Source organism: Marinobacter sp. EVN1 (genome assembly GCF_000475375.1).
GTDB lineage: Bacteria > Pseudomonadota > Gammaproteobacteria > Pseudomonadales > Oleiphilaceae > Marinobacter > Marinobacter nauticus.
Genome location: NZ_AXCB01000070.1, coordinates 681,737 through 738,833 on the forward strand (window position 1 = coordinate 681,737; position 57,097 = coordinate 738,833).

A 57,097-nucleotide genomic window follows, 5' to 3' on the forward strand; every position below is an offset into this window, starting at 1 on the left:
GTAGAGCCAGCTGAAGGCTACGGTGAAGTAAACGAAGAGCTCATCCAGCCGGTTCCGCGCTCTGCTTTCGAGGGCGTAGACACCATCGAGCCAGGCATGCAGTTCCAGGCACAGACTCCGGGCGGCCCCCAGGTCGTTCGCGTGGTAGAAGTTGGCGACGAAACCGTTACCATCGATGCCAACCACCCGCTGGCGGGTCAGACTCTGCACTTCGATGTTGAAGTGGTAGAAACCCGCGAAGCAACCGACGAAGAGCAAGAGCACGGCCACGTGCACTGATGCCTTCTGATGGTTGATCAGAAAACGGCGCCTCCGGGGGCCGTTTTTTATGGCCGGAATAATCTGCCAGCATAAAAAAAACCGGGGCAAGCCCCGGTTTTCTGAAACAGTGATACTGGATCACATGTTCGGGTAGTTCGGACCACCGCCGCCTTCCGGCGTTACCCAGGTGATGTTCTGGGCAGGATCCTTGATGTCACAGGTCTTGCAGTGAACACAGTTCTGGGCATTGATCTGGAACTTCTTGCCGCTGCCGTCGTCTTTCTCGACCACTTCGTATACGCCAGCAGGGCAGTAACGCTGCGCTGGCTCGTCGTACTTTGGCAGGTTCTCTTTCAGCGGAATTTCCGGGTCGGTCAGCTTCAGGTGAACCGGCTGATCTTCCTCATGGTTGGTGTTGGAAATGAACACCGAGGACAGGCGGTCAAACGTCAGCTTGTTATCCGGCTTCGGATAGTCGATATTCTTGCACTCAGACGCCGGCTTCAGGGTGGCGTAGTCCGGAGTCGTGTCGTGGAAGGTGATCGGCAGGCTGCCGCGCAGAATGTTCTGCTCGAAGAATGCGATGGCACCGCCGACGATATTGCCGAACTTGTGCATGGCCGGGCCGAAGTTACGCTCGGCGTAAAGCTCCTTGTACAGCCAGCTGTCTTCGAAACGCTTCTGGAAGCTGGTGATTTCCTCACCGGATTTACCTTCCTTCAGGGCCTCGAATACGGCTTCAGCGCCCAACAGGCCGGATTTCATGGCGGTGTGGGAACCTTTGATCTTGGAGCTGTTCAGGGTGCCGGCATCGCAACCCAGCAGCAGGCCGCCTGGGAAGCTCATCTTCGGCAGGGCGTTGTAGCCACCCTTGGCGATTGCACGGGCGCCGTAGGCAACACGCTTGCCACCTTCCAGATACTTCTTGATTTCCGGATGGTACTTGAGACGCTGGAACTCTTCGAACGGGCTCAGGTGCGGGTTGCTGTAGGAAAGATCGGTGATCAGACCAACATAAACCTGACCGTTTTCCAGGTGATACAGGAAAGAGCCGCCGGTGGAGCCGGATTCGTTCAGCGGCCAGCCGGTGGTGTGAACAACCAGGCCTGGCTCGTGTTTGGCCGGGTCGATGTCCCACAGTTCTTTGATGCCGATGCCGTAGTGCTGCGGATCCTTGCCTTCGTCCAGCTTGAAGTCGTTGATCAGGCGCTTGCCCAGATGACCGCGACAGCCTTCAGTAAACAGGGTGTACTTGGCGCGCAGTTCCATACCCGGCATGTAGCCGTCTTTCTCGGAACCGTCACGGGCAACGCCCATATCACCGGTGATAATGCCTTTTACCTGACCATCTTCAACGATGGTTTCTGAAGCGGCAAAGCCCGGATACACTTCAACACCCAGCTGTTCGGCCTGCTCAGCCAGCCAGCGGCAAAGGTTGCCCAGGCTGATGATGTAGTTGCCGTGGTTGTGCATGTTCTTGGGCACAAAGGCATTGGGTACTTTGGTGGCCTTTTCCTGATTCTTCAGCAGGAAAATGTCATCCCGGGTAACCGGGGTATTCAGGGGGGCGCCTTTCTCTTTCCAGTCCGGGAAGAGTTCGTTCAGGGCCGTGGGCTCGAATACGGTGCCGGCGAGGATGTGCGCGCCGATCTCAGAACCTTTTTCAACCACACAAACGGTTAGTTCTTCGCCGGCTTCCTGCGCCAGTTGCATGACGCGGCAGGCTGCCGACAGGCCCGCAGGGCCGCCGCCGACGATCAGAACATCAAATTCCATCGATTCGCGTTCCACGTTGGTCTCCTCAAACAGCTTTTAATGGATATTGTTTGCCCGCAGGCCTCATCAGGGGCGCCATCATACCGGTAAAAATGCGTATAGACGACAGCCCAAAACCGCTCAAAACGGCTATTTGTCCCGAAAGGATAACGCATTTGAAGAATCAAACAAACGTTTGTTTGAAATCTGCACTAACCTTTGGCATTGTACGTATACACCGAAATATCGTGTGTTTTGAGTCGATTTTTAGTATCGTCTCATTGTCAGGTCGGGTCAACCCGGTCCTTTGACTGTGAAGACTCATTAAACCCATCGTAGAAGAACGAGGAATCTATGAAGGTTCTGGTCGCTGTAAAACGAGTTATCGACTACAACGTGAAGGTGCGCGTCAAGCCGGACAACACCGGCGTTGATCTCGCCAACGTCAAGATGGCAATGAACCCGTTCTGCGAAATCGCAGTTGAAGAAGCGGTTCGTCTGAAAGAGAAGGGCGTTGCCAGTGAAATCGTTGTTGTATCCATTGGCCCGAAGGCTTCTCAGGAGCAGATCCGTACTGCCCTGGCTCTGGGTGCTGACCGCGGTATCCACATCGAGACTGACGAAGAAGTTCAGTCCCTCGAAGCGGCCAAGCTGCTGAAGGCTGTTGTTGAGAAAGAAGAGCCCAAGCTGGTTATTCTTGGCAAGCAGTCCATCGATTCCGACAACAACCAGACTGGCCAGATGCTGGCTGCTCTGACTGGCATGGGCCAGGGCACCTTCGCCTCTGAAGTGGTTGTTGACGGTGACAAGGTTAACGTAACCCGCGAAGTAGACGGCGGTCTGATGACAGTTGCTCTGAACCTGCCGGCGGTTGTTACCACAGACCTGCGTCTGAACGAGCCGCGCTACGCTTCTCTGCCGAACATCATGAAAGCCAAGAAAAAGCCGCTGGACTCCATGTCTCCGGCTGACCTGGGCGTTGACGTTGCCGCTCGCCTGTCCACCCTGAAAGTCGAAGCCCCGGCTGCACGCCAGGCTGGTATCAAGGTGGCTGACGTAGCTGAGCTGGTGGATAAACTGAAGAACGAAGCGAAGGTGATCTAAATGAGCATCCTGGTAATTGCTGAACACGACAACAGCAGCCTGAAACAGGCTACTCTGAACGTTGTAGCGGCTGCCAAGGCCATCGGTGGCGACATCGACGTGCTGGTTGCCGGTGAGAACGTAGGCGCCGTCGCTGAAGCCGCTGCCAAGGCAGAAGGCGTGAACAAGGTACTGGTTGCCGACAACGCCGCTTACGGTCACTTCCTGGCAGAAAACCTGTCTGAGCTGGTTGCTGAAGTAGGCAAGGGCTACAGCCACATCCTGACCTCTGCCGGCACCACTGGTAAAGACTTCATGCCGCGTGTTGCTGCGCTGCTGGACGTTGCCCAGGTTTCTGACATTATCCGCGTTGAATCCGAAGACACCTTCGTGCGTCCGATCTACGCTGGTAACGCCATTGCGACCGTCAAGGCAAGCGACAGCATCAAGGTTGTGACGGTTCGTCCGACCGCGTTCGACCCGGTAGCCGCTGAAGGTGGTTCTGCCTCTGTTGAGCAGCTGGACGTAGTAAAAGACGCTGGCCTGTCTTCCTTCGTTGGTGAAGAGAAAGCCCAGTCTGATCGTCCGGACCTGGCTTCTGCCGGTATCGTTATCTCCGGTGGCCGTGGCATGCAGAACGGCGACAACTTCAAGATGCTGGAGCAGGTTGCTGATCTGCTGGGCGCTGCGGTTGGTGCTTCCCGTGCCGCTGTTGATGCCGGCTTCGTGCCGAACGACATGCAGGTTGGTCAGACCGGCAAGATCGTTGCTCCGCAGCTGTACGTTGCGGTTGGCATCTCCGGTGCCATCCAGCATCTGGCGGGCATGTCTGATTCCAAGGTGATCGTTGCGATCAACAAGGACGAAGAAGCCCCGATCTTCCAGGTGGCCGACTACGGCCTGGTTGCAGACCTGTTCGAAGCAGTTCCGCAGCTGGAAGAGGAACTGAAGAAAGTTCTGTAACTTTCTGAAGTTTCAGAAAAAGAAGGCGCCTCAGGGCGCCTTCTTTGTTTTTGAAACAATGCGTTTTTCCGCTTTGCCGATGATCAGTGTATCCGCGAGGATATGCAGTGCCCGGTTAGAGGTTCTCACCGCTTTGTACACCTGCTCGCTCTTCTGGTGGTGGGATTGCTTTATCCGGCGGGCGCTGTCCCGGAACTCATCGTCCCGGGAAAACAGGTCAATCAGGCCAAACGTGGTGTTGGCGATGGCTTTGTGGACTTTCTCGACTGCGGTCGCGCCGCCGGACACCGTTTCTTCCAGCAACCGGGCGCGGTTGCGAACCTCCATCAGGTCCATCCGGCTTTTCTGAATAGCGCTCAGGGCACCTATTCGATGGGCATTCAGGATTCTCAGGTCGCGCCGGTTACCATTGGACAGCCGGAATGCAGCGAACAACAGTATTGCGCTGCCGGCCAGACACATCAGGCTAACGATCAGTAACAGCATGGCAGGGCTCCTGTTGCTCTTGTACTAGCGATACTCAATGTGCATATCTACCTCAATGTCCCGCTCGTCCAGCTCCCGCTCCAGCTCTTTCATCACTTCCTGATAGACCATTTTCCGGGTCATTACTGGTAGGCGGTCGGCCAGCACCCGTCCGGTGCGGGATTCGCGTTTGGCCAAGGCAATCGGATCCCGTACCCGTAACGTAAGCACCAGCTCAGGATCCTGATGTGTGTCGCTGATATCCTCGCTTTCCAGCATTTGCTTGATCATCTTTCGCTGCTCAAGCACTTGCCAGACCAGCAGGGCGCTGAAAGCCAGAAGAAACAGGCTGATAATAATCAGAAAGACGCTCAAAGGGGCTCTCCTACTTCAATGACTGGGCAGAGTGTGCCGCAGTCCACAGGACAAACGATTGGCCGGCCCGACGCCGGTTCACGAGTTCACGGGAAAGTAGCACCACAGAATAAACCTGTTACCATCCATTCATACATTCGTTTGAACAAGGACAGACCATGACAGACACCACCGCTGCGAACTATGACCTTGTCGTGTTCGGTGCCACCAGTTTTGTCGGCCAGATTCTGGCTCGCTACCTTCTGGAAAACTATGGTGCAGACAAGGAGGTCAAATGGGCCATTGCCGGCCGCTCCGAAGGAAAGCTGAACCAGCTCAAGTCGGATCTGGGGGCAGGCGCCGCATCACTACCGGTAATTCTGGCGGATGCAGCAGACGAGCCTGCGCTGCGCGATCTGTGCGGCCAGACGCGAGTGGTCATCTCAACCGTGGGCCCTTACGCTCTTTTCGGCGAAACTCTGGTAAAAGTCTGCGCAGAGACAGGTACGGACTATTGCGACCTCACTGGTGAAGTACAATGGATCCGTCGGATGATTGAGCGGTACGAGGCCAAGGCTAAAGAAAGCGGTGCACGGATTGTGCATTGCTGCGGCTTTGACTCGATTCCTTCCGATATGGGCGTTTGGTTCCTGCAGCAGCAATCGGAAGCAACCTTTGGCAAACCCTGCCAGGACGTGCGCATGAGGGTGAAAGTCGCCAAGGGCGGCCTTTCTGGCGGCACGGTGGCTTCCATGATCAACGTGGCCAAGGAAGCCGGAGCCGACCCCAAGTTGCGCAAGGAACTGGCCAATCCGTTCTCCATCTGCCCGCCGGAGCATCGCTCCGAGAAACGCCAGCCCAGCCTGAAATCTGCTGAGTTTGACAAGAACTTCAACGCCTGGCTGGCCCCGTTTGTGATGGGGGCCATCAACACCCGTGTGGTGCACCGCTCCAATGCGTTGCAGGGTGCCCGCTACGGCAAAGAGTTCAACTACGACGAAGCCATCATGACGGGCAAGGGCACCAAAGGCCGCCTGACCGCTTACGGTATGGTGGGTGCGCTGGGTGCGTTCTTCACCGCGTCCGCCATCAAGCCAACACGTTGGGTGGTGGAAAAGCTGGTACCCAAGCCCGGGGAGGGCCCAAGCCCGGACGATCAGGAGAAAGGTTTCTACGACCTGCGTTTCGTGGGCAAAACCACCGATGGCAAGACCATGATCACCAAGGTGACGGGCGATCGCGACCCGGGTTACGGCTCGACATCAAAAATGCTTGGTGAAGCCGGTCTGTGTCTGGCCTTTGATGTGAAAGAGGACGTCAAAGGTGGCTTCTGGACACCGGCCTCGGCGCTCGATGGCAAATTGCTCGAGCGCCTGCAGGCTAATGCCGGTCTGACGTTTGAAGTGGTCGAAACCCGCTGATCAACCCAGGTGCAGAATACGGTCGGAGGCCAGCAGGGCGTCCGGCCCGTGCCCGAGACACACAACGGTGCGCCCCTGCAGCCAACGGCTGATCTGGGGCGAAATTCGTGTACGGGTTGCCTCGTCCACACCAGTGAAAGGCTCATCCAGAATCACCACGGGTACCTGACTCAGTAACACCCTGGCCAGCACCAGGCGCCGGGCCTCCCCGCCAGATAAACGGTTGCCGGCGCTGCCCAGCCAGGTACCCAATCCTTCAGCGTCCTGGGCGAACCGTTCCGCCAGTTCGACTATCTCCAGTACCCGCCACATATCACCGTCCCCGGCGTTGGGGTTCGCCAACTGAAGGTTCGCTTTCACGGTGTCTTCAAACACCACGGTCGCTTGCGTGAGGTAGGCGCAGGGCAGGGAATGACGTTCTCCCCGGCATGGCTCTGCCAGCCCGGCCAGGGTATCTGCCAGGGTGGATTTGCCACTGCCGGAGACGCCAACGATACCGACGGTGTCGCCCGGGCGAAGCGTCAGCGTGAAGTGACTGAGTAAGGGCGAATAACCCGCGTAACCCACGGTGATATCGCAGGCCTGAAGAGAGAAGCCCTCCGGCAGTTCGCCAGCAGAACCAGCGGGTGATGCCGCGGCCCTTTCCAGACCGTGGTCGGAGTTCAGGCGGCGCGCAGCAGCACGAGTCGCTCCCAGTTTGCCAAAGGCATCCGGGAGCATGGCGTAGACTTCGGCCAGGCCCAGCAGGGCAATGGGCAGGAGAACCAGTACCGGGCCGCTCAGAGTGCCTTGCTCGAACAGGCGGAAGCCCAGCCACAAGGCTGCCACCGCCGCGACATTGATCAGCAGATGAGAGCCAGCCTGATGCCAGCCGGTTCGGCTGTCGATCCGGGCCTGATCCCTGGAAAGTTCTACGCTTCGACGCATCAGCCGGGCCGTGTGCTTACCCGTGCGGCCAGCGGCGGTAAGTTCCGCAAAGCCTTCAAGATGCTCAACCAGTGCGCCTCGCAGGCTCTCCTGCTGATCGCTCAACTGTCCGGAGGCAGCGTAAGTTCGTAGATACACCAGCCAGGTGGACAGGAGGAACGAAAGCGACAGAATTACCACCAGAATCAGCGCCACAACACCATCAAACAGTAACCACGCCATTGCGGCAAGCAGTAGGGTAACCACGGCTGCCAGGGCGGCGGGGGCAATCAGCCTGAGATAAAGCGTGTCCAGCGCATCGACATCGGCTGTGAGCCGGGAAAGCCACTGCGCGCCGGAACGGGAACTGCGCTCTGTTCGTGGCCGGGCCGCCAATCGGTCAAAAAGGGCCACCCGAATATCGGTGAGTAGCTGCAGTACCGTGTTGTGGTTGTACACGCGTTCCAGATACCGGAACACCGTTCGGGACACCGCAAAAAAACGGATACCACCGCCCGGCACATAAAGATTGATGTAGGCCTGTATCCCTGCCGCCAGCAACAGGCCAACCAGCGCGGTTTCGGTCAGAAACCAGCCAGACAACGCTAGCAGACCGATACCGGAAAGCAGGGTGCCCAGTAGCAAGCCGGCACCAACCGTAAGGCGACCTTTGCGACGGAAAATCAGCGCCAGCCAGGGCTTCAGTTCAGGCATCGCGCACCTCGCCGTCATTTACGATCAATACGCGGTCTGCCAATGTCAGCAGCGCCTGATGATGGGTGGAGAACACCAGTGTTTTGCCGGATTCGCTGAGTCTATGCAGGGCCTCCAGAATGAACACCTCGCTGGTGGCATCCAGCCCGGCCGTCGGTTCATCCAGTAGAATCAGGGGATAGTCCGCCAGGAAGATACGGGCCAGGCTTAAACGGCGGGCCTGACCACCGGACAGCCCCAGACCATCCTCGGCAATGCGGCTGTGAATGCCGTCAGCCCGGCTGTCCACCAGCTCACCCAGGCCCACCTGTCGTAATGCATAGTCGATGGCAATATCCGTCGCATCGGGGGTGGTTAGCCGAAGGTTTTCGGCCCAGGTGCCCTGAATCCAGAAGCCCCGCTGGCCAAGCCATCCGAACGGCTGATTGCCGGGAGCCTCGCCGAATACTGACACAGCACCTGCCTCTGGCTGAATAAAGCCAGCCAGCAGATGCAAAAGGGTCGATTTGCCTCCACCAGAGGGGCCGGTAAGGGCGATCACCTGACCGGCCTTGATGCGGATATCCAGGTTATCGAAGATGACCGGGCCCTCGCCGTAACGGAGCGTGACCCCGGAGATCTGAATGCCTTGATTGCTAATGCTGTTGTCTGGCCGGATCGGCTCTGCGTTGTCGACAGACTGTTCCAGCCGGGCCAGAATCTCGGCACCGGCCCCCAGGGCGGCTGCCCGGTCGTGATAGTGCTGGGATAGCGTGCGCAAGGGCTGAAAGAACTCCGGGGCCAGCAGCAGGATAAGCAATCCGCTGAACAGCGTGAGTTCGTCGCTTGGGCCAAATTCGATATAACCCAGCAATCCGAAGCCGATATAGATGGCCAATACCGCAATCGCCACAGAGGCAAAGAATTCCAGTACCGCTGACGACAAAAATGCCACTTTCAGCGTTTTCATGGTGATCTTGCGGTACTGGTCGGAACGGGCTTCCAGCGTGCGGCTGGCCGCCTCGGTTTGCCCGAACAGTTGAAGCGTCGTCAGCCCTCGAACCTTATCCAGAAACTGGCCGGATAACCGGCTGACCGTTTCGAAATGCTGCTGGTTCAGCTTTTCTGCGCCCATGCCCACCAGGGCCATAAACAGCGGAATCAGCGGCGCAGAAAGCACCAGGAAAATACCCGCCAGCCAGTCCAGCCAGAACACCAGAACGAGGATGGCCAGGGGAATCACCACAGAGAGGGTCATCTGCGGCAGAAAACGGGCGAAATAGCCGTGCAGCGCCTCCACGTGGTCCAGCCACTCGCGGGCCAGGGACGCAGCGGACGTGTCCGCCAGATTCACCGGGCCGGTGGCTTTCCAGTGATGATGCAGTTGCCGGCGGGCATCGCGCCGCACCTGCTCGCTGCAGCGGGCTGCAAAGCGGGTTTGCAGCCCCTGGCCTGCGGACCGAATCACCAGAACCGTAATCAGGGCCAGAAATACGGGCGTGAGTTCGGAAACCGTGGTTTTTTCAATCACACCCTGGTGAATCAGCCAGGCCAGCAACACCATTTGTACGATGGTGGCCAGCCCGGCAAGAACACCGGCCAGAATGGTTGCGGTGATCCAGCGCTGGCTATTGCGGGCCAGACCCGATAGCCAGGCGCGGACCTTTGACCGGGCCGGATCTGCCACTCAGTGGTACCCTTCGCCCGCACGCACCTTGCCGCGGAATACCCAGTAGGTCCAGGCGGTATAGGCCAGAACAATGGGAATGACGAACAGCAGGCCGAGCAGCAGGAACAGCTGGGACTCATAGGCGGAAGCCGCATCCCACAGGGTGTAGTTGGGCGGAACCACATACGGCCACTTGCTCACCACAAGTCCGAGATAGGTGGTGATGAACAGGCCCATGGTGGCGACGAATGGCATACCTTCAAACCGGTTGCGTACCGAACGCCAGATCTGGAAGGCACACAGCAGGGTCAGGGCCGGCAGAATCCAGATCACGCTCAGATTGGAGAACCAGCGCTCCCGCACCATGTCGTCAACAAAGGGCGTCCATACGCTGATAATGCCGAACACCACCAACACGGCAATCAGCAGTGGTGCACTTACCCGGTAGGCCCACTCTTGCAGGCGCCCTTCGGTTTTCATGATCAGCCAGGTGGAACCAAGCAGGGCATAACCGGCCAGCATCCCCAGGCCTGTCAGCACGGTGAACGGCGTCAGCCAGTCCAGCGCGCCGCCTACGTAGGCGCCATTCACGGTATTGAAGCCCTGAATGTAAGCCCCGACCACAGCACCCTGGGCGAATGCCGCTATGGTAGAGCCACCAGCAAACGACCAGTTCCACAGGTACCTGGAGGTACGGGCCTTGAACCGGAATTCAAACGCCACACCCCGGAAGATAAGCCCTGCCAGCAGCAGGAACACGCCAATGTAGAGTGCCGGCAGGAAGATGGAATACACCATCGGGAAGGCCGCCAGCAGGCCGGCACCGCCCAGCACCAGCCAGGTTTCGTTGCCGTCCCAGACCGGGGCCACCGAGTTCATCATGGTGTCCCGGTCCTCTTCCGACGGAGCGAACGGGAACAGGATGCCCACGCCCAGGTCGAAGCCGTCCATCAACACATACATGATGATGCCGAAGCCGATAATAAATGCCCAGATGAGGGCGAGATCAAACAGTTCCATGGTCAGTGCCCTCCTTCGTTAGCCGGTTTTGCCTGATGAACGCCGTGTGAGCCGGATTCAATCTCGAACGGCACATGGGCCGCAGAGAGCGGACGGGCAGGGCGATCAGAGGCATGTTCTTCATCGTCAGAATCTTCAAGACCAACGTAAAGCACCCGCATGAGGTAATACACGCCGGCACTGAACACCAGGGCATAGACAACGATATAGCCGATCAACGTGAACAGCGCCATGCCGCCGGTAAGCGAGGGCGTTACCGATTCGGCCTGGGTCATCATGCCGTACACCAGCCAGGGTGCCCGGCCTACCTCGGTCACAAACCAGCCGGTAAGCACGGCAAAGAAGGGCGCGATACTCATAAAGCGCATCCCCTGAAGATACCAGCGGGTCTTGTAAAGCCGGCCACCCGCGCGCAGAAACAGGCCTGCGAGCGCAAACAGAATCATCAGGACACCAATGCCGACCATGATCCGGAAGGACCAGAACACAATCGCCACCGGTGGTTGCTCTTCGACCGCCACTTCATTCAGACCCGGCACTTCGCCATCCCACTCGTGGGTAAGAATCAGGCTGGCCAGGCTGGGAATGCCAATCTCGAAATGGTTGGTCTGGTTTTCCTGGTCGGGAATGGCAAACAGCAACAGCGGCACATTGCGGGAGGTTTCCCAGTTGCCTTCCATAGCCGCGACCTTGGTGGGCTGATGTTCCAGAGTATTCAGGCCATGGAAGTCACCTACAACCGCCTGGGCCGGGGCAATGAACAGCAGCAACCAGAGGCACATGGAGAGTGCCTTGCGATTGGCTTCCACCTCACGCCCCCGCAACAGATACCAGGCACTGACACCCGCCACCACAAATCCACCGGTAAGGAAGGACGCCAGGGCCATGTGCATAAAGCGATACGGGAAGGACGGGTTGAAGATAGCCTCGCTCCAGGAGACCACATGGAACACGCCCTCACGGAATTCGACACCGGCCGGTGTCTGCATCCAGCTGTTGGCTGCGAGAATCCAGAAGGACGAGATAAAGGTGCCGGTGGCGACCATGATGGCGGCGAACAGATGAACGCCGGCGGGTACCTTGTCGCGGCCAAACAGCAGCACCCCCAGGAACGCCGCCTCCAGGAAGAATGCGGTGATCACCTCATAACTCAGGATGGGGCCGAGGAAGTTGGCCGAGGCCTGAGAGAATGCGCTCCAGTTGGTACCGAACTGGAATGACATCACAATGCCCGAGACCACGCCCATGCCAAAGACCACAGCGAAGACCTTGGTCCAGAAGCTCGACAGTTTGGTCCACACCGGATTACGGGTTTTGAAGGCGAGGCCCTCAAGTACCGCGATGTAGGAGGCTAGCCCGATGGTAAACACCGGAAAAATGGCGTGAAATGACACCACAAACGCGAACTGGATTCGCGATAGGATGAGAGGATCTAGTTCCATAGGAACCTCCGGTAACTCGCACAAGTCATAACAAACGGGTCAGCGAACCCGTTCAGCCGCTGCCATAGTTTATTTTGTTATGTTGTTATTACCGGCAGATGATTACGATGCTACGCAAATCGTAGCAGATTTCGATAGGGCAGTTTGTCGCACCCCTTGATATAAAACAATTATGGTGAGCCAGATGAGCTTTTACGAGGAACGAATTCTCCCCCACATCATAGACAAGGCCTGTTCCATGGGCCAGGTGATGAAGCTGCGCAGCCAGGTGGTTCCGCAGGCCCGGGGCCGGGTACTGGAAGTGGGCATGGGCTCTGGCATCAATCTGGAGTTCTACAACCAGGACCAGGTTGAGCTGGTTTACGGCCTGGAACCCTCAGAAGGCATGCGCCGAAAAGCGCTACCCAACCTGCAACGTTCCCCCATAAAAGTAGAGTGGCTGGATCTGCCGGGGGAGAAAATACCCCTGGAGGACAACAGCGTGGACACCGTGCTGCTGACCTTCACCCTATGCACCATCGCTGACTGGCACGCCGCGCTGCAGCAAATGAAACGCGTACTCAGGCCGGGTGGCAATCTGTTGTTCCTGGAGCATGGCGAATCCCCCCACGATGGCACCCGCAAATGGCAACATCGAATCACACCTGGCTGGCGCAAGCTGGCCGGTGGCTGCCACCTGAACCGCCATATAGCGGACCTGATCAGGGAAGCGGGTTTCGAAATCCTGGAGCTGGAAAACCTCTACATCCCCAAAGCGCCCAAAATCGCGGGTTACATCTACAAGGGCAGGGCGATCAAGCCGGTGGCGGCATAGAAAGCGTATTGAAGAGCGGTTGGGAAACAGAATTGCGTTACGTCATCGGCCCTTATACAATTCCGCCCTTCAAGAATCTCCCCTCCGATGCCCGGATGGTGAAATTGGTAGACACAAGAGACTTAAAATCTCTCGGCCGCAAGGCCGTGCCGGTTCGATTCCGGCTCCGGGCACCATTCAGTCTGAACTTTGAATCACCGTGGCAGCGTAGCGTTTTATTCGATCCCGGCCTTCTGCTTTGGCTTGGTAGAGAGCCTCATCGGCTCTGCGCATCAGCATTTCCGGGCCGAGTCCCCTGACATTGGCGGTTGATGCCACGCCAACACTCACTGTGACCACCGGCGCCACTGGCGAATTGGGGTGTGGAATCCGTAGCTGTTTGATGAGTTTTCTGAGGCGCTCTGCATCCTGTTCCGCGTCTTCGACGGATTGCCCGGGTAAAAGAATACTGAATTCCTCTCCGCCGGTTCGCGCCACCACAAAGCCCGGTTGCTCGAAGCATTCCTTCATCTGGTTGGCCAGGGATACCAGGCAATCGTCACCCATCTGGTGCCCGAAATGGTCGTTATAGAGCTTGAAATGGTCGATATCGAGCATTAACACTGACACTAACTGGCTCTGCGAATGGGCTTGTGCCAGTTTTTCATCGTACAGACGACGATTGGCAAGCCCGGTCAGTGGATCCTGATGAGAAAGCTTGACCAGGTTGCTGGTGCGGGTTTTCTGTGCCGCCAACAATCGCTGGAAGTTGCGAGCGAGACTTCCAATTTCATCACGACGGGTTTTAAGGGCGCGTGGAACCGCCTGAAACTGAGCGGGCTGTTCCCAGAATGTGTCTCTTCGGGTTTTACGGGTGAAACCTGTCAACTGCTTTAGCGGGCGGATGACCTGGACCCACAATAAGCTGAGAACCACCAGAAGGACGCCTAATAACAGGAGGACGGTCCAGGCCATGGTGTATCTGAATGCGCTTCGATAGTGATTGGTTTGCTCCCGGGGCAGGTCAGTGGTAATCAGCAGAGCTTCAGTCCCTCGCTGGGGTTCGATACGTTTCTGTGCTGTGAGGATAGTTTCCTGACGACTGGTGACAGGTTCATTCAGCCGTTGAGCCTCTGTCGTCACCGTATTGATGTCGATTACCAATCCAGTTTGTCGTTCAAGTGTTTCAACGAGCCGCTCGTCGATCAGACGGACCATGGCAATCAGTCCCATGGAAGGCCCGGTTCGGTCGGTTCTGAGAATAGGCTCGGCACTGATCAGTGAGGGGGTGTCGCCTGTCCCCGTGTCTATCAGGCGATATCCTTGTTGGAAATCAAAGGCGTCGAAGCCCCGGATAAAGCGTCCGGCCCACTCGCAATTGTCGGAAAGGGAGGAGCAGGTCCTGTATTCACCTGTTGCAGGATCCAGCCCTGCGACCCATCTGATGCTCGCCTGAATATCAATGAAGACCATCAACTGCACGTTAATGTCTTCGAACATCTCAGCGCTGAAATGAGAGGACGTATAGTTGGCCTGTTGTCCCTGAATGAACGCGTAGCTGTCATCCCAGTTAGCCCAGTCTCTGGTTATTGCAGCCAGCCCGTCATGATTGTCTTCCATAGCCAGGACGATCCTGTCGAGCTCCTTCTCCGCCAGTCGCGATTCTGCGGTGAGCAATGATGGGATAACAAAGGCACGCTCCCAGATAACCAGGGCAAACAAAGACACCAGCAACAGGGCGGATAGTGAGAGTAGAAAGCGCCCAATCAGCGAGCGTGCGAACCTGATCATGGGCGATTGGGGTCTCCAGGTAGTTCAGTATTGCAATAAATGTACTTTAGACCATGTTGTGGCAATCAGCGTTGTCTGAACAGTATGTAATGTCCGCATAACACAGGATTTTACATCCGGGGAGACACCAGCCCCGCCGCACGTTTCGTGCGGGAGGGGCTGGTGGAATGGCACTTTAGGCTCAGACGGACTGCTTTGCGCGACGGCGCGCAACGAGGCCAACCAGGCCCAGGCCAAGCAGGGCAAGTGTAGAGGGTTCTGGCACGGAAACCGGCCGGGAGGTAATCACACCTTTTAGTGTGGCATCGTTATCGTTCTGTTCCTTGGTCCAGAATTCACTAGCCAATGCACCGTTGTAGAAAAAGCCTGAGATATCTACAAAGTAGTTAACGCCATCGATCAGGAAGGAGTCAGAGGCGCCGACGTTAAGCGCGAATGTGACCCGGTCTCCACAGCCGTTGGCATTCAACCCGGGAATCGAGTTGTTTGGGCAAGGTCCTGCATTCGGGGTTTCCCAATGCTCGAACTCAAACACGGAGTAAATGGTTTCTGCCATTCCGTCAATGGTCAGGTTGGTTTCGACGGTCAGTTGGGCAGTATTCAGTGACGGTTCGAAGATGGGCCAGTTGTAGTGGGTGAAGGTACCCAGGTTGAAGTCAACGTTCTCATTGACGTTGACGGCTGGGGGCGCTGAGCCGTCGAAACGGTAACCACTCTGCTGTCCTCCGAAAATGGCCGGTGTTCCCCAACGGATTTCATTGGTTCCACCACCCGATACGGCCGGGCTTACGGGATTGGTGGCGGTCCAGATTCCGCTAACACCGGTTAGCTGAATCACCGCGGCCTGGGCGGAGCCTGCGGCAAACAGGGCCACGGCGGCGCTGGCGATCAATAGTTTCTTATTCATTGGTGACACTCCCTGTGGGCTTCGTCATTTGTTTACCGTCGCTCGAAGGTGTAATCCCTGAGCTCCGGGAGACAATCAGCAACGGGAGTGCCTGATCTTAAAAACTGCCCTTTTAACAATATGAAAGGAGTGTCACCTTTGCGACTGGGTGGTATTTGATCAGCTGCATTGTAAAAAAAACGGACATACCCAGAGGCTAACGATCCGGGCTGTCCTGTTCTGGCAGGGGCTCAATGCTGTTGATGTCGCCGGTGGGGGCGGCCGGTTCATCCTTGATAATCACGACGATACCGCCAACGATAATGGCAAGACCAACAACGGCTTTGAGCAATGTTGAGCGAGACATGCATCACCTCCTGTGTCGGGTACATGTTATTACCCTGAGGGCATTTCCTGGCATTGCAACCATACGCCGAAGGTCGGTTCGACATAGGCGGCGGCCTTGGGAATACTGACACCAAGAAATATCCGATAAAAACCAAGGGGAGTGTTGTATGACGGCGGCATCTGATGAACTGGTGCGACTGCACGCTGAAAACGGCGTGGCCACAGTAACCCTGAACCAACCGGAGCGGCGTAACAGTCTTTCGATGGCCTTGCTGGAAGCGCTTTCAGAGGTACTTGAGCAGATTGCCGGGGACGGTAATGTGCGCGTGGTGGTACTTGCTGCTGCCGGCAAGGTGTTCTGTGCCGGACACGATCTTCGTGAAATGCGCGAGCAGTTCGACAGCCACGATTTCCAGTTGCGGCTTTTCCGGCAATGCAGCAAGGTGATGCAGCAGATTGTGAACCTGCCCAAACCGGTGATTGCCCGCGTCGCTGGCGTAGCGACGGCCGCTGGTTGTCAGCTGGTGGCCAGTTGCGATCTGGCCGTGGCCGAGAAGGGGGCCCGTTTTGCTACGCCAGGTGTGAACATTGGCCTGTTCTGCTCAACGCCCATGGTGGCTCTGTCCCGCAATGTCAGCCGCAAGCATGCCATGGAGATGCTCTTGACCGGTGAGTTGATTGATGCGGCCCGGGCAGAACAGATCGGGCTGATTAATCGAGCGGTCGAGCCGGAAGCTCTGGATGAGACCGTGTACGGCATGGCAACCACCATCGCAGCAAAGTCCGGGCATACCCTGAAAATTGGTAAAGAGGCGTTCTACAAGCAGCTGGAAATGCCGCTGGCCCATGCCTATGACTACACGGCGAATGTGATGGCGGACAACATGCAAGCGAACGATGCCCGGGAGGGTATTTCTGCGTTTCTGGATAAGCGGGACCCAGACTGGCAACACAAGTAATCAGCGGTTGCAGAAGGCCGGCTGGTCTCGGACCAGTCGGTCTCCTGCTTCGATTTGCCGGCTGTTGAAATAACCCGCGTTCATTTCCACGGCGCGCCAGTAGGAGACGCCTGCGGGGTAGCTGGGGCAATCGTTGCTACGAGATGATGCACAAGGGTGCATCTGGCGAATGCTGACGATCACGCCCTCGTTGTCCAGAAAGGCAATATCCAGCGGTAGAAGGGTCTGGTACATCCAGAAGCCTTGCTCCGGGCTTCTCTCATAATCGTAGATGAACAGCATGCCGGCGTTTTCTGCCAGAGCTTCCCGGCCCATCAGGCCTTTCTGTCGGTCTTTGCTGTCACTCGCCACTTCCAGCACCACTGGATGTCGCGCTGTCTCTGTGACGAAACAGGCCTGGGCCACCGGGAGGTGCCCGGAATCTTTGGCCCCTGCCGAGCCACAGCTTGCAAGCAGGGTACTCACAACCAGCAGGGAGAAAAAACGAGTCATCATGAACGCAGACGGTAGCCGGTTTTGAAGATCCACCAGACGGCGGTCATACACATGGTCAGGAATACCATGGTCATGCCTACACTAATGCCCACGTGCACATCGGAAACCCCATAGAAGGCCCACCGGAAGCCGCTGATCAGGTACACCACCGGATTAAAAAGGCTGATGGTTTGCCAGATCTCGGGCAGCATCTCGATGGAATAGAAGGTGCCGCCCAGGAACACCAGTGGCGTCACAATCATCATTGGCACAATCTGCAGCTTCTCGAAGCCATCCGCCCAGATACCGATGATGAAGCCGAACAGGCTGAAGGTCATGGCTGTAAGCACCAGGAACGAAAACATCCAGAAAGGATGGAGTATTGAGTAGTCAACGAACAGCTTCGCGGTGGCCAGAATGATCAGACCCAATATCACGGCCTTGGTGGTTGCGGCTCCCACATAACCCAGCACGATTTCTACGTAGGATACCGGCGCAGACAGCACTTCATAGATGGTACCGGAGAATTTCGGCATGTAGATGCCGAAGGAGGCGTTGGAGATGCTCTGCATCAGCAGTGACAGCATCACCAGGCCGGGAATAATGTAGGCCCCGTAGCTGATGTTGTCGATGTCGCCCATGCGGGATCCGATGGCCGAGCCGAATACCACGAAGTACAGGCAGGTGGAGATAACGGGCGACAGCACGCTTTGCATGACCGTGCGTTTCATGCGTGCCATCTCGAACTTGTAGATTGCTTTAACACCGTAAAGATTCATTGTTCTCTCCGTGCGGACCGTTCGGGCGGGTGGCTACTCGTGCACCAGGCCCACGAATATCTCTTCCAGGGAACTCTCCCGGGTTTGCAGATCACGGTACTCAATGTCCAGATCTCCCAGGGTGCGTAGCAGTCGGGCCACGCCGGCCTGTTGTTGCTGAGAGTCGAAGGTATAGATCAGCTCGTAGCCGTCTTCCGAAAGTTCGATTGGCTCCAGGGTGAGTTCCCCGGGCAGCTTATCCAGTTTTTGCTGAAGCTGCAGGCGAAGTTCTTTCTTGCCCAGCTTGGACATCAGGCGGTTCTTGTCTTCCACAAGAATGATCTCGCCCTGGCGGATAACGCCGATGCGGTCGGCCATTTCTTCCGCTTCTTCAATGTAGTGGGTGGTCAGAATGATGGTGGTGCCGTTCTCGCGGAGTTTGCGCACCATCTCCCACATGTCACGCCGTAGCTCGACATCCACTCCGGCGGTAGGTTCATCCAGGAACAGAATGCGCGGTTCGTGGGACAGCGCCTTGGCGATCATCACCCGGCGTTTCATACCGCCAGACAGTGACATGATGCGGTTGTTGCGCTTGTCCCAGAGGGAGAGGTCTTTCAGAACCTTTTCGATATGGGCAGGCTTGGGTGCTTTGCCGAACAGGCCGCGACTGAAGGATACCGCGTCCCAAACGGTTTCAAAGGAGTCGGTATTGAGCTCCTGGGGCACGAGACCGATAGCCTCCCGGGCTTTGCGGTATTGCTTTACGATGTCGTGACCGGCGGCTTTTACTTCGCCATCGCTCTTGTTGACGATGCCGCAGATGATAGAGATCAGGGTAGTTTTACCAGCACCGTTGGGGCCGAGCAGCGCGAAGATCTCGCCGGGGTAGATTTCCAGGTTGACGTCTTTGAGGGCCTGGAAGCCATCTTCGTAGATCTTGTTCAGGTGCTTAACGGATATGTCCGGTTGCACGGGCGTGTCCTGTTCTGTTGGTGGTAGACCAGAAAGCCGCACATTTTCTCATGCTGGCAGCAGTTTAGAAACCTTTGCTATGTCGGGAATTATCCCCATAATGCCGGTTTAAGATCTGGTTGTGAGGCAGGGTATGGTACGAACCATCATGGTTCTGGGTTTAGTGTTGGCTGCAATTGGGGCTCTGGCGTTTGGCCCACAGTGGCTGGAAACCGCCGGCACCGCTGAGGAACGGCCAGAATGCGACCTGCTTTCCCGCGCCTGCACCTGGGAGACCGACGAAGGCGCCTGGCGAGTGGAACTCAGCACGCTCGAAGAAGGCGATCAGGGCATGGAATATCGGCTGGCGATTACCGTACCGGAAGCGCCGGACCGCTTTCTGGCGGTATTAAGAGGGCAATCCATGTATATGGGCGAATATCCGGTGCCCATGGAGCGCCAGGAGCCCCTGAGCTATCAGGCAACCTTTACGGCTCCGTTTTGCACCACGGGCGCGGAGATGATCTGGCGCATTGACCTGCAAGATGGCCAGAAAGTATTGGAAAATGTGCCCTGGGCACTGGTGTTCCGGGCTGAGAAATAGTTAAATCCCGTCAAATTTCGATGACTTCCAGGGAACAGTGATGGATTACGGGGAAAGTGTTCAGAAGGTGCTATTGCGCAAAATCCGCAAGGCCGAGCAGGATCTCGTTCAGCTCAAGCTGGATTACTGTCGCTTCGTGTTCGGGCTGACCCACCGGGCTACGGTTTCAGCCAATGGCCAGTCCTGGGTAGTGCGGGCGGTGGATGTGGAGTCCATGGCTTACACCGATGATGGCGAATTCACCAAACCTGTCATTACCGGCTCACCTGCCAACGATGATTCCTGCCGGGAGACCGTTAACCTGGGCAGCGACTGGACTCTGGAAACCGCTAAATAAACGCGTTACTGGTCACCGCCTCGTAGAGGCTTGAGTTGGCAGGCACATAATGGTTTGCTTGCCAGAATTCCGCACCTTCCAGCCCGGCACGGTAACAGGCCATCAGAACGCTGCTACCGGTAAGCGTCGAAATGGCCTGCAGCGCCTCCGGCTGCCGAATACCTGTCTTCCGGCTGACAATGCCCGCAACCATACCTGCCAGCGCCTCTGAGTGGCGAACGGGTTTCGGGCTCAGGGCGCAGCTGGCACCGTAGAGCCAGGCGGCAGCATAAGTACGAACCGCCTCTGGCGATTCTGACAGTTCCAGGCCTTTCACCCGGCAATCCCGCTCCTGCAATCCCGCCAAAATGTGCAATTGGGTGAAGAGTTCAGTTCGATCCGGTGTCGTCATGCCTTTATAGTGACCCGCTTCTTTGCCCGAACTGGCGATCCTGCGCGCGGAACTCCCGGAATTATCGGCTTGCGGCTCGGCGCCTGCGGCACCGGCAGGAACAAAGGATTCTGTCCGCGACAGGGTAATCACCCGCGCGGCTAACAGCGCCAGCAGGGCAATCAGCCCCAGTTCTGTCATTGTGACCAATCCATTGACCATCGTGGTATTCCTCTGAAAACGGAGCGACAAGCTGAATCACTGGGTGATTGTAACGTTGTGTAACCGGTAGGGCAGTGGGCAAACCCCGAAAATGGCACTGAAGCCCGGTTTAGCTTTGAAAAATGTGATGCCAGTCCCAGGGGGTCAGCAGGTGGGCATGGTCTGAAGGGCCAGTTTGCGACGAATGAAACGGCCCAGGGCGTCGACACCGATGTTCAGCAGGGCGGTAATCAAAATCAGCACCATGGCACGATCAAAACGAATATTCTGAATGGCACTGTCGACGTAAAAGCCGAGAGTGTAGATACCAAGGATGCCCAGTATCGCCGTTTCGCGCATGATGATTTCCCAGCGGTAGAACAGGAATGCCAGGAATGAGCGGTAGATGCGGGGCACCAGTTCCCAGCTGTAGCGGGAAAAACCCACCGGAGCGTCCGGGCGCAGGTGAATGGTGTTGGTCTGCCGGCCAATCAGGTGGCCGATAATGCCACCGTTGTGCAGGGCCAGCGCCACCACGGCCGGCAGCATGGAAGGCCCCCACAGCTGTAGCAGAATATAAGCAAGAATGTATTCCGGTGTCGAACGGGCGATCACCAGAAACACATGCCCGGAGGTACGCCGCACAGGGCCACCGAAATGATTCGAGATCAGGGGGAAGGCCAGCAGGGACAGAATGCCGGTGGCCACCAGCGCTATCTGCGTCAATACCACGGTGTTCCAGATGCCTGGCAAAGCTTCCGTTATCAACACATCGGATAACCACGCCCAGATAGCCGCAAGCCCTTCGCCATCCCGGATGGGTGAAGGAATGATGTCCTCAGTAAAGAAGCGTTCCACGTTGCCCCAGACAATGGGCAGACCGTCCCCAAGAAAAAAAGGCGCTGCAAGAATATAGATCGGCAGTAGTTTGGGGCGAACCCATAAGGGCATGGTGGCGATCAGCACATAGAACAGAATCAGCATGGCGCCGGCATCTGAGTACAGACCCTGGGAGAATGAGGATTCCAGGTAGAAACCCAGAGTCGGAAGCCCCACAAAGCCCAGGATGGCAGAGGAGCGCAGACCACACTCGAGCCGGTAGGCCGTATAGGTGCGCATCTGAACCCAGCAATCGGGGATACGGGCATACAGAAAGGCGGCAATGGATGAGGTTCCCGGTGGCAGCAGACGGCCCGGTTCCGGGTCTGCCTCTTCCAGGATTTCCGAATAGACCTTGGCGAAGATGCCGGAATAGGGAATGGCAATGGCCAGCACACCCGTGAGCGGGTGGAAACCGAAAAACTGAAGAAAGATCAGCGCCCAGAACAGCTCATGGATGGCACGGATAAAGGCGCAGAAGATTCGTACTGGCAGAAAGCGGTACACCAGCGCCAGCAGGAAGCCGCAGATACTCCCGAGAGTTACGCCCACGAAGGCAAAAGCTACGGTCCGCAGCAGGGCAGTGAGCAAGCCTTCGGTACTGAAAAAATTGGGTGTGGCCACGCCCAGAAAGAAGCGGCCAAGATCCTGCCAGGGGTTGGCTGTGGTAATGGCAATGTCCGCAACCAGCAGCCCGAGCAGCGCAACGGCAAGAAAAATAAAGCTGGCTCGTACGGTTGGGTAGGCGAACATGCTGAGAGTGGGTGCCTGTCAGTAGAGAACGGAAATGTCAGCGGCTGTCAGCTCGCTGGCAGGCTGGTCCAGGGCAATCTGGCCATCCTGAATACCGATGATGCGGGTACAGTGTGCCAGTGCCATCTCCACATCATGCAGCGCAACAATACTGGTCGTGAATTGATTGGTAAGCATGGTCATCACCTGCTGAGCCATTGGCCCGTCCAGGGCGGAAATGGGCTCATCCGCCAACAGCGTCGGTGCCTGCCGATAAAGCGCCCGCGCAATGGCCACCCGTTGCCGTTGCCCACCAGACAGCGCCGCCGCCGGAATCCAGAGTTTTTCCGGTATGCCCAGTTCGGTCAGTAACGCCCGGATGGCGTCTTTGTCCCGCCGGAATGGCCGGATCAGCGTGACGGTGTTGTACCAGGTGCCATGCTGGTCAAGTTGCCCCATAAACACATTGTGGAAGACGGGGAGCGCATTGACCAATCCCAGGCCCTGAGGCACCAGCGAAGCCTTGCCATCGAGCCGATCGTACAGCAGGCGAATTAGGGTGGATTTGCCGGCACCGCTCTTGCCAACCAGGCCAACGTGTTCGCCTTCGTTGATTCGGAAGGAGAGCGGGCCGATAACCCGCTCTCCGTCGAAACTGGCGGTCAGGCCGTTGAAATCAAAGCCTGACATCAATCGAGAATTCCGATGTTTTCCGCCGTCGCACGAATGGGCTCGTAGTCGTCATTGGAAGCCGGAATGAAACCGGAGCGGGGGAAGCTCTCCAGCAAGGCGGGATCGTCCAGGTTCAGCAGGGCTTCGGTCACCTTTTGCTTGAAGCCATCGCCGAAACGCTCGTCGACATCACCACGGATGGTCCACTGGTAGTCCGGGTAGGTGGGGGTTTTCCAGATCACCTGAACGGAATCGGTATCGATGTTGCCGTTTTCCAATTCCTTTTCCCAAACCTGGAAGTTCAGGGCGCCCACTTCATAGGTTCCAGCCTCGACCAGGCGCAGAGTGCGGGTATGGTTGCCACTGAAGCCAACGCGGGAGAACAGGGAATCCGGCGCTTCGTTGAAGACATCCCGAATGTAGAATTCCGGCATCAGGCGGCCCGAGGTAGAGCCTTTGGAACCGAAGGTAAAGGTTTTGCCGCGCAGCTCGTCTTCCAGCTCATCCAGGCTGTCGGCCGGCTGGATTCCAGTGCTGGTGTTGGCGATGAAATAGGTCTCGAAGGCTTCATCTTCAACCCCCTGGGCAATAGCTTCGGAACCCGGAACCAGTCGGCGGGCCTGAACACCAGACAAGCCGCCAAACCACGCCAGTTGTACCTGATTATTGCGGAAGGCGGAGACCGCAGCGGCGTAGGATTTCACCGGGATGTAACGCACCTCAACATCCAGCTGCTCCTGAAGATAGTCAGCCACGCCACGAAAGCGCTCGACCAGTTTGGTTTCATCTTCATCCGGAATGGCGGTGAACACGAAAGTGTCTGCCTGAACGGTGGTTGCGGCTGCCAGGGAGAGCAAGCCCGTAGCCAGCCATTTTCTGAGGTTGCTGATTGCCATAATGAATCATTCCTTTGCGAGGTGGGGTTTGGTGAAAAACGTTGCCATGTACTTGAAAACCCAGTCAGGATACCGTGATTTCTATCAAGTCTGAACCGGTATACGAGGCAAGGCTTTACCTGGTGCAATGCCACATGCACAATTTTTCAAGATCCTGACAAGTGAGCGCCATGCGACTGACCATAGTAACTCCGGCTGGCCCGGACTCAAAAGCAGGTAATCGGGCCACCGCACTACGCTGGCAGATGTTGCTGGAATCAGCCAATCATCAGGTGGAAGTGGTGACGCAATACGAGGGCCAGGAAACAGACTGCCTGATAGCCTTGCACGCCTGGCGAAGCGCTGAAGCCGTAAAGCATTACCGGCAGGTGTGGCCGGGGAAACCCTTGATTGTGGTGCTGACCGGCACCGACATTTACCGCTTTCAGCACGAGTTTCCGGACATCACACGGGCCTCCATGGACGCCGCCGATCTGTTGATTGGTCTGCATGACCTGGTGGCCGAGGATATTCCCGAACGCCATCACGACAAGTTGCTGTGCCTGCGGCAATCCGCGCCCAAACCACCAGTCGCTGGCAGCGCCCGGGCAGAGAAAGACCAGTTCCACGTGTGCGTTATTGGCCATCTCCGTGATGAAAAGGATTCTTTGCGTGCGGCCTGGGCCTGCTATCACCTGCCAGAGCAATCCCGCATTGTGGTTTCCTGCGCCGGTAAGGCCCACAACGAGGAGTGGCGAGTAAAGGCGCTGGAAGAGAGCCGGTCCAACCCTCGGTTTCATTATCTGGGAGAACTGGACAAGCCAAAGCTGGAGCACCTGATGGCCGTGAGCAATCTCATGGTGATCAGTTCCGTTATGGAGGGTGGGGCGAATGTCGTGTCGGAAGCCTGCCGGGCGGGTTTGCCAATTCTGGCGTCGGACATTCCCGGCAACCGTGGTTTGCTGGGCGATGACTATCCTGGCTATTTCCCGGTCAAAGACGATGAGGCTTTAGCGAGGCTGATGTTGCGTGCGGAAACCGACGCGGAATTTCTCGCGGAATTGCGGTCGAAGGTAACCGCTCTTGCGTCCACGTTTACCCCGGAGCGCGAACTGGAAAGCCTGGAACGGGCACTGGCCAGATGTAATCAAGGGTAGGCCGCTGGCCTACCCTTGATTACAAGGCACTTACCTGCGAAACAGGTTTCAGAGCACCTTTTTCGCTTCGGCAGACAGCTCACTGAACCCTTTCAGGCTCTTGAACGCCTCCAGTTTCTGCTTGTCAGCATCACTGGGATTGGCAATCTGCTCAATGGAGGTAATGCCAGCCTCTTTCATTTTCTTCGCGGTTGCCGGGCCAATGCCCTTCACACGAGTAAGATCAGACTTGTCTACCGGCTTGGCCGCTTTTTTCGGAGCTGCGGTTTTGGGCTTGGCGGTGCTCGCTTTCTTGGCGGCGGGCTTGGCAGCGGTGGCTTTCTTCGCAGGAGCTGCTTTTTTGGTGCCACTGGCCTTCTTGGTTGACGCGCTGGGCTTGGAAGCGGACTTGCCACTTTCCTTGGACGCGATACCCAGGCGCTCCAGCAACGCCGACTGCAGTTCATGGAACTCGTTCATGCGGCGTTCAAATTCGTCGTTGAAGCGCTTCATTTCACGGTCACGCAGCTCATCCATGTCTTTGAGCAGCTTGCGCACCGGTTCCTGAACCTGGTTCTGCAGATTGTCGAACTGCTTGAGGGCGTCGTTAATCAGCCCTTCAATCTGGGAGGATGTTTTCTCGAACTCTTTGTTTACTTTCTTGACGATCTTATCAACGCTTGGTTTGGCTTTCTTTGCCATGGAGTGTCTCCTTACGGAAGGGAAGTGCAGGTGAAGTGAACGGGTATCAGGCCATCTGTCGCATACCGGAAGCGGGACTGGACCCGCGCCGGGATTTCAGACTCTGTTTCTTGAGAACAACTTCTCTTATACGCCTCAGTTTATCGGAAAGCGGTGATTCGTATTGGGTGCTTAACTCAACAAAATCAATGGAGTAGAAGAAGTTGCTACAGTGTTTTCTCTTCTCGGTGACCAGGCCGGTCAGGCCTTCAGCACGGATTTCTTCAAACGGCATATCCATCACAAGATCGAGAACCACGGTATCTCCGGGTTCAAACAATTTGTCCGTTTTCATCACGCAGCCGTAGCTGTCGAGTTCATAAAGTCGCGCTTCTACGGTTTCCTTACGGAAAATGCCGTGTCGAATTCGGAAACGTGCGACCAGGTCCGGTAGTTCTTCGTTCATGGAACGCTTGCTCTGCTATTGAGATCGGCCAGATATTCTGAACATTTATTAAACAATAGACGGGCCAGAAACTTTTGGCAATGCCGTCAGCCATCTACCGTAGCCCGTTCATGGAAATAATCAGGATTTGGCCCCCTATGCGGGGCCAAATCTGCCCATTAACGGGTTTTCAGCTCGTAAAGGTCGACACGGCGATCCTTCAGGTTAGTGACAGAACCTTCGTTTCTGACCAGCTTGAGCTTTTCCAGATCCATGTCTGAAAACATGATCATTTCGGTGTTTGGTGTGGTTTCTGCCATCACTGCGTCATGCGGGAAGGCAAAATCCGACGGAGAGAATACCGAAGACTGGGCATACTGAACATCGAGGTTTTCCACCTTCGGCAGGTTGCCGACACTGCCGGTAATCACCACGTAGCATTCGTTTTCGATGGCCCGGGCCTGGGCACAATGGCGCACGCGCAGATAGCCGTTTTTGGTATCGGTCCAGAAGGGTACGCAGATAATGTCCACATCCTGGCTGGCGGCGATACGGCCCAGTTCCGGAAATTCGATGTCGTAGCAGATCATGATGGCGACACGGCCGGCATCGGTATCGAACACCTGGAATTTATCACCACCCTCAATAACCCAGTCGCGGCGTTCGTGGGGCGTGATGTGCACCTTGCGCTGCTCGTCCACACGGCCATCCCGATGGCACAGGTACGAGACGTTGTAGACCCGGTCGTCTTCAATCAGCGGCATGGAGCCGGTGATGATGTTGATGTTGTAACTCACGGCCATTTCCGACATTTCGTTACGGAACTGTTCGGTGAAACCGGCCAGGAACCGAATGGCCCGGGTCTGATCCATCTGGTCGGTCAGGCCCATCAGCGGGGCGTTAAAAAACTCCGGGAACAGGGCGAAGTCACTTTTGTAGTCCGACAGTGCATCCACAAAGTACTCAACCTGCTTGAGCACTTCTTCCACCGAGGTGAATTCCCGCATCTGCCACTGCACCGCACCCATACGCACCTGGGTTTTTTTGACGCTCAGTACGGGAGACGGCGGCGTGTAAAGAATGTTTCGCCATTCCAGCAGCGTGGCGTAGCCCAGGGATTTCTGGTCTTCCGGCAGGTATTTGTGCATCAGCCGGGTGACCTGGAAATCGTTGGAGAGTTGGAATGTCAGGATCGGATCGTAGATTTCTTTGCGATCCACTCTCTGGATGTATTCTTCCGGGGTGTATTGCTCAGAATACTTGAAGTAATTGGGAATACGGCCGCCCGCGAGGATGGCTCGCAGATTCATGGAGCGGCAAAGCTCTTTTCTGGCCTCATACAGACGGCGGCCCAGTCGATAGCCACGGTATTCCGGGTCTATGAACACATCCAGGCCGTAAAGCGAATCGCCATTCGGGTTGTGCCAGATCTTCTCGTTCCGCAGAATAAGGTCGTCGTAGGCATGAGGGTTGCTGAACCTTTCGTATTTCACGCAAACCGTGAGGGCCACGGCTATCAGCTGGCCGCTGTCTTCAATACAGATCTGGCCATCCGGGAACTGTTCTACCAGTGCCTTGATGGTGTCTTTCGGCCACGCGCCACCGATATCGTCGTAAACCCGATCCATTAGCTCTTGCAGCTGGGCGTAGTCGTCCAGTGTCAGGTTACGCAGATTCAGGTGGAGCTCTTCGTGAGCCATAGGGTTCTCCCCGGTCTAACTGGTGAATGTGCTTTGATCTCAGCATTCTAGCAAAGAGTGTTCAAGACTTCGCAGCATCTGCCGTTAGTAAGTATGTTTCGACTACACTAAACGATAAAAGCAATTTGTTTTAACCCTGACTGGAGGCCGTCAGCTTGAACCTATCATTTGCTCAGAAATTGCTCATAGCAATTGGGTCCCTGATCGTGCTGATTATGGGCGCCCTGACAATATCCAACGATATTCGGCTTCGCTCGACGACAGACCGCTACGTCAACGCGTTGATGAGCGATGCGGTGGCGCAGAGTACGTCGAGTATTGCCGATTGGCTCAATACCCGCCTGGATATGGCGGAAGCGACGGCGAAGGCACTGGAACGTACCGGCAACGACGATAATGCCCGCGTTCTCATGGAGGCGATGACGGAAGGCGGTAACATCAAGGATGTGTATGCTGGCACCGAAGATGGTCGCATGCTGATGCGAAGTGCCGAGGTGGAGGCCACGCTTCCAGCCGATTATGATCCCCGGGTTCGCCCCTGGTACCAGAAAGCCCAGCGTTTGGGGCAGGCATCTTTTACCGATCCGTATCTGGATGCCACCTCAGATGAGACCATTATCTCCGCAATGGCGCCTATCAGGCGGGGGAACTATGTTGGCGTGGCCGGCATGGATATCAGCCTGAACACGATCGACCGGATGTTGTCGACCATTACGTTGGCCGATACAGGCTATGCGGCATTAATCAACAATGCCGGCACGGTTCTGTTTCATCCCAACAGCGAGATTGTTGGCAAGAACATCAGCGGTATGATCGGCCAGCAGCCGGTTCTGGACGGTTCCCTGCAAGGTTTTGAGAGCGATGGTGCCGAGTGGAGCGTCAGTTTCCATCCCATCAGCGAAGCCCGGGCCGTGGACTGGTACCTTGCCACGTTCGTGAATGAGAACCTGATCAGCGCGCCCATTGTCGAGGCTCGGACCATGGGCCTGGTCATCGCCGGGGTTGGGCTGATTGTTGCGTTGATCGTGCTCTACTTTGCGATCCGTTTCCTGCTTGCGCCGGTTCGCAGACTGAATGGCGCCATGTCACGAATTGCCTCTGGAGATGCAGACCTTACCAAGCGTCTCGATGACTCAGCCTCTGATGAGTTTGGTCAATTGGCGCGCAGCTTCAACAGCTTTGTTGAGAATATCCAGCAGGTTGTGAAAGAAGTGAAAGAGGGCAGTGACGAGCTGGAGGAAAACGTAAAATCACTCCGGCAGACCTCCAGCGACAGCCGTTCCAGCGTTGAAAACCAGCAGCACGAGATCGATATGATCGCCACGGCAATCAACGAAATGTCGGCGGCGGCTGGTGAGATTGCCCAGAATGCCCAGCAAACCGCGGAAGCCGCCGAGAATGCGGACCAGGAAAGTCGCGGTTCCCTGGAGACTGTCACTTCGTCCCGGGATGCGGTGCAGAAGCTCGTCGGTGAGATTAACGCTGCCGCTGAGGTGATCGACACCCTTGGCAAGGATGTTTCGTCGATTACGACCGTACTGGAAGTGATTCAGGGTATTGCCGAGCAGACCAACCTGCTGGCACTGAACGCGGCCATTGAGGCGGCGCGGGCAGGGGATGCGGGACGCGGATTTGCGGTGGTGGCCGATGAGGTTCGGAATCTCGCTCAGCGTACCCAGTCTTCCACCGAAGAAATCAACAACATGATCGAGCGGCTGCAGAAAGGTGCCAACGATGCGGTAGACGTTATGAAAGCCTCTACGGCGGTATCCAACGTGAGTATGGAAAAAGCGCAGGATGCGATGGAGTCTCTGAACCGGATTGTAGAGGCGATTACCGCCATCAGTCAGATGACCTCACAGATCGCCACGGCCTCCGAGGAGCAGACATCGGTGACCGAAGAGTTGAATGCGTCCATCACCCGCATTGCTGACCAGGGCCAGGAAGCGGCCAAGGCGGCCAGCGAGAACGATGTTTACAGTGGCCACATCGAGACTATCGGCAGTGTGCTGAATGACAAGGTAACCCGTTTCCGGGTGTAATTCGTGGCGGCCAGGGATGGCCCGCTAGTCTCCGACACTCAGTAGCTCAACGCGGCGCTCCAGGTTTTCCAGGGTTCGACGCCCGACATATCTGGATTCTTCACTAAGATACGGATTCTCCAACGTGATTACTGTACGCCGATCAAGGCCCAGTGATGATACCGCTCTGCCAAACCAGTTTTTCAGATACACCGCGAAGCTGCCGTCCAAGATCGCTCGCTCCAGACCCAGTTGCAGGCGTTGCGCGGTTTCGTGATCGTCCGGGGCCACAAAAAGGTAGGATGGCATGGTGTAGGCCAGCAGGATGTTTGGTTCGATTACGAGGTCGTCGGCTTTGTTATGCTCGAGGTCGAACAGAACTTCGCTCACACCGCGGGCGTAACAGTCGAAGCGTTTATTGCGAAGCATACCAAAGAGTATTTCATAGCGGGTATGGGTGATCACGGTAATGCCGTTAGCTTCGAGAATAGGCGTGTCTGGCCAGTGTGCGCCCTGGCCAATACGGATATCTCGCTTGCGCAGGTCGTCCAGGCTGGACACCCCCTCAAACAGGCTGAGCTGTTCCGGCAACACCAGGCATACTCTGAACCCGAGCAATCCGCCGTCCACAGGCACCGGAATGGCGTTGAGAAACGTCTCCCGTTCCTCCGACGTCGCCACGTTAGCAATGTCGAGAATCCGGCTCTGAGGGTTGGCCAATTCCCGAAGGGCGCGCCCCTGGCTTATTTCTTCACTGCGGATGATCTGGAACTCACCGTACTCTGAGGTTTTGTGCAGGGCGAGTTCAACCAGGTTACGAATGGCCGGGTTATCGTAGTTGCGATACCAGAGTATGTAGTCCCGGGTGAGAACCGTTTCGGGTTCTGACGCAGCCGCTGGCTGAACCTGAAAGCACGCCGCCAGAGCCAGAGCTGGCCAGAAGCGCGTTACCATTTTATTAAATGTGTACAACTGCGTGCCCTTTCCCTGTTATCCGGCTGCAAGCAACGGTAACGTTACAGACATTGGCTACAGCTTAGATCAGAAAGCGTTAATCGAAACGTACAGGTTTCAAAAAAACTGTAAAAGATTCTTGAAGTAGCCTTATCTGGCTGTAAAGATCGCGTTTTCTGCAGCACTTCAGGATATGGCTTTATGGCTCTTATTGATTCTCTGATTGGCACCGCTGGCCAATGGGTAAGCTCCAGCGACCCCAAGGCGACTCTGCTACAACCACTGGAATGGCTCAAAAAGACCGGCAGTTATGCGGCGGTGAACCGAATTATTGGTATGGCGATACCGTTTGCGCCCCGTAATCACTTCAGTGTTGAGGAGCTTCGCCCCGGCTACGTCAAAGCCCGAGTACGCCTGAAGGGCAACAAAAACCACTTTGGCAGCCTGTATGCCGGCGCCTATTTCCTGGTGGCGGAGATTCCCGGTGGAGTGTTAACCCTGTTCGACCTTGGCCCTGCCTACACGCCCATCCTGAAGGAAATGACTCTGGAGTTTCTGCAGCCGGCCAATTCTGATGTGACCGTGGAATTTGAACTGCCACCTGAGGCGGTGGCTGCCATCCTCGCCGATGCAGACGCCACCGGTAGGGCGAAATTCACTCTGGAAGGCATTCTGAGAGATGAAGAAGGCAACCACGTTGCCACCTCCATTGCCCATTACCGGGTGCGCAAGAAGGGGTTCAAGCCTCAGGATTGATAGAGCGTAGCGCCTGAAGGAAGACGTCGCCATACTTTTCCAGCTTGGCGGCGCCCACGCCGCTGACCTCGGCGAGCTCCTCCAGGGTGGAAGGGCGGCGTTCAAGCATGTCGAACAGGGTGGTGTCGTGGAAGATTACGTAGGGCGGCACGCCCTGTTTGTCCGCCAGCTCTTTGCGGCAGGCCCGCAACGCATCCCATCCGGCGTGGTCGGTAATCTGATCCCGCACATTCTGGCCGCTACGGCGGCTGGTTGATGATTTACCGCCAGCGGCTTTGCGAGCAACCGGGTCTTTCCGAAGCTCAATCGCCTGTTCACCCTTGAGTAGCGGCCGGCAGCGCTCGGTTAGCTGAAGTGCGCCATAGCCCTCTGGATCGGCCCGCAGGTAGCCGTTCGCCACCAGTTGCCGGAATACCGATTTCCATTCGTTTGCTGACAGTTCCTGACCGATGCCATAGGTGGTGATCGCCTGATGGCCGGATTGCAGGATTCGCTCATTCTCTGAGCCGCGAAGCACATCAATGACATAGTTAACGCCAAAACGCTGGCCGGTGCGGTAGACGCAGGACAGGGCCTTCTGCACCGCCACCGTGCCATCCCAGGTTTCCGGTGGGTTCAGGCAGGTATCGCAGTTTCCGCAGGGAGTCTCCAGGTTGTCGCCGAAATAGTGCAACAACACCTGGCGCCGGCACTGGGTGACCTCGCACAGCCCAAGCATGGCATCCAGCTTTTGTCGCTCAACGCGCTTGAACTGATCATTGCCCTGAGAGGCTTCCAGCATCTGCCGGAGTTTGATCACATCCTGCAGCCCATACACCATCCAGGCCGTGGAAGGTTTGCCATCCCGGCCGGCCCGCCCGGTTTCCTGGTAGTAGGCTTCGAGGCTTTTGGGGAGGTCCAGATGGGCAACAAAACGCACATCGGGTTTATCGATGCCCATGCCAAAGGCAATGGTTGCCACCACAATAACGCCGTCTTCCCGAAGAAACCGTTCCTGGTTGCGGGCCCGGTCTTCAGCGCTCAGGCCGGCATGGTAGGGCAGCGCGGTATAGCCCTTGCTGCTCAGTAATTGGGCGGTGGCATCTACCTTGTTTCGGGACAGGCAATAGACAATACCGCAGTCGCCTTCATGTTCCGCTTTAATAAAATCCAGCAACTGCTTGTTTGCATTTGTCTTTGGCGTAATCCGATACTGAATATTGGGGCGGTCGAAGCCACTGATGAAATGCCGGGCGTTAGTCAGCGACAGCCTTTCCGCAATCTCTTTTCGGGTACGCTCGTCGGCGGTCGCCGTCAGCGCGATACGGGGGATACCGGGAAATTCCTGAGCCAACATGCTGAGCTGAAGGTAGTCCGACCGGAAATCATGCCCCCATTGGGAAACGCAGTGCGCCTCGTCGATGGCAAACAGCGACAGGGATGCGTTATGCAGCAGTTCAATCGTTCGCGGCTGGATCAGCCGTTCCGGCGCGCAATAGAGCAGGTCCAGCTCCCCGGTCGCCAAGGCGTATTCGGTGGCACGGGCCTGTTCGAAATCCATGGTGGAATTCAGAAACGCCGCTTTCACTCCAAGTTCCCGCAGCGCTGCAACCTGATCCTGCATAAGAGCGATCAGCGGTGAGATAACAATGGCAGTGCCGGGCCGAACCAGAGCGGGCACCTGGTAACACAGTGATTTGCCACCTCCGGTGGGCATTAACACAAGGGCATCACCGCCGTTGACCACTTCCCGGACAATATCCCCTTGCAGGGGCCGGAAACTCTCGTAGCCAAAGACCTCGTGCAGAACCTGCTCCGGGTTGCGGCCCGCAGCGGTGGGTGGTTCAGTGGCGAGTTGGTCGAAGTCCTGGTCCATGTACATTCAGTGGTCGGCCCGTAGCGGAGTGATTGAGCAGCGCGATTCTACCAGATCCTTCCGGTTGTTTGGTCAACTGGCCATTCGGGTGGAGGCAAACCGGCAAGAGAAAGGATACAATAGCGCCCCTTTCGTACACTGTGATCAACGCTGCGAACAACAACAGGGCTTGCATGCAGGAATTTGACGCAATCCGTCCCTATTCGGATGAAGAAACCGCGCCAACCGTCCAGAGGTTGGTTAACGACCGGGAATTCCTGGATATGGTAGGGCGATTCAAGTCGCCAACCCTCGCAAAATGGGCGCCGGGCGTTCTGAGGATGTTCATTCGCCGCTGGCTGGTCGGCCATTTCGGGCATTACACCCGGGTGGATGATATGCAGGCCGGCGTGTCGCAATACGTCGGGGAACTGGTGGAGAATACCACCACCCGTGTCACCCACAGCGGCCTGGAAAATCTCAGCAAGAACAGCGCCCATCTGTTTATTTCCAATCACCGGGACATTGTTTTTGACCCGATGGTGGTCAACTACCTGTTGTTTCAGAACGGTTTCCACACAACCCGGATTGCGATCGGCGACAACCTGCTCTCCAATCGGGTGTTTGCGGAAATGATGCGGCTGAACAAGAGTTTTGTGGTGCGCCGTAACATGACCAGCCCAAGGGAAATGCGTGATGCCTATCTCACGCTATCCGGTTTCATCAATCACAGCATCGATACCAACCACAGCATCTGGATTGCCCAGCGCGAAGGCCGCGCGAAAGACGGCATTGATGCCACGGACCCGGCCATCATCAAGATGTTCTACATGAGCCGGAAAAAATCTGGCCTGGCGTTCGATGAGGCCATGAATCGCCTTCACATTGTGCCGGTATCCATTGCCTACGAGTACGACCCCTGCGATGCCGACAAAGCCAGAGAACTGGAAGTGCGGGCCCGGACCGGCGCCTACCAGAAGACCGAAGGCGAAGACACGGACCAGATTGTCAAAGGCCTGACCGGTTACAAAGGCCACGTTCATGTGCATTTCGGCGCCCCGATTGCCGATTCACCCGACAACCCGAAAACACTGGCCGCTCGCATTGACCATGAAATGCACGCCAATTACCACCTGCACGCCTCCAATCTGGTGGCGTACCAGATGCGGGGGGTTCACCCGGATACCCATGAAACCCCGGGCAGTGTCAGCGAGAGCGTGGTGACCGCCGAGACCTGGTCTCCGGCCGACATGGAAGCCGCCACAGCAGAAATGGAACGCCGGCTGGAAGCCTGCGACCCGGCGATCCGCCCTTATTTGCTGGATATGTATGCCAATCCGGTGGTCAATGCACTGGCCGCGAATAACAACGAGCAACCGCTGAACCCGACTACCGACTAGGTGTCATGCCCAGAGCATGGCCCCCATCTCCAGCGGGTGGGTTAGCGCCTTGTGGTGCGGGTAGATGCGCAATCGCAGTGTTTGTAACCCCGGGTAGGGTGGCTGGATCCGGGTTTTGAACAGGGTCTTACCGTCTTTCTCTCCGCTGGCTTCCAGCACAAATGCGTCGGGCCCGGGGCCAGTGTGAGTGCCGGTGCACTCAGGCTCGACCAGGCATTCCACCCGTACATCATCGGGCGCCAGACCATTCAGCGCCACCGATACTTTCAGCTCCACGGATTCATCCCAGTGACAGCGATCTGACACGCAGCCGTCCACATGGATGGACACGCCGTTCCAGGCCTCGTGCACCCGGGCTTTCCACTCTGCCAGCTCCTGCGCCAGTGCGGCATTGTTGTCTCTCAACCGCGCGCCCTGCCGGGTGGCTGGCTGATAATAGTTGCGAACATAGTCCATCACCATACGCTGGGCATTGAACCGGGGCGTAATGGTTTTCATGGACGCTTTGGAACGGCTTACCCAGCCCTGGGAGTAGCCCTGTGAGGCTCGGTTGTAATAGAGCGGAATCACTTCCCGCTCCAGCAGGTCCAACAGGTCCCGGGCTTCCTCGCGGTTGCGAAATTCTACATCCAGTTCGGTGTCGCGCGGCGTAATCGCCCAGCCATTGGTTTCGTCGTAGCCTTCACCCCACCAGCCGTCCAGCACGCTCAGGTTCAGGGCACCATTAACGGCTGCTTTCTCACCAGAGGTGCCGCTGGCTTCCTTGGGGTATTCCGGGGTATTCAGCCAGACATCAACTCCGCTCAGCAGCCGGCGCGCCATGGCCTGATCATAATCCTCCAACAGAATAATGTGCCCCATCAGGTTGGACTGCATGGAGAGGTCGTGTATGACCTTGATCAGCTGTTGCCCGGGTTTGTCCTGGGGATGGGCCTTGCCGGCAAATACCAGCACAACCGGTTGCTCCGGATTGGTGAGCAGCCGTTCCAGGCGGGGCAGATCGGAGAAGATCAGCGTAGCTCGCTTGTAGGTAGCAAAGCGGCGGGCGAAGCCGACCACCAGCGCGTCATTTTCCGGCGATACCAGCTTGCGGGCCATCCGCTCAGTCACTGAATGGCCCGTGCCATTGCGCTTGTGCTGGCGTTTCAGGCGCCGCACGATGAACTCGGCCATCTGCTGTTTCAGGGCCTTGTGAACGCTCCAGTAATGGTAGTCCGGGATCTTGTCGATGAACTGCCAGAATGTCGGGTTTCTCAGTTCACTTTTCCAGGTTGGCGCCTGGATATCGAACAGACTTGCCCATTCCGGCGCCAGGAAAGTTGGTACATGAACACCATTGGTAATGTAGCCAAGAGGGTTCTCGGCCGCCGGTATCTGTGGCCAGATATCGCCTTCCATCCGAGCGGCTACACCGCCATGAATCCGGCTTACGCCGTTATGAAACCGGGAGCCCCGAAGGCCGAGACTCGTCATGTTGAAGCTTTGATCACCGTTTTTGCTGCCCAGCCCGAAAACGGCATCGAATTCCAGCCCGGAGTGGTCCAGGAAAGGCGACAGGAAGTGCTCCACCAGGTCGCGGGGGAAGATATCATGGCCCGCCGGCACCGGAGTATGGGTGGTAAACAAGGTGCATCCGGCTACCGACTCGAGGGCGGCACCAAAAGACAGCCCTTCGGTCATGGCCATACGGCACCGTTCCAGTATCTGGAAGGCTGCGTGGCCCTCGTTGATATGCCACACCGTAGGCTGAACACCCAGGGCGGCCAGAACCCGCGTGCCACCAATGCCAAGCAACATTTCCTGGCTGATGCGGGTGGCGGAGTCGCCGCCATAAAGCTGGAGTGTCAGCTCTCGGTCCTCATTGTTGTTTTCACCGGTGTTGGCATCCAGCAAGTAGAGCGAGATATGCCCGACCCGGGCCAGCCAAACCCGTGCATGCACTTCGCGCCCCGGGAAGGGCACAGAGACGGTCAGTGCCTTGCCATCTACCTCTACCGGCGTGATTGGCAGTTCATCGCTGGAATGGCACTGATAACGGGCAATCTGGTGCCCCTGGGCATCAATGGTCTGAATGAAATAGCCCTGCTGATACAGTAGCCCAACGGCGACAAAGGGCAGCCCCAGGTCACTGGCCGCCTTGCAATGGTCACCAGCCAGTATGCCAAGGCCTCCGGAGTAGATCGGGAAACTCTCGTGAAACCCGAACTCGGCGCAAAAGTAGGCCACAAGGCTATCTTCAGGATTCAGTGCCTCCAGCACTTCGGTGCCGGGTTGGGATTCAAGATAAGCGTCGTAAGCGGACAATACTCGCCGGTATTCGGCGAGAAAGGCGCGGTCTTCCGATGCCTGATCGAGCCGGGCCTGGGCCACCCGTCGCAGGAACAGTTTCGGGTTGTGCTCCACTTTTTGCCAGAGACGGAGATCAATCCGCGCGAACAGGCTGCGGACGCCATGATCCCAGCTGTAGAACAGGTCATTGGCAAGCGTATCAAGTCGCTCCAATGCTTCTGGTAGTCTGGGGCGTGCTTCCAGCCGGAATTCAGTTGCGGTGTGCATGGTGATGACCTCCTTGGGCCAGGGGCACCGTGTCAGTCTTCATGTATCCGGTCGTTGCCGGCAATGAGGTTCCGATACAGGGCCGCGTATTCGCCGGCCCGGTTCTTCCAGGAATAGTCGCCTTTCATGCCGTTTTCCTGCAGTTTGCGCCAGGTTTTCCGGTCCTCCCGCGCTTCCAGCGCACGGGTAATGGCGGCATGTAATGCATCTGGCGTCGCCTCACGAAACACAAATCCATTGGCTTGTTCCGGTGTTTCCTCATTGGGGTCAAACACCGTATCGTTAAGGCCGCCGACGCCGTGCACCACAGGTACGGTGCCGTATCTCAGGCTGTACATCTGGTTCAGGCCGCAGGGTTCAAACCGGGAAGGCATCAGGAAAATATCGGCCCCGGCGGTTATCCGGTGTGCCAGGCCTTCGTTGTAACCGAGCGTGAGTGAACATTGCCCGGGCCATTCACGAACCATGGCTTTCAGGCTTTCCTGGTAGTGGTGTTCGCCGGAGCCGAGCAGGGCAAACTGACATCCTCGTTCCAGTAATGGCTTGATGACCCCGAGCAGCCAGTCCAGCCCTTTCTGTTCCACCAGGCGCCCGACGAACCCCAGCAATGGAGCCCCGCAAACCTCCAGCCCGAGTTCCTGCTGCAGCCTTGCCTGGCATTGAGATTTGTTGGCGGGGTAGTCCGCGCCGTAGTGAAACTCCAGGTGCGGGTCGTCTTCCGGGTTCCATTGGCGGGTATCAATGCCATTGAGAATGCCCTTTAGCCTGGCGGACTTGTGGCGCAACAAGCCGTCCAGACCATTACCGAACCAGGGTGTCTGGATTTCATCGGCGTAGCTTGGGCTCACAGTGGTGATGGCATCGCTAAACACCAGTCCGCCTTTGATAAAGGAAAGCTGGCCGTGAAATTCCAGGAACTCGTAGCGCCACAGGGAATCGGGCAGGCCCAGGGCCCGAAAGGTCTCGTGGGAAAACAGCCCCTGGTAAGCAAGATTGTGGATGGTGAACACGGTTTTCGGGGCATCCTGACTGTCCGCCAGAAACACCGGAATCAGTGCGGATTGCCAGTCGTTGCAGTGAACGATGTCCGGGCGCCACGCCAGGCCCAGTTGCCCAAGTGCCAACATAGCTCCAATTCGCCCGAACAAGTGAAACCGGTGAGCATTGTCCCACCAGTCTTCGCCATTTTCATTCTGATAGGGGCTGTCGCCAGCACGATCGAAAAGAGCCGGGCAATCCACCAACCACAGAGTTACCGCAGTACCCGGCAGACGGGTTTGCCACAGGGAGACATCATACTGACCATACCGGAACCGGGTTTTCCTGCGGGCGCCACCCTCTCGCGCTGCCTTCAGTGCAGCAGGATAGCCGGGCAGCAGCACCTGACAGTCGTAGCCCAGACGGCAGAGTGCTTCAGGAAGGCTGGCAGAAACATCCGCCAGCCCCCCGGTTTTCACGAGAGGAAAAACTTCACTGGTAGCAAACAGTACCCGGGTCATGGCGCGGGCCTCAGCATAACCAGGCCCAGGGGCGGGAGTGTTAACTCCACGGAGCACGGCCGAGCCATCCAGGGTGTGGGCTCAGCTTGCAAGGGCAGGGGGTTACCGAGGTTGCTGCCGCCATACCAGGTGGAGTCTGAATTAAATACTTCCTGCCAGTTGCCTCCGGCAGGCAGGCCAATACGGTAATGATGCCTGGGCACGGGTGTAAAGTTGGCAACAACCACCAGCGGCCCATGCTCCGGTGAGCCGGCACTCCGTAGAAAGCTGATTACGGATTGGGTGGAATCGTGGCAGTCAATCCACTCGAATCCTTCACCGGTAAAGCTTTTTCGATGCAGGGCCGGGTATAGCCGATAGAGGCCGTTAAGGTCCTGGATCAGTTTTCGCAGCCCCTGGTGCTCCGGGTATTGCAATAGATACCAGTCCAGCTCACGGCGTTCGCTCCACTCCTGGCGCTGGCCGAATTCACCCCCCATGAACAGCAGTTTCGCGCCGGGGTAGGCGAACATGTAGCTGAACAGCAGGCGCAGCGAGGCCCTCTGCTGCCAGTCGTCTCCCGGCATTTTCTGAATCAGGCTGGATTTGCCGTGTACGACTTCGTCGTGGGATAGCGGCAGCACGAAATTTTCCGAAAAAGCGTAGAGCAATCCAAAGGTGAGCTTGTCGTGGTGATACTGGCGATACACCGGGTCCTGCTGCAGGTAATGCAGGGTGTCGTGCATCCATCCCATGTTCCATTTCAGGTTGAAGCCGAGACCGCCAATTTCCGGAGGTCGGGTCACCCTGGGCCAGGACGTGGACTCTTCCGCCATCATCAGTACACCGGGAAACCGGCTCTGGCATACCCGGTTCAGATCCTGGAGGAAACGGATCGCCTCCAGATTCTCATGGCCGCCATGTTCGTTCGGCAGCCATTCACCCTCATTGCGGGAGTAGTTCAGGTACAGCATGGAGGCGACGGCATCCACCCGTAGTCCGTCCATGTGAAAGGTATCCAGCCAGAAAAGCGCACTGCCTATGAGAAAGTTCCGGACTTCGTGGCGACCGTAGTTGTAGATGAGTGTGCCCCAATCCTGGTGCCGCCCGCGGCGGGGATCTTCATGTTCATAGAGTGCCGTCCCATCAAATTCGGCGAGGGCGAAGTCGTCGTCGGGGAAATGCCCCGGCACCCAATCGAGAATCACGCCGATGTTGTTCTGATGACACAGGTCGACCAGATATCGAAGATCATCCGGGCTGCCATAACGACTGGTGGGGGCGTAATAGCCGGTGGTCTGATAGCCCCAGGATTCATCCAGCGGGTGTTCGGTAATCGGGAGTAGCTCGATATGTGTAAAGCCGGTTTCCAGCACATAGGGCACCAACTGATCGGCCAGTTCCCGATAGGTCAGCCAGCGCCCGGAACCGTGATGTCGCCAGGAGCCCGGATGCACCTCATAGACAGAAATCGGGCTCTGCTGCCAGTCGAACCGATTTCTGCGCTCCAGCCAATCGCCGTCGCCCCAGGCGTAGTGTCCCCGCTCGGTAACCACTGCGGCATTGGAAGGCCGGTGCTCAAAAGCCTGCCCATAGGGATCGGTTTTGGTGATGTGGTGGCCGTTTCGGGTTGTGATGGCAAATTTGTATAGATGGCCAGCTTTTACCCCCGGAATGAATAGGGACCAGACACCATACCCGTTGTTAACCGCCATGGCATGGCGGCTGCTGTCCCAGTTGTTGAAGTCGCCGATCACGCTTACTGCCCGGGCATTGGGCGCCCACACGGCAAAACGGGCACCTTCGGTTCCTCGGTGATTTACAAGATGGGCACCCAGCACGTTGTAAATGTGCCAATGCCTGCCTTCAGCAAACAGGTGCAGGTCGAACTCACTCAGGGCGGGGCTTTCCATAGACCACAGATTCCTGAACAAAAGTGGAAACCAGAGGTTAGACCATCAATCGTTTTTGCGTTTGTACAAAATATGACCTAAGACAATTGTACGTCATAATTCAATGATAGTGTTTTTCTGAAAGAACAAACGTCAAATTTGTGTCGGCGCGTATCCGGTTTAAACAGGGAAGCTGCTATGCAAACCGCCAAGCGTTTCGTCAGTCGTCTTACACGTCAAACCCTGGCCCTGGTGCTGGCCGGTGGCAGGGGTTCCCGGCTTCACGATCTCACTAAATGGCGGGCAAAGCCCGCCGTTCCCTTCGGGGGAAAATTCAGGATCATCGATTTCCCGCTGTCCAACTGCATCAACTCCGGCATTGGCCAGGTGGGGGTGATCACCCAGTACAAATCCCATTCGCTGATCCGCCACATTCAACGGGGCTGGGGATTCCTGCGGGGCGAGCTGGATGAATTTGTGGAACTGCTACCCGCCCAGCAGCGCATTGAAACCTCCTGGTACGAGGGCACAGCGGACGCTGTGCTGCAAAACCTGGACATTATTCGCAGCCACCAGCCGGAGTACGTGCTGATTCTGGCCGGTGACCATGTCTACAAAATGGATTACGGCACCATGCTGGCCGCCCATGTGGAGCAGGAGGCGGATATCACCGTGGGCTGTATTGAGGTGCCCATTGAAGAAGCTTCGGCGTTCGGGGTGATGTCTGTGGATGAAGATTTACGCATTACCGAATTCGAGGAAAAGCCGGCCCACCCCAAGGCCATGCCGGGTAAACCGGGGACAGCGCTGGTGTCGATGGGAATTTACGTGTTCAGCACAGCGGTTCTGTTTGATGAGCTGTTGCGGGATCACAAGATGGACGGCAATTCCTCTCATGATTTTGGTAAGGATATTATTCCCTCGGTGATCAAGCGTCTTCGGGTTGCCGCTTTCCCGTTCCGGGATCCGATCAACAATAAAGTAGCTTACTGGCGCGATGTCGGAACCATCGACTCTCTGTGGCAGGCCAATCTGGAGCTGATCGGCATCAGCCCTGAACTGAATCTGTACGATTCAGACTGGCCGATCTGGACCTATCAGGAACAGTTGCCCCCGGCCAAGTTCGTGTTTGACGATGACAACCGCCGTGGCACGGCCGTTGATTCCATGGTGGCCGGCGGCTGCATCGTTTCTGGCGCTCACGTTCGCCACTCGCTGTTGTTTTCCCAGGTTCGGGTACATTCTTTCAGTGAAGTGGAGGACTCGGTGATCTTCCCGGATGTGGACATTGGGCGTGATTGCCACATTCGCAAAGCGGTGATTGATCGCGGCTGCCGAATTCCGGAAGGCACCCGGGTTGGCTTTGACCGGGACGCAGACGAGAAGCGCTTCCACGTTTCACCGAAAGGTGTTGTGCTGATCACTCCCGAGATGCTCGGGCAGGATTATCCCCATGGCCTCTGACAACCGCACACCGGTAGTGCTGTGCTGGCACATGCACCAGCCGGATTATCAGGATCACAGCAACGGGCAGTTTCTGTTCCCCTGGGTCTACCTTCACTGTATCAAGGATTACGTGGACATGGCCGCGCACCTGGAAGCCCACCCGGATGCCAGGGCGGTGGTGAACTTCGCGCCGGTGCTACTGGAGCAGATTGAGACCTATCTTTACCACATTGAGCGATGGCGTCATGGTGGGCAAACCATCGGCGATCCTCTGCTTGCGGCTCTGGTTAATCCGGCACTGCCGGAACCCGGCTCACCGGCATTCCTGGATTTGATGGAAAAGTGCCTGAGAGCCAATGCCGAACGCATTATCAAACGTTTTCCCGCCTATGCCCGGTTGGCGGAAGTGGCCGATCTTTACCGAACCCGGCCAGACATTCAGCGTTATCTGTCCACCCAGTACCTGGCGGATCTGCTAGTGTGGTATCACCTGGGCTGGATGGCGGAAACCGTGCGACGCAAACATGGTGTAGTGCAAAGCCTTCAGGAGAAGGCCCATCAGTACACACTGGACGATCGCAAGGCATTGCTGGACGTGATCGCAGAATTGATGGCCAGCATTGGCCCGCGCTATCGGCACCTCGCGCATACCGGGCAGGTGGAGCTGGCCATGAGCCCCTGGGCCCATCCCATCGTGCCCTTGTTGCTGGATTTCGGCTCTGCCAGAGAGGCGATGCCAGACATCGCGCTTCCGGAGCATAGCCACTATCCTGGCGGGAAAGAGCGGGCCATGTGGCATCTGGCCGAGGGCAGGCGCTCTTTCAAGCGATTTTTTGGCACCGAACCGGCGGGTTGCTGGGCCTCTGAAGGCGGGTTGAGCCAGGCCACACTGGTGTTGCTTGGCGAGCAGGGCTTTGGCTGGACTGCTTCCGGCGATTCCGTCATTAACAACAGCATCAATAAAGCCAGGGCGAACAAGACCTTGCCGGATGGCGCCGGCATCCATCAGCCTTACCGATTTAACGATAGCAATGTAACAGCCTTTTTCCGGGACGATGGTTTGTCGGATCTGATCGGCTTCACCTATGCCGACTGGCACGCCAGGGATGCGGTGGGCGACCTGGTACACCACATGGAAAACATTGCCAGAGAAGGCAAGAAACCCGTGATCTCGGTGATTCTGGACGGCGAGAACGCCTGGGAGTACTACCCGGAGAACGGCTTCCATTTTCTCGATGAGCTTTACCGGGTACTCGAGAAACACCCGAAACTTCGGCTGACCACTTATTCGACGCTTCAGGACGAGCATTACACAGAGCCAGTGCAACTCCCGGAACTGGTGGCCGGAAGCTGGATTTATGGAACGTTTTCCACCTGGATTGGCGACCTCGACAAAAACCGCGCCTGGGATTTGCTGTGTGAGGCCAAGCAGCATTTTGACCGGGCAATGGATAATGGCTCCCTCAGCACCGACCAGAAAACGGCGGCCACACACCAACTCGGTTTGTGTGAAGGCTCGGACTGGTTCTGGTGGTTTGGCGATTACAACCCGGCGTCTGTGGTTCGGGATTTTGAGCAGCTGTATCGGCGGCACCTGGCCAATCTGTATGAACGTATTGGCTACACGGCGCCGTCCAGCCTGTTCCAGCCCCTGAGCCAGGGTGGTGGGGAGCCCGCCAAGGGCGGTGCCATGCGGCCGGGACATGAGGCCGGTTCATGACTGTGGATATGCCACCTAATCCGGTTTTAGCACGGCGCCGTGCCGGTGTATTGCTGCACCCCACCGCATTACCCGGTACTTCTGGCAAGCTCGGCGCCGCCGCCAGGCAGTTCGTTGATTTACTTGCTGAGGCGGGCATCACTGTGTGGCAAACCCTGCCGTTGGGCCCCACCCATGCAGACCTGTCACCGTATCAGTCGCTCTCGGCCCATGCGGGCAGTCCGGTACTGATCGATCTGGCGGAACTGGTGGCGCCCGGGCTGCTTGATAGTCAGGAGCTCGCTACGTTCACCCGTACCGAGGCCCTGGAACATGCCAGCCAGCGATTCCATGCCGGCCGTTATCGTGAGTCTGAAATCTTCAATCCACAGGCCTATCAGGATTTTCTGCAACACCATCAATGGCTGGATGATTTCGCCCTGTTCATGACTGCCAGAGAGGCGTTTCCAGGCGTGAACTGGCTGGACTGGCCCGACGACCTGCGGGATCACAAGCCGACCGCCCTGGAAGCCCTGAGAGAATCCCACCAAAGTACACTGGAACGGGTATGCCTGGAGCAGTACCTGTTTTTCGAACAATGGACAGCATTGCGCCATTATGCGGCCGAGCGGGGAATCTGGCTGTTTGGCGACATTCCCATTTTTGTGGCCCACGACAGCGCCGATGTCTGGGCGGCGCCCCATCTCTACAAGCTGGATAGTGAGGGCAAGCCAAGGGTGATTGCCGGAGTGCCACCGGATTATTTCTCGCCGGAGGGTCAGCACTGGGGGAACCCACTATTCGACTGGCAGCGAATGGCGGAGGATGGATACCGTTGGTGGGTGCAGCGCTTGGCAAGCCAGCAGGAACGGTTTGATTTGCTGAGAATTGATCATTTCCGGGGGCTGCAGGCGTATTGGGAGATTCCGGCGGACAACCCGCGCCCGGCCCACGGCTACTGGGTACCGGGCCCGGCTGATGATTTCCTGGAAACCTGCTTCCGGGCCTTGCCCCGTTTGCCGCTGGTTGCCGAAAACCTGGGCATTATTGGAGAGGATGTGGAGGCCCTCCGACACCGCTTCCGGCTGCCGGGTATGACGGTGATGCAGTTCGGTTTTGATGGCAGCGCCACCAACCCCCATCTTTTGCATAACCACAAGGAATGGGATCTGGTCTATACCGGCACCCACGACAACGACACCACGCTGGGCTGGTATCAGAGTCTGGATGAACGAACGAGGGAGCATGTTAACCGGTACCTGAGGATTAACAGCCCGGATCTGCCATGGCCTGTGATACAGGCTGCCATGGGGTCGGTATCACGACTGGTGATCGTGCCAATACAGGATCTTCTGGGCCTGGGCTCAGAGGCGCGCTTCAACACGCCCGGCACGATTCAGGGGAACTGGATATGGACCTTGCCCGAGGATTATCGAGCCAGGATCGACATACCGGGGCTGCGAACTATTGTGAATTTATACGGTCGATAGCCGAGTGGTCACCCTCTTGATCAGAATCAAGATGATCACTATTTGATCAGGTGTAAAGTGGAAAAGTAGCAATATCCACTCGGCGAGCTGACAGGAGGAAACGGCATGGAACATCGGCTAAGCCAACGGGTAGAAGGCGGGTTGCCCATTCTGGTCTACAAACGCGGCATGCCAGTAGCAACAGGCATGATCCGGGACGCATCCAGACGTGGACTGTTTATAGCCACCGATTATTCGGATGTGCGGCTGAACCAGACGATTGAACTGGCGTTCCGCTTTCCGGAGCGGTCCACAAAAGGCCATTGCACTCTGAGCGCCCACGTTGTGCGCACTGACGATAGCGGACTAGGTGTGGATTTTGAAGGTGTCGACAACGATGGACTGACCATTGCCGAATTGGTTGCTTGCTTGCAGGAACAGGCTTCGACTGATTTCCTGGCGGGGCGTTTTCGCGAACACACGCATTGATAACAACTCCAAGAAACACTCACTCTGGAAAGGAAAACTGGGATGGCACGACTCGAAGGAAAGGTAGCTGCAGTAACCGGGGGCGCACTGGGCATTGGTAAGGCGACAGTGGAGCGAATGGCAGAAGAGGGCGCCGCAGTCGGCATTCTTGATTGCCTGGATAGCGAAGGCGAGGCGCTCGCCAAATCTCTCAGCGACAAAGGCTATAAGGTTGGTTACTGGCATTGCGATGTGACCAATGAACAGCAGGTAAAATCCGCCCTGGACGGAGTGGCGGGACACTTCGGATCGCTGAACGTCGTGGTTAGCAATGCCGGTATTTCCGGCGCCAACAAGCCGACCCATGAAGTGACCGAAGAAGAATGGGACAAGGTACAGGCTGTTAACGTAAAAGGGGTGTTTTTCTGCACCAAACACGCCATCCCTCACATGAAAAAGGCCGGTAGTGGCAGCATCATCAACCTGTCGTCCATTTATGGCTTGGTCAGTGCACCAGACGTGCCGCCTTACCACGCGTCGAAGGGTGCCGTCCGGCTAATGACGAAGACCGATGCGATGATTTACGCCCCGGACAACATACGGGTGAATTCCGTTCACCCCGGCTTTATCTGGACCCCGATGGTTGAGCACCATTTGAAAACCACCGGCCAGGATCTTGAATCAGCCAAAAAGGCGACCGCCGCACTGCATCCTCTCGGCCATATGGGCGAGCCAGACGACATTGCCTGGGGCATCGTCTTCCTCGCATCCGATGAATCCAAATTCATGACCGGGAGCGAACTGGTTATCGACGGCGGTTATACCGCGCATTAACGGCTGACGCCCCATGACTCTGGCCGCGTATACCATGAGGGCCCTGCCAGCACAGCTGTCAGGGCTGATGGCCATTGCATTGGATTTGCAGTGGAGCTGGCACCATGGATGTGATCAGTTGTGGCGACAGCTGGATGAAGAGATCTGGGAGGCAACGCATAATGCCTGGCTGGTGTTGAACAGCGCCTCGGCAGAACGACTGCAACAACTGGCTGAAGACCCGGAATTTCTGACCCAATACCAGCAGCAGCTGAACCGCCATGAGGCATTCAACCAGTGCCCGACCTGGTATTCCGAAAATTGTAACAACCAGCTGGCCGGCGGCGTCGCCTGGTTCTGCATGGAGTACGGGGTGTCAGAATCCCTGCCGCTATACAGCGGTGGCCTGGGCGTGCTGGCCGGAGACTTCCTCAAAGCTTCCAGCGACCTTGGCGTACCTGTCACCGCCGTGGGTTTGCTCTATCAACAGGGTTATTTCCGCCAGGCCTTGAATGCCGAGGGCGAACAGCTGGAATTTCACCCCTATAACGACCCTACCATGCTGCCAGTTACCCCGTTACGGGACAGCGCCGGAGAATGGGCGAGGGTAAGCGTGCCATTTCCCGGCCGCGCGGTTCGCCTGAGAGCCTGGAAAGGCCAGGTGGGGCGCTGTGAATTGTTGCTGCTTGACAGTAATGACCCGCGCAATGAGCCCGGAGACAGGGGTATCACCAGTGAACTCTACAGCGGTGATCCGGAAAAACGCCTGCAACAGGAAATGGTACTGGGAATCGGGGGCTGGCGCCTGCTGGAACTGTTGGGGCGCGAACCTGCTCTGTGCCATATCAACGAAGGCCACAGTGCGTTGGCGCTGGTTGAGCGTGCCGTACACTGGCAGCGCCAGAACCAGACCAGCTTTGAGGTGGCCCGGCTGGCAACCCGCTCTACCAATCTGTTCACTACTCACACATCGGTAGCTGCCGGCTTTGACCGGTTCCCGGCGAAACTCGCCCGTTTGTATCTGGAACCCTGGCTGAAGGAAATCAACCACTCCCTGGAAACGATACTGAACGTTGCCAATGGTGGCACAAGCGACCTGAACATGTCTGGCCTCGCACTGGGTATGAGTAGTCGTTTCAACGGTGTCAGCCAGATTCACAAACAGGTTACTCAATCGATTTTCCAGCCCTGGTTCGGGCGCTGGCCTTCCGCCGATGTACCGGCGGAATACGTAACGAACGGCGTACACACTCCAAGCTGGGACTCTCCGGAAGCGGACGAATTATGGACGTCGGCCTGCGGCCAGGACCGCTGGCGGCAACCCATGACGGACCTGTGCCCACTGCGAGATACCAGGGACCACGATCTGTGGCAGATGCGCAGAAACCAGCGGCACCGGTTGGTTTATTACCTGCGCGCGCGACTGCACAGCCAGCACTGTGAACACAACTACGGCAACAGCCGGGAAGCGGCCTGTGGCTTACTGCTGGATACCGAATCCCTGACCCTGGGTTTTGCCCGCCGCTTTACCGATTACAAACGCCCGGACTTGCTGCTGACAGATCCGGAACGACTGATTCGGCTCCTCAGCAACCGGGACCGGCCCCTGCAGATTGTATTAGCAGGCAAGGCCCACCCCCACGACAGCGAAGGCAAGGCCATCATCAAGCGTTGGAAGCAGTTTACACGGCTGCCAGAGGTGGAAGGGCGCGTGGTGTTCATTGAAGACTACGATATGGCCGTTGCCAGTGAACTTATTCAGGGCGTGGATGTGTGGCTGAATTGCCCGCGCCATCCCTGGGAAGCCTGCGGTACCAGCGGCATGAAGGTGCTGGTAAATGGTGGTTTGAACCTGTCGCAATACGATGGCTGGTGGGCCGAAGCCTGGCAGCCGGAGCTGGGGTGGGCCATTCGGCCGGGCGCCACCTTTGAGGAGTTGAGCCAGACTGACAAACACGACGAAGCGGATGCCGAAGAACTCTATCAGTTGCTGGAAAATCAGGTTGTACCTGAGTTCTACCAGCGCAATGAACAGGGATTACCGGCCAACTGGCTGGCGAGAATCCGAGCAAGCATGAACGAATTAACCGCTCAATACTCAGCCAACCGCATGGTGCGGGAGTATGTCACGGAATTCTATCTGCCCATGGTAGCCCAGGGCGCTGAGCGCACCGCGGAAGGGGCCGGCAAACTTGTTTCAGTGAAGGAAACCATAGCCCGACACTGGCCTCGCCTGAGGTTTGGTGCAATGGACGCCCGGGAGGAAGCACAAGAACTGCGTGTTGACCTGGATGTGTATCTGGATGGCCTGAGCCCGGAGCTGGTTGCCGTTGAACTGGTGGCGGAGGCCTCAGAGTTTGGTGCACGCCTGGTGCAGACTATGGAGCTTACCGGGCCGCTACCGGAGGCCGAACAAACTTACCGTTATTACTGCTCTGTGCCAGCACGCCCCCGTGAACATTACACACCTCGCATTCGCAGTTACGAGCCAAGGCTGAACCTGCCACTGGAAGACGCTCACATTCTATGGCTGCGCTGATCAGCCACGCCAGAAGCCGGGCGAAAGAACAATCACCACACTGAGAATTTCCAGTCGACCCATCAACATGCCTACGGACAGAATCCACTTGGCGGCATCAGGCAGGGGCGAGAAGTTGCCGGCGGGGCCAATGATATCGCCAAGGCCAGGTCCAACGTTGGTCAGCGAGGTGAGGGCGCCTGAAAGGGCAGTGACAAAGTCGAGCTGCAGAGACGCCAGCAACACGGTGATCACCAGCAGACACAACAAGAAGATGAAGGTATAGGCAATCATCGAGGAAATGATTTCGTCGCTGACGGCACGCCCGTTGTAGTTACGGGTAAAAACAGCCCGCGGGTGCAGCAGCCGCATCAATTGCTCCCGGAGAATGATCAGTGATAGCTGGAAACGGAAGATTTTCATGCCGCCGGCCGTTGAACCCGAACAACCGCCCACAAACATAAGGAAGAAAAACACCACAAAGGCCAGAGGGCCCCAAGCGGAGTAGTCTTCAGACGCATAGCCCGTGGTAGTAACAACGGAAGTCACGTTAAAAAGCGTGGCTGCGTAATTGTGAATCGGGTCGAAGGGTACCGGGGAAACCCACCAGCGATAGAGCGTGAGCATGGCCGGCACCGCGAACAGTATTCCCAGGAACAGGCGAACCTGCTGATCACGGAACAGAACCCCATGCTGGCCGTGCATTTCACGCACAAACAGGAAGAACGGCAGGCTGCCGATGATCATGAAAAAGGTGGCTTCCAGCAGGATAAGATCGCTGAACTTGCCCATAGACAAATCTGAGGTTGAAAAACCGCCCGTGGCGATGCTGGTCAGGCCATGGTTGAACGCGTCAAACAGAGACATACCGGACAGCCAGTAGGTGACAACCGCAACCACGGAAAACACCAGATACACCAACAGCAGGCCCCGGCTGAGGGTTTTCATACGTGGCAGCGCCTTTTCTGTCCACTCAGACGATTCGGTTGCGAACAGTCGCATCCCGCCTACCCGCAGGAAAGGCAGTACGGCAACGAACATGCCGATAATCCCGATACCGCCCAGCCATTGAAGGATCGAGCGCCAGAGCAGCAGATCCTTGTCCATCGTGTCCAGGCCGGTGAACACGGTAGCCCCCGTGGTGGTGATGCCAGAGGTGCCTTCAAAAAACGCATCTGCCGCCGAGATGTCGTTATCGCTCAGGTAAAAGGGAAGGGCAGAGAGAAGGGCAATGACAAACCAGCTGGAGACCGTGAGCACGAACATATAGCGAGGTTTCAGTTCGCGGGGTTCACGGTAGGTCAGCAACAGCCCCAGAACACCAAGCACGCAAACAATAGCCGCCGATTCGGCAAACGCGATGGCATTGGGTGCACCGGAAGGGGTGGCAGCCAACAGCAGTACCGGTAACGTCATGAAAACACTCAGAAGTATAAACATGACGCTGACAATGAAGACGACAGGGGCTAGGTTTCTCAAGGCACGCTCAAGCCAGCTGACAAAAAGACGGCGTCAGCATACCCGCGGGCTTGCTTAACCGCAAGGAAACAGGCCCCGGACAGAAGTATTAACCCGGAATTAAATCGGCGTAAAAAATGGGTAAATACGGAACGCACCTATGGCGGGAATCGTCGGACTGATGCACGTTTACTGTCAGGCCGTGAAGGCCTGTATGAACAGGGAGAAAGACTATGAATACCACAAGAAAGGTTCTTGTTGCATCAACTGCCTTCGCCGGGCTGGCCCTGGCTGGGCTTGCTTCTGCCCAGGATATGTATAAATCCGGTGTTGGCGGGCTCTACGCCGGCCTGAATTACACCTTCATGGAAACCGATTTCGATGGCCTGGCAGAAGCCGACACCGGCACCTTGTCTGGCAAGGTCGGCGTTATGGCCACGGACTATTTCGGTGTTGAGGCCCGAGCGGGCTTTGGTGTGGATGACGATCGGATTGCCGGCGTTGACGTTAAAATCGACAACTTCTTCGGTGGTTACGGCACGGTGAACGTGGTGAACGAGAGCCCGGTAACACCCTACGCTGTTTTCGGTTTCACTCGTATTGAAGCAGAGGCAGGCTCAGTGGAAGACGATGATTCCGATTTCTCGTACGGTGCTGGCCTGAATGTGAAGTTCGCCAAGAACCTGTCAGGCAACCTCGAATACATGCGTTACTACGATGACGATGATATTACCGTAGACGGCATCGGCCTGGGCGTTCAGGTCAACTTCTGACGATGAGATAACCAATGCCTGCGGGGCGGGACCTCGCAGGCTTTCGACTTTAGCCGTTCATCACAGAGCCAAGCAGAATGACCCCGGCATAGCCCACTGTGTACGCGGCCAGAAGGTGTAACGCGTACTTCAGGTACGCCGCGAAAGTAAGCCCCTCAATTTTGCTCATGGCTACAATTCCCGCCGCAGAACCGATTACCAGCAACGAACCGCCGACGCCAACGGCATAGGTTAGCCCCATCCATTCCCCGGGGCTCATGTCGATACCGGACTTCAGCAGTGCGGCCGTTAAAGGCACGTTATCGATGACCGCGGAGAAAATGCCCATCAGATAGTTGGCGTAAATCGGCGGCATGACATCATAGATTGCCACCAGTGAATCCAGAGCATGAATTTCCTTTAGCATACCCACCAGAAGCAGGATCCCTAGGAAGAACAGCAGGGTTTCAAACTCGATAACCCGGATGTATTCGAGAATCGGGTCCAGATCCGAGTCGTCGCTCATGAAGCGGGACACCAGGAACATGATGGAAAGACCAAAAAGGAAGGTCAGCACCGGAGGAATACTGAATAACGCGTTGCCAGTAATGGTGGCAATGATTGTAACCAGAAACAGGCCCGCGATTACCGCGTCCACGGCTCGGACTTCATTGGAACTGGCTTTCAGGGTAACGGTGCCGGACAGCCCCCCTGAAAGAAGCACGGCCAGCAAAAACACCGTGATTGAAGCGGGAATGGCCAGTGTCAGCAGCGTCAAGATTTCCACTTTGTCTGCCAGGAAGATCATCAGCGTGGTGACATCGCCGGTGATCAGTGAAACGCCACCGGAGTTCACTGCAAACACAACCAAAACAATGAATTGCAAACGCTTCTTAAGATCCAGGTTTAAAGAGAGAATCAGAGAGCAGGAAACCAGCGTTGCTGTGATGTTATCGGCCAGGGAAGAAAATACGAAGCAGAACAGACCGGTCAGAAACAGTAATCGCCGCTCGGTGACCTGACGAGGCATGATCAGGTAGATCATGTTTTCGATCATACCTTTCTTGTTCAGGTAGGCCACAAATGTCATCGCCGCCACCAGAAACAGCCATAACCCGGCGATCTCGGCAATGCTCTCCGAAAGGCCAGAAGAAACTGCAGCGGTTTCGTCTACACCGGAACTGAACAGAAACAGGAGAACCCAGCTGAACGTACCAAAGAACAGTGTGGTTTTCGCCTTGTTGACGTGAATGACTTCTTCAAAGATGACGCCGAGCAGCGCCAAAATGGCAACAGCAATCAGAACAACTTCAAGAATCGGCATTTTGGAACCCTGAACACCGGGGGAGATAAGGCAGCGATTCTAAACCCATTAGTCGCAGCCTCCAAGGTTAGTAAACTACTGGGCACTGGCTATACTCAAATCTGACGCACATCAAAAGGGCCTTCGCTCTTTCTGTTATTGATGGGAAGGTCACAACGGGGAGAGAAAGTCATGAAACATAGCTTGAGAACACTGGTCTGCGCCAGCCTGATTTCGCTGCCACTCGCTACCTTTGCCCAGAGTGGATCCGGGCAGGGCAGTCAGGCAGGAATGATGAACCAGGAACGGATTCAGCAAATGCAGCAGAACATGGATCGAATGAACCAGACCATGCAGCAGATGCAGAATGCGACAACCAGAGAAGAACGCCAACGCCTGCGGCAGGAACATATGGGGCACATGCAGGAACACCTGCAGATAATGCGAGAGTCCGGAATGGGTCCAGGCATGATGGGCCAGGGCGCGGGAATGATGGGGCAAGGCATGGGAATGAACGGCCAGGGCCCCGGCATGGGTAACCGAAACCCCGGTCAGGGCCAGATGAAGAATCAGGGGCCTGGCAACAGCGGACAGGGAATGCGGCAAGGCAACCCGGCCATGAGCGAAGATCAGCGACTGCAGCGCATGGAACAACGCATGGACCAGATGCAGTTGATGATGGAACAAATGCTTCAGAATCAGCGCCAAGGAAACCAGTAACGCCGAAAACCAATCAAACCGGGCCTTCTTCCTCTTGATCGCTGCACAATCATCCATTGTGATGCGTAAGTCGTAATATCGATGACTGTTTGATAGAGGAAGAACCATGAAGAAAGCAGCCCTTCAAGTCGCCACCTTTGTTGGCGCTTTGACGTTTCTCTGTGTGGTCAATGCGGCAGAGAATAGAGTCCCTCTCGTTCCACTTCCTTCTATCGACGATTTCACCAATGGTGACGGCTGGGGCTTTGGTCTTGGGGTAAGCGTTGAGTATGAGACCGCTTACGAGGGTTCGGATGAGTTCGAGTTTGAGGCCGACCCAGCTGGTGGTGTTCAGTGGCGAACCGGAAAAAATATCTTTTTCTGGGCCGGCGAAGCCGTTGGGTGGCGAACGCTGGTGAAGGATTCCTGGTTATTTCAGACATCTATAGGGTATGAGGAAAGCCGGGAAGAGAGTGACTCTGAAGATGGAAGACTCGAGGGTTTAGGTGAGTCGGATTCCGGCGTAGCAGTACTGCTGGAAGCACGTTACGCGCTTACAGACGACTGGCGTTACTTTTTAGATGGGCGCGTATCTGCAGGAGAAATTGGTACGCTCGGAATTTTCGGCGCAGGAACGTGCTTGGCGTGCCAGGCTGATGGTACTGGTTGGGAAGTGGGTGCTGCCGTGACTTTCCACGATAGTAAGCTCGCAAACCGGGACTTTGGCGTGACCACACAACAATCCATCGATTCGGGGCTGCCGGAAACTGATGTTGATAGTGGGTATAGATCGACGGGCGTTAATGTCAGCTACCGCAATTACCTGGGCGAGAACTGGCAGATCTTCGGAGAAGCTCTGTACGAAGCGTTCGGGAGTGATGTATCCGACAGCCCAATCACTCGAAATGATTATGAGGCGGAAATAGGCGTTGGCTTCATTTATGTTTTTTAGGTTTGGCTGGCGCACGCAGGGATGCGCACAACGTCCGTACCGAAGATGTGGGAGTGACAGCTTCAATAAAGTGCTAAGGTATGCATCAGAATATATGATTTAACATAATATACATTATGCGCAGTACGGTATGGCGTTGTTGGGCGATTCGGCCAACAAGGAACCCCCCGCATATACGTCCACACAAAGTACTAAACTTCTCCACACAAAGTGCTAAATTTCCACACAAAACACTAAATTTGGCGTAGTCGGCTTTTTTCGAGGGTTGTCGGCTGCTTCGCGGTTCGGCTTCCGGACGTCGGCATCATCTCTACTCCTTGGACCAACTCGGACTTAATCAAGGAAAGTATTTTTGAGCTAATTAGTCCCCAGCGAATCTTCGGGAATAATAGAAACCAATCGCGACCACGAATGAAGCCTAGAGTCGTTTCACTGATCAGCGGAACATGCAAATCCCGCCCGAGATTATGGATGACATTGCGATCGTCCAGATTAAGGCACAACCGCCGAAAGGTCTCGTTGGAGGCCCCGCCGATAACGAATCTGGAAGCCCTGATTGTCCGTTGAACTGAGATATTACGCACTGAACCACAAAATCCGTTAAAATAACATTATTACGGATTTTATCTTTGCCCTCTCCTCGCATTCGAGCGTTTTACAAAGAGCTTCCAAGATGAGCAAAACCGGCCAGGCACGCGTTCTCACGCCCGAACAGTTCGCCCACCTCTTGCACGTAATCCATGAGCATCGCTACCCGGAAAAGAACACAGCGCTGGTTCAGATCAGCTTCAAGCTCGGACTACGAGTCCAGGAAATTGCGCTTCTCCAAATCAAGGACGTTGCCGAGTTCGGCCCTGAAAACTCTGGTCAGCGCTCTTTCAGACTGAAGGAAATCCTGGCGTTGCCTGCGGCTTACACTAAAGGTGCCGATGCACTGAAGCGGTCCAAATCCACGTATCAAAGGCGCCGGATTAGCTTCAGCGTCCACGATTTCGACCAACTTGTACGACATATTGAAACTATGGCGAAGGCTGGTGCAGAGATTAACCCTGAGGATTTCTATCCGGAAGTGAAGAAACATCGGGGTAGATCCAGAGATCTTCCAATGACTGACGGTGCATTGAGATCTGCCATAGAGGAATACCTCTCAATCCGCCTAGCCAAAGATCCATCGCTTAAAAAGAGCGATCCCCTCTTCATAACTCAAAAAGGAGGCCCCTACTCCCCAAATACCTTACAGGAACACTTATCCCTCATGCAGCGGCGATGGGCTGGGATCGAACGAGCTAGCTCCCATAGCGGCCGTCGGACTCTGATGACGAACATCATTCATGAGCAAAAGAAGTCAGTAAAAATCGCTCAAAAAATCGCTGGCCATGTCTCAGCGTCTACCACCTTGATATACGAAGAGCCCCCGGAGGAATCTCTAGCTGGTGCTTTGATACAAGTTGGCAAAGAGTATATTTCTTGATCATCTTAATTCGATAGCCTCTTGAGATCAGCGAAACTAAAGATTTGTCTAGATTTGCCATATCTATTTGAAAGGTATCAAGAAGTGCCCCTTGAGCCAGAGTATTACGTGACTTTCTAGCTCCGTATTCCGCCCATACTGAATTTGAAACAGTCGAATTAGGTAAGCAACAATACGTTGGAAGTCTGATCTGCCTCGCAGTAAGCTCTCAAGCAGGGTTGAGGTTTGCTTGAGGGTTTCGATAGATACAGGCGCTTCTGACCAGACTGTGCCAAGAAAATTATTTGCAACATAGATGTGAGATTTAATGTCAGCTTCCGGACCTCCGAGTCTTTTAACTACTCGGTCGAATAGATCTGTTCCACGCTGGGCAGCCCACGTTAGGTTGCCAGCATCAATGGAAATGAATTGATCCCCGATGTCAGAAAGTGCCACAACAGCCTTGTTGTATTCATCCTCGGATAACAACTTCTTTTCCCGAGCGACCATTAAAACAGGTTGCAGCCAGGCGCCTCTAAGTCCAAGGGATTGTTCCCCAAGGACTCGGTATGCCTGATCCTGGCAAAGCAAAAGCTTTCCGCTCCCTTCTGCTGCAACCATGTCATCGATAAAATTTTGTCCGATGGCTTCATTTAACCTACGAAGGTCGGCAGTTGGATCTTTGGTTCCCTCAGCTGGGATGACCTCTGCGTGATTGTCTATCCAATCGAGGTCTTCCTCCCTCACTTTTATGATTTCATCCAACTCCTCTTTCGCCAATTCCTGACGAACAAGATGCCCATCCTGCCAATGAATGCTCATGGAGGGGACGGTCTCCGCCTGCATTTGCTTTAGGCGGCTCCAATAAACGTCCCTCGTCGAGCCGGTAATGGCTATGGGACCGCATACGGACTCAACAACTATTTCGATAGCAAGCCTGCGAATTATGTTCAAAGTAAGTGCGTCGACTATGCAGCCCCTTCCCTGATTCTCCTCCAAGGCTTTAAACGCTTGCGTGCGCTCAGCAGCGGTGCCAGTGCATACTTTGTGTCCTCGCCCGGCTGTCTGCAGCCCGTAGCGCACCTCGATAATGTCTGCACTTAGCGCGCTGGCAGCTACATGAATCGGAATCGATTTTTCATCAAGGAGTTCGTATACCCGATTCACATGATCATGTCGGCGTTTTACAGTCTGAAATACCTCTTTGAACGGTTCTTTTTCTTCAAGGTCAATCCCAACTTGACGTAAACCATTGGACGTCGGAAAAAGTCGCTCGTAATTTCCCATCGACCGGTGTAAGGCGTGCAGATATTTATGCTTAATGGCCAGCACTTTCCAAGGAAACGAGCTTCCCTCCCACTCAATTTGATCTCCCACAGATAAGCCGATCGTCCTCCGCGCAATATCATTATCTGGAGGGATGTATGTCTCGTCCTTACGAAGCCCTTCCTCTGGTTCTATTACGAACCAAAGTCTGTGCCCTCGACCATCGTCGATTTCGAATGCCGCATTTTCACAAACGGTCATTGAGTCTAAGGAGGCTCTGAATAAG

At 56.2% G+C, this 57,097-nt stretch carries 50 protein-coding genes and 1 tRNA gene (1 of these 51 only partly in view); 23 read left to right on the forward strand and 28 right to left on the reverse strand.

Annotation, left to right across the window (positions count from 1 at the left end; genetic code table 11):
- Positions 1-279 carry the 3' portion of an FKBP-type peptidyl-prolyl cis-trans isomerase gene (locus Q674_RS40385; protein WP_011784960.1) on the forward strand. 183 nt of this gene lie to the left of the window's left edge, so 279 of the gene's 462 nt are visible here — the last part of the coding sequence; the start codon falls outside the window, past its left edge; its stop codon occupies positions 277-279.
- Positions 280-399: 120 nt separating this feature from the next.
- Here the strand turns inward: Q674_RS40385 and Q674_RS40390 are convergent, their stop codons facing one another.
- Positions 400-2,052 carry an electron transfer flavoprotein-ubiquinone oxidoreductase gene (locus tag Q674_RS40390; RefSeq protein WP_023010179.1) on the reverse strand — a complete coding sequence of 551 codons (1,653 nt, stop codon included), beginning with the start codon at positions 2,050-2,052 and terminating at the stop codon, positions 400-402.
- A 318-nt stretch (positions 2,053-2,370) separates the two neighbouring features.
- Between Q674_RS40390 and Q674_RS40395 the strand changes: the two genes are divergently transcribed.
- Positions 2,371-3,120, forward strand: a complete 750-nt coding sequence (locus tag Q674_RS40395; RefSeq protein ID WP_011784958.1) for an electron transfer flavoprotein subunit beta/FixA family protein — start codon at positions 2,371-2,373, stop codon at positions 3,118-3,120.
- Entirely contained in the window at positions 3,121-4,062 is a 942-nt protein-coding gene (locus Q674_RS40400) for an electron transfer flavoprotein subunit alpha/FixB family protein (RefSeq protein ID WP_014421441.1), read from the forward strand.
- 30 nt (positions 4,063-4,092) lie between these two features.
- Here Q674_RS40400 and Q674_RS40405 read toward each other — a convergent pair whose 3' ends face one another.
- A complete protein-coding gene (locus Q674_RS40405; protein ID WP_011784956.1) occupies positions 4,093-4,548 on the reverse strand; it encodes a hypothetical protein in 456 nt (151 codons plus the stop codon).
- Between the two features lie 24 nt (positions 4,549-4,572).
- Positions 4,573-4,902: a hypothetical protein gene (locus tag Q674_RS40410; protein ID WP_011784955.1), complete on the reverse strand. Its 330-nt coding sequence runs from the start codon at positions 4,900-4,902 to the stop codon at positions 4,573-4,575.
- 158 nt (positions 4,903-5,060) lie between these two features.
- Between Q674_RS40410 and Q674_RS40415 the strand changes: the two genes are divergently transcribed.
- Positions 5,061-6,302, forward strand: coding sequence for a saccharopine dehydrogenase family protein (locus Q674_RS40415; protein ID WP_023010180.1), 1,242 nt, complete (start codon positions 5,061-5,063; stop codon positions 6,300-6,302).
- Here Q674_RS40415 and cydC read toward each other — a convergent pair whose 3' ends face one another.
- From cydC to Q674_RS40435, 4 genes are read right to left on the reverse strand one after another with little or no spacing between them, the layout of a single operon-like run.
- Positions 6,303-7,922: a thiol reductant ABC exporter subunit CydC gene (gene cydC, locus Q674_RS40420; RefSeq protein WP_023010181.1), complete on the reverse strand. Its 1,620-nt coding sequence runs from the start codon at positions 7,920-7,922 to the stop codon at positions 6,303-6,305.
- Positions 7,915-9,588 carry a thiol reductant ABC exporter subunit CydD gene (cydD, locus tag Q674_RS40425; RefSeq protein WP_023010182.1) on the reverse strand — a complete coding sequence of 558 codons (1,674 nt, stop codon included), beginning with the start codon at positions 9,586-9,588 and terminating at the stop codon, positions 7,915-7,917. The genes cydC and cydD overlap by 8 nt, the downstream gene beginning before the upstream one ends.
- Positions 9,589-10,590, reverse strand: a complete 1,002-nt coding sequence (cydB, locus tag Q674_RS40430; RefSeq protein ID WP_014421447.1) for a cytochrome d ubiquinol oxidase subunit II — start codon at positions 10,588-10,590, stop codon at positions 9,589-9,591.
- A gap of 2 nt (positions 10,591-10,592) precedes the next feature.
- Entirely contained in the window at positions 10,593-12,032 is a 1,440-nt protein-coding gene (locus Q674_RS40435; RefSeq protein WP_023010183.1) for a cytochrome ubiquinol oxidase subunit I, read from the reverse strand.
- A gap of 184 nt (positions 12,033-12,216) precedes the next feature.
- Here Q674_RS40435 and Q674_RS40440 point away from each other — a divergent pair, with 184 nt between their 5' ends.
- On the forward strand, positions 12,217-12,846 hold the full coding sequence (locus tag Q674_RS40440; protein ID WP_031210556.1) for a class I SAM-dependent methyltransferase: 630 nt from the start codon (positions 12,217-12,219) through the stop codon (positions 12,844-12,846).
- A gap of 89 nt (positions 12,847-12,935) precedes the next feature.
- Positions 12,936-13,022, forward strand: a tRNA-Leu gene (locus tag Q674_RS40445).
- Position 13,023: 1 nt separating this feature from the next.
- Here Q674_RS40445 and Q674_RS40720 read toward each other — a convergent pair.
- The 3 genes from Q674_RS40720 to Q674_RS41375 all read right to left on the reverse strand — a co-directional run bounded on the left by Q674_RS40720 (position 13,024) and on the right by Q674_RS41375 (position 15,869).
- Positions 13,024-14,616, reverse strand: coding sequence for a diguanylate cyclase domain-containing protein (locus tag Q674_RS40720; RefSeq protein ID WP_023010185.1), 1,593 nt, complete (start codon positions 14,614-14,616; stop codon positions 13,024-13,026).
- A 181-nt stretch (positions 14,617-14,797) separates the two neighbouring features.
- A complete protein-coding gene (locus Q674_RS40450; protein WP_014421451.1) occupies positions 14,798-15,523 on the reverse strand; it encodes a THxN family PEP-CTERM protein in 726 nt (241 codons plus the stop codon).
- A gap of 196 nt (positions 15,524-15,719) precedes the next feature.
- A complete protein-coding gene (locus Q674_RS41375; protein WP_014421453.1) occupies positions 15,720-15,869 on the reverse strand; it encodes a hypothetical protein in 150 nt (49 codons plus the stop codon).
- A gap of 148 nt (positions 15,870-16,017) precedes the next feature.
- Here Q674_RS41375 and Q674_RS40455 point away from each other — a divergent pair, with 148 nt between their 5' ends.
- Positions 16,018-16,809 carry an enoyl-CoA hydratase gene (locus Q674_RS40455; protein WP_023010186.1) on the forward strand — a complete coding sequence of 264 codons (792 nt, stop codon included), beginning with the start codon at positions 16,018-16,020 and terminating at the stop codon, positions 16,807-16,809.
- Here the strand turns inward: Q674_RS40455 and Q674_RS40460 are convergent, their stop codons facing one another.
- The 3 genes from Q674_RS40460 to Q674_RS40470 are packed head-to-tail and all read right to left on the reverse strand — an operon-like array spanning position 16,810 to position 19,016.
- Positions 16,810-17,304, reverse strand: coding sequence for a DUF192 domain-containing protein (locus tag Q674_RS40460; RefSeq protein ID WP_011784941.1), 495 nt, complete (start codon positions 17,302-17,304; stop codon positions 16,810-16,812). It abuts the gene before it with no gap.
- Entirely contained in the window at positions 17,301-18,062 is a 762-nt protein-coding gene (locus Q674_RS40465) for an ABC transporter permease (protein ID WP_011784940.1), read from the reverse strand. The genes Q674_RS40460 and Q674_RS40465 overlap by 4 nt, the downstream gene beginning before the upstream one ends.
- Positions 18,063-18,095: 33 nt before the next feature.
- Positions 18,096-19,016 carry an ABC transporter ATP-binding protein gene (locus Q674_RS40470; protein WP_011784939.1) on the reverse strand — a complete coding sequence of 307 codons (921 nt, stop codon included), beginning with the start codon at positions 19,014-19,016 and terminating at the stop codon, positions 18,096-18,098.
- 133 nt (positions 19,017-19,149) lie between these two features.
- Between Q674_RS40470 and Q674_RS40475 the strand changes: the two genes are divergently transcribed.
- Positions 19,150-19,599 carry a hypothetical protein gene (locus tag Q674_RS40475; protein ID WP_011784938.1) on the forward strand — a complete coding sequence of 150 codons (450 nt, stop codon included), beginning with the start codon at positions 19,150-19,152 and terminating at the stop codon, positions 19,597-19,599.
- A gap of 40 nt (positions 19,600-19,639) precedes the next feature.
- On the forward strand, positions 19,640-19,936 hold the full coding sequence (locus Q674_RS40480) for a hypothetical protein (protein WP_011784937.1): 297 nt from the start codon (positions 19,640-19,642) through the stop codon (positions 19,934-19,936).
- Here Q674_RS40480 and Q674_RS40485 read toward each other — a convergent pair.
- From Q674_RS40485 to Q674_RS40500, 4 genes are all read right to left on the reverse strand, one after another.
- On the reverse strand, positions 19,929-20,507 hold the full coding sequence (locus Q674_RS40485) for a hypothetical protein (RefSeq protein ID WP_227501271.1): 579 nt from the start codon (positions 20,505-20,507) through the stop codon (positions 19,929-19,931). The genes Q674_RS40480 and Q674_RS40485 overlap by 8 nt on opposite strands.
- A gap of 165 nt (positions 20,508-20,672) precedes the next feature.
- Positions 20,673-22,139, reverse strand: a complete 1,467-nt coding sequence (locus tag Q674_RS40490; protein ID WP_023010188.1) for a PhnE/PtxC family ABC transporter permease — start codon at positions 22,137-22,139, stop codon at positions 20,673-20,675.
- Positions 22,140-22,157: 18 nt separating this feature from the next.
- The gene (locus Q674_RS40495) at positions 22,158-22,808 is read right to left on the reverse strand and encodes a phosphonate ABC transporter ATP-binding protein (protein WP_023010189.1); all 651 of its coding nucleotides are present in this window, start codon (positions 22,806-22,808) and stop codon (positions 22,158-22,160) included.
- Positions 22,808-23,686 carry a putative selenate ABC transporter substrate-binding protein gene (locus tag Q674_RS40500; protein WP_023010190.1) on the reverse strand — a complete coding sequence of 293 codons (879 nt, stop codon included), beginning with the start codon at positions 23,684-23,686 and terminating at the stop codon, positions 22,808-22,810. Before Q674_RS40500 ends, Q674_RS40495 begins: the two co-directional genes overlap by 1 nt.
- A gap of 170 nt (positions 23,687-23,856) precedes the next feature.
- Here Q674_RS40500 and senB point away from each other — a divergent pair, with 170 nt between their 5' ends.
- The gene (gene senB / locus Q674_RS40505) at positions 23,857-24,822 is read left to right on the forward strand and encodes a selenoneine biosynthesis selenosugar synthase SenB (protein WP_031210560.1); all 966 of its coding nucleotides are present in this window, start codon (positions 23,857-23,859) and stop codon (positions 24,820-24,822) included.
- Between the two features lie 48 nt (positions 24,823-24,870).
- Here the strand turns inward: senB and Q674_RS40510 are convergent, their stop codons facing one another.
- The 3 genes from Q674_RS40510 to Q674_RS40520 form a co-directional block, all read right to left on the reverse strand.
- On the reverse strand, positions 24,871-25,503 hold the full coding sequence (locus Q674_RS40510) for a helix-hairpin-helix domain-containing protein (protein ID WP_023010192.1): 633 nt from the start codon (positions 25,501-25,503) through the stop codon (positions 24,871-24,873).
- A 46-nt stretch (positions 25,504-25,549) separates the two neighbouring features.
- Entirely contained in the window at positions 25,550-25,948 is a 399-nt protein-coding gene (locus tag Q674_RS40515; protein ID WP_023010193.1) for a hypothetical protein, read from the reverse strand.
- A 158-nt stretch (positions 25,949-26,106) separates the two neighbouring features.
- Positions 26,107-27,627, reverse strand: coding sequence for a bifunctional GNAT family N-acetyltransferase/carbon-nitrogen hydrolase family protein (locus Q674_RS40520; protein WP_023010194.1), 1,521 nt, complete (start codon positions 27,625-27,627; stop codon positions 26,107-26,109).
- A gap of 155 nt (positions 27,628-27,782) precedes the next feature.
- Here Q674_RS40520 and Q674_RS40525 point away from each other — a divergent pair, with 155 nt between their 5' ends.
- Complete coding sequence (locus tag Q674_RS40525; RefSeq protein WP_023010195.1) at positions 27,783-29,669, forward strand: methyl-accepting chemotaxis protein; 1,887 nt, start codon at positions 27,783-27,785, stop codon at positions 29,667-29,669.
- A 24-nt stretch (positions 29,670-29,693) separates the two neighbouring features.
- Here Q674_RS40525 and Q674_RS40530 read toward each other — a convergent pair whose 3' ends face one another.
- A complete protein-coding gene (locus tag Q674_RS40530; RefSeq protein ID WP_023010196.1) occupies positions 29,694-30,602 on the reverse strand; it encodes a transporter substrate-binding domain-containing protein in 909 nt (302 codons plus the stop codon).
- Between the two features lie 201 nt (positions 30,603-30,803).
- Between Q674_RS40530 and Q674_RS40535 the strand changes: the two genes are divergently transcribed.
- Positions 30,804-31,358 carry a YiiD C-terminal domain-containing protein gene (locus tag Q674_RS40535; protein WP_023010197.1) on the forward strand — a complete coding sequence of 185 codons (555 nt, stop codon included), beginning with the start codon at positions 30,804-30,806 and terminating at the stop codon, positions 31,356-31,358.
- Here the strand turns inward: Q674_RS40535 and recQ are convergent.
- Positions 31,342-33,219, reverse strand: coding sequence for a DNA helicase RecQ (gene recQ / locus Q674_RS40540; RefSeq protein ID WP_031210562.1), 1,878 nt, complete (start codon positions 33,217-33,219; stop codon positions 31,342-31,344). The two genes, Q674_RS40535 and recQ, sit on opposite strands and share 17 nt — an antisense overlap.
- A 167-nt stretch (positions 33,220-33,386) precedes the next feature.
- Between recQ and Q674_RS40545 the strand changes: the two genes are divergently transcribed.
- The gene (locus Q674_RS40545; RefSeq protein WP_023010199.1) at positions 33,387-34,592 is read left to right on the forward strand and encodes a 1-acyl-sn-glycerol-3-phosphate acyltransferase; all 1,206 of its coding nucleotides are present in this window, start codon (positions 33,387-33,389) and stop codon (positions 34,590-34,592) included.
- 3 nt (positions 34,593-34,595) lie between these two features.
- On the opposite strand, the gene glgP (Q674_RS40550) is transcribed toward Q674_RS40545, so the two are convergent.
- From glgP (Q674_RS40550) to glgB, 3 genes are read right to left on the reverse strand one after another with little or no spacing between them, the layout of a single operon-like run.
- A complete protein-coding gene (gene glgP, locus Q674_RS40550) occupies positions 34,596-37,148 on the reverse strand; it encodes an alpha-glucan family phosphorylase (RefSeq protein WP_023010200.1) in 2,553 nt (850 codons plus the stop codon).
- Positions 37,149-37,180: 32 nt separating this feature from the next.
- Complete coding sequence (glgA, locus tag Q674_RS40555; protein WP_023010201.1) at positions 37,181-38,647, reverse strand: glycogen synthase GlgA; 1,467 nt, start codon at positions 38,645-38,647, stop codon at positions 37,181-37,183.
- Entirely contained in the window at positions 38,644-40,539 is a 1,896-nt protein-coding gene (gene glgB, locus Q674_RS40560; RefSeq protein ID WP_023010202.1) for a 1,4-alpha-glucan branching protein GlgB, read from the reverse strand. Before glgB ends, glgA begins: the two co-directional genes overlap by 4 nt.
- A 177-nt stretch (positions 40,540-40,716) precedes the next feature.
- Here glgB and glgC point away from each other — a divergent pair, with 177 nt between their 5' ends.
- The 6 genes from glgC (at position 40,717) to glgP (Q674_RS40590) (ending at position 48,952) form a co-directional block, all read left to right on the forward strand.
- Positions 40,717-41,982 carry a glucose-1-phosphate adenylyltransferase gene (gene glgC, locus Q674_RS40565; RefSeq protein WP_023010203.1) on the forward strand — a complete coding sequence of 422 codons (1,266 nt, stop codon included), beginning with the start codon at positions 40,717-40,719 and terminating at the stop codon, positions 41,980-41,982.
- Positions 41,972-43,684, forward strand: coding sequence for a glycoside hydrolase family 57 protein (locus Q674_RS40570; RefSeq protein ID WP_023010204.1), 1,713 nt, complete (start codon positions 41,972-41,974; stop codon positions 43,682-43,684). The genes glgC and Q674_RS40570 overlap by 11 nt, the downstream gene beginning before the upstream one ends.
- A complete protein-coding gene (malQ, locus tag Q674_RS40575) occupies positions 43,681-45,153 on the forward strand; it encodes a 4-alpha-glucanotransferase (protein ID WP_023010205.1) in 1,473 nt (490 codons plus the stop codon). Before Q674_RS40570 ends, malQ begins: the two co-directional genes overlap by 4 nt.
- 105 nt (positions 45,154-45,258) lie before the next feature.
- On the forward strand, positions 45,259-45,621 hold the full coding sequence (locus Q674_RS40580; RefSeq protein WP_023010206.1) for a PilZ domain-containing protein: 363 nt from the start codon (positions 45,259-45,261) through the stop codon (positions 45,619-45,621).
- Positions 45,622-45,663: 42 nt separating this feature from the next.
- Positions 45,664-46,434, forward strand: a complete 771-nt coding sequence (locus Q674_RS40585; protein WP_023010207.1) for an SDR family NAD(P)-dependent oxidoreductase — start codon at positions 45,664-45,666, stop codon at positions 46,432-46,434.
- Between the two features lie 13 nt (positions 46,435-46,447).
- Positions 46,448-48,952: an alpha-glucan family phosphorylase gene (glgP, locus tag Q674_RS40590; RefSeq protein ID WP_023010208.1), complete on the forward strand. Its 2,505-nt coding sequence runs from the start codon at positions 46,448-46,450 to the stop codon at positions 48,950-48,952.
- On the opposite strand, the gene Q674_RS40595 is transcribed toward glgP (Q674_RS40590), so the two are convergent.
- On the reverse strand, positions 48,953-50,371 hold the full coding sequence (locus Q674_RS40595; RefSeq protein WP_011784915.1) for a TrkH family potassium uptake protein: 1,419 nt from the start codon (positions 50,369-50,371) through the stop codon (positions 48,953-48,955).
- Positions 50,372-50,622: 251 nt separating this feature from the next.
- Between Q674_RS40595 and Q674_RS40600 the strand changes: the two genes are divergently transcribed.
- The gene (locus Q674_RS40600) at positions 50,623-51,162 is read left to right on the forward strand and encodes a porin family protein (RefSeq protein WP_014421480.1); all 540 of its coding nucleotides are present in this window, start codon (positions 50,623-50,625) and stop codon (positions 51,160-51,162) included.
- A gap of 49 nt (positions 51,163-51,211) precedes the next feature.
- Here Q674_RS40600 and nhaD read toward each other — a convergent pair whose 3' ends face one another.
- Positions 51,212-52,465 (reverse strand): sodium:proton antiporter NhaD, encoded by a 1,254-nt coding sequence (nhaD, locus tag Q674_RS40605; RefSeq protein ID WP_023010209.1) that lies wholly within the window; start codon positions 52,463-52,465, stop codon positions 51,212-51,214.
- Positions 52,466-52,636: 171 nt separating this feature from the next.
- On the opposite strand from nhaD, the gene Q674_RS40610 reads away from it, so the two are divergent.
- The 3 genes from Q674_RS40610 (at position 52,637) to Q674_RS40620 (ending at position 55,566) form a co-directional block, all read left to right on the forward strand.
- Positions 52,637-53,164, forward strand: coding sequence for a hypothetical protein (locus Q674_RS40610; RefSeq protein WP_051993064.1), 528 nt, complete (start codon positions 52,637-52,639; stop codon positions 53,162-53,164).
- Positions 53,165-53,270: 106 nt separating this feature from the next.
- Complete coding sequence (locus Q674_RS40615; RefSeq protein WP_023010211.1) at positions 53,271-54,095, forward strand: MipA/OmpV family protein; 825 nt, start codon at positions 53,271-53,273, stop codon at positions 54,093-54,095.
- A gap of 673 nt (positions 54,096-54,768) precedes the next feature.
- The gene (locus tag Q674_RS40620; RefSeq protein WP_023010212.1) at positions 54,769-55,566 is read left to right on the forward strand and encodes a site-specific integrase; all 798 of its coding nucleotides are present in this window, start codon (positions 54,769-54,771) and stop codon (positions 55,564-55,566) included.
- Between the two features lie 63 nt (positions 55,567-55,629).
- Here the strand turns inward: Q674_RS40620 and Q674_RS41265 are convergent.
- On the reverse strand, positions 55,630-57,097 hold a 1,468-nt coding region (locus tag Q674_RS41265), incomplete at its 5' end, for a PIN domain-containing protein (protein WP_161629377.1).

Coding starts and splice junctions, on each gene's coding strand:
- Q674_RS40395 (WP_011784958.1), top strand. CDS start 2,371: ATGAAGGTTCTGGTCGCTGTAAAACGAGTTATCGACTACAACGTGAAG.
- Q674_RS40400 (WP_014421441.1), top strand. CDS start 3,121: ATGAGCATCCTGGTAATTGCTGAACACGACAACAGCAGCCTGAAACAG.
- Q674_RS40405 (WP_011784956.1), bottom strand. CDS start 4,548: ATGCTGTTACTGATCGTTAGCCTGATGTGTCTGGCCGGCAGCGCAATA.
- Q674_RS40415 (WP_023010180.1), top strand. CDS start 5,061: ATGACAGACACCACCGCTGCGAACTATGACCTTGTCGTGTTCGGTGCC.
- cydC (WP_023010181.1), bottom strand. CDS start 7,922: ATGCCTGAACTGAAGCCCTGGCTGGCGCTGATTTTCCGTCGCAAAGGT.
- cydB (WP_014421447.1), bottom strand. CDS start 10,590: ATGGAACTGTTTGATCTCGCCCTCATCTGGGCATTTATTATCGGCTTC.
- Q674_RS40435 (WP_023010183.1), bottom strand. CDS start 12,032: ATGGAACTAGATCCTCTCATCCTATCGCGAATCCAGTTCGCGTTTGTG.
- Q674_RS40440 (WP_031210556.1), top strand. CDS start 12,217: ATGAGCTTTTACGAGGAACGAATTCTCCCCCACATCATAGACAAGGCC.
- Q674_RS40720 (WP_023010185.1), bottom strand. CDS start 14,616: ATGATCAGGTTCGCACGCTCGCTGATTGGGCGCTTTCTACTCTCACTA.
- Q674_RS40450 (WP_014421451.1), bottom strand. CDS start 15,523: ATGAATAAGAAACTATTGATCGCCAGCGCCGCCGTGGCCCTGTTTGCC.
- Q674_RS41375 (WP_014421453.1), bottom strand. CDS start 15,869: ATGTCTCGCTCAACATTGCTCAAAGCCGTTGTTGGTCTTGCCATTATC.
- Q674_RS40455 (WP_023010186.1), top strand. CDS start 16,018: ATGACGGCGGCATCTGATGAACTGGTGCGACTGCACGCTGAAAACGGC.
- Q674_RS40460 (WP_011784941.1), bottom strand. CDS start 17,304: ATGATGACTCGTTTTTTCTCCCTGCTGGTTGTGAGTACCCTGCTTGCA.
- Q674_RS40465 (WP_011784940.1), bottom strand. CDS start 18,062: ATGAATCTTTACGGTGTTAAAGCAATCTACAAGTTCGAGATGGCACGC.
- Q674_RS40475 (WP_011784938.1), top strand. CDS start 19,150: ATGGTACGAACCATCATGGTTCTGGGTTTAGTGTTGGCTGCAATTGGG.
- Q674_RS40480 (WP_011784937.1), top strand. CDS start 19,640: ATGGATTACGGGGAAAGTGTTCAGAAGGTGCTATTGCGCAAAATCCGC.
- Q674_RS40485 (WP_227501271.1), bottom strand. CDS start 20,507: ATGACAGAACTGGGGCTGATTGCCCTGCTGGCGCTGTTAGCCGCGCGG.
- Q674_RS40490 (WP_023010188.1), bottom strand. CDS start 22,139: ATGTTCGCCTACCCAACCGTACGAGCCAGCTTTATTTTTCTTGCCGTT.
- Q674_RS40495 (WP_023010189.1), bottom strand. CDS start 22,808: ATGTCAGGCTTTGATTTCAACGGCCTGACCGCCAGTTTCGACGGAGAG.
- Q674_RS40500 (WP_023010190.1), bottom strand. CDS start 23,686: ATGGCAATCAGCAACCTCAGAAAATGGCTGGCTACGGGCTTGCTCTCC.
- senB (WP_031210560.1), top strand. CDS start 23,857: ATGCGACTGACCATAGTAACTCCGGCTGGCCCGGACTCAAAAGCAGGT.
- Q674_RS40510 (WP_023010192.1), bottom strand. CDS start 25,503: ATGGCAAAGAAAGCCAAACCAAGCGTTGATAAGATCGTCAAGAAAGTA.
- Q674_RS40515 (WP_023010193.1), bottom strand. CDS start 25,948: ATGAACGAAGAACTACCGGACCTGGTCGCACGTTTCCGAATTCGACAC.
- Q674_RS40520 (WP_023010194.1), bottom strand. CDS start 27,627: ATGGCTCACGAAGAGCTCCACCTGAATCTGCGTAACCTGACACTGGAC.
- Q674_RS40530 (WP_023010196.1), bottom strand. CDS start 30,602: ATGGTAACGCGCTTCTGGCCAGCTCTGGCTCTGGCGGCGTGCTTTCAG.
- Q674_RS40535 (WP_023010197.1), top strand. CDS start 30,804: ATGGCTCTTATTGATTCTCTGATTGGCACCGCTGGCCAATGGGTAAGC.
- recQ (WP_031210562.1), bottom strand. CDS start 33,219: ATGTACATGGACCAGGACTTCGACCAACTCGCCACTGAACCACCCACC.
- Q674_RS40545 (WP_023010199.1), top strand. CDS start 33,387: ATGCAGGAATTTGACGCAATCCGTCCCTATTCGGATGAAGAAACCGCG.
- glgP (WP_023010200.1), bottom strand. CDS start 37,148: ATGCACACCGCAACTGAATTCCGGCTGGAAGCACGCCCCAGACTACCA.
- glgA (WP_023010201.1), bottom strand. CDS start 38,647: ATGACCCGGGTACTGTTTGCTACCAGTGAAGTTTTTCCTCTCGTGAAA.
- glgB (WP_023010202.1), bottom strand. CDS start 40,539: ATGGAAAGCCCCGCCCTGAGTGAGTTCGACCTGCACCTGTTTGCTGAA.
- glgC (WP_023010203.1), top strand. CDS start 40,717: ATGCAAACCGCCAAGCGTTTCGTCAGTCGTCTTACACGTCAAACCCTG.
- Q674_RS40570 (WP_023010204.1), top strand. CDS start 41,972: ATGGCCTCTGACAACCGCACACCGGTAGTGCTGTGCTGGCACATGCAC.
- malQ (WP_023010205.1), top strand. CDS start 43,681: ATGACTGTGGATATGCCACCTAATCCGGTTTTAGCACGGCGCCGTGCC.
- Q674_RS40580 (WP_023010206.1), top strand. CDS start 45,259: ATGGAACATCGGCTAAGCCAACGGGTAGAAGGCGGGTTGCCCATTCTG.
- Q674_RS40585 (WP_023010207.1), top strand. CDS start 45,664: ATGGCACGACTCGAAGGAAAGGTAGCTGCAGTAACCGGGGGCGCACTG.
- glgP (WP_023010208.1), top strand. CDS start 46,448: ATGACTCTGGCCGCGTATACCATGAGGGCCCTGCCAGCACAGCTGTCA.
- Q674_RS40595 (WP_011784915.1), bottom strand. CDS start 50,371: ATGTTTATACTTCTGAGTGTTTTCATGACGTTACCGGTACTGCTGTTG.
- Q674_RS40600 (WP_014421480.1), top strand. CDS start 50,623: ATGAATACCACAAGAAAGGTTCTTGTTGCATCAACTGCCTTCGCCGGG.
- nhaD (WP_023010209.1), bottom strand. CDS start 52,465: ATGCCGATTCTTGAAGTTGTTCTGATTGCTGTTGCCATTTTGGCGCTG.
- Q674_RS40610 (WP_051993064.1), top strand. CDS start 52,637: ATGAAACATAGCTTGAGAACACTGGTCTGCGCCAGCCTGATTTCGCTG.
- Q674_RS40615 (WP_023010211.1), top strand. CDS start 53,271: ATGAAGAAAGCAGCCCTTCAAGTCGCCACCTTTGTTGGCGCTTTGACG.
- Q674_RS40620 (WP_023010212.1), top strand. CDS start 54,769: ATGAGCAAAACCGGCCAGGCACGCGTTCTCACGCCCGAACAGTTCGCC.